35 protein-coding genes (2 of these 35 cut by a window edge) are annotated in these 57,671 nt (G+C 57.5%); 20 read left to right on the plus strand and 15 right to left on the minus strand.

Features of this window, described 5'->3' with window-relative positions; genetic code table 11:
• On the plus strand, window positions 1-74 hold the final stretch of the coding sequence (locus tag ACPOL_RS07140; RefSeq protein WP_114206441.1) for a hypothetical protein. Its footprint begins 433 nt before the window's first position; only the last 74 of its 507 coding nucleotides appear in the window; its start codon lies beyond the left edge, outside the window; the stop codon is at window positions 72-74.
• Window positions 75-121: 47 nt separating this feature from the next.
• Here the strand turns inward: ACPOL_RS07140 and ACPOL_RS07145 are convergent, their stop codons facing one another.
• Window positions 122-490, minus strand: coding sequence for a phage holin family protein (locus ACPOL_RS07145; protein ID WP_114206442.1), 369 nt, complete (start codon window positions 488-490; stop codon window positions 122-124).
• Between the two features lie 225 nt (window positions 491-715).
• Here ACPOL_RS07145 and ACPOL_RS07150 point away from each other — a divergent pair, with 225 nt between their 5' ends.
• Both ACPOL_RS07150 and ACPOL_RS07155 read left to right on the plus strand, forming a co-directional pair.
• Complete coding sequence (locus tag ACPOL_RS07150) at window positions 716-1,579, plus strand: hypothetical protein (protein ID WP_114206443.1); 864 nt, start codon at window positions 716-718, stop codon at window positions 1,577-1,579.
• Window positions 1,580-1,713: 134 nt separating this feature from the next.
• Complete coding sequence (locus ACPOL_RS07155; protein WP_114206444.1) at window positions 1,714-2,448, plus strand: MgtC/SapB family protein; 735 nt, start codon at window positions 1,714-1,716, stop codon at window positions 2,446-2,448.
• Window positions 2,449-2,523: 75 nt separating this feature from the next.
• On the opposite strand, the gene ACPOL_RS07160 is transcribed toward ACPOL_RS07155, so the two are convergent.
• The 4 genes from ACPOL_RS07160 to ahcY form a co-directional block, all read right to left on the minus strand.
• Entirely contained in the window at window positions 2,524-3,828 is a 1,305-nt protein-coding gene (locus tag ACPOL_RS07160) for a flippase (RefSeq protein WP_114206445.1), read from the minus strand.
• 357 nt (window positions 3,829-4,185) lie between these two features.
• Window positions 4,186-5,091 carry a polysaccharide biosynthesis/export family protein gene (locus ACPOL_RS07165; RefSeq protein ID WP_114206446.1) on the minus strand — a complete coding sequence of 302 codons (906 nt, stop codon included), beginning with the start codon at window positions 5,089-5,091 and terminating at the stop codon, window positions 4,186-4,188.
• Window positions 5,078-7,423: a GumC family protein gene (locus tag ACPOL_RS07170; RefSeq protein WP_114206447.1), complete on the minus strand. Its 2,346-nt coding sequence runs from the start codon at window positions 7,421-7,423 to the stop codon at window positions 5,078-5,080. The genes ACPOL_RS07165 and ACPOL_RS07170 overlap by 14 nt, the downstream gene beginning before the upstream one ends.
• 375 nt (window positions 7,424-7,798) lie before the next feature.
• Window positions 7,799-9,244: an adenosylhomocysteinase gene (gene ahcY, locus ACPOL_RS07175; protein WP_114206448.1), complete on the minus strand. Its 1,446-nt coding sequence runs from the start codon at window positions 9,242-9,244 to the stop codon at window positions 7,799-7,801.
• A 58-nt stretch (window positions 9,245-9,302) separates the two neighbouring features.
• Between ahcY and ACPOL_RS07180 the strand changes: the two genes are divergently transcribed.
• The 3 genes from ACPOL_RS07180 to ACPOL_RS07190 all read left to right on the plus strand — a co-directional run bounded on the left by ACPOL_RS07180 (window position 9,303) and on the right by ACPOL_RS07190 (window position 11,435).
• On the plus strand, window positions 9,303-10,232 hold the full coding sequence (locus tag ACPOL_RS07180) for an ArsR family transcriptional regulator (RefSeq protein WP_114206449.1): 930 nt from the start codon (window positions 9,303-9,305) through the stop codon (window positions 10,230-10,232).
• 49 nt (window positions 10,233-10,281) lie between these two features.
• Window positions 10,282-10,605 (plus strand): ArsR/SmtB family transcription factor, encoded by a 324-nt coding sequence (locus tag ACPOL_RS07185; protein WP_114206450.1) that lies wholly within the window; start codon window positions 10,282-10,284, stop codon window positions 10,603-10,605.
• Window positions 10,606-10,682: 77 nt separating this feature from the next.
• Entirely contained in the window at window positions 10,683-11,435 is a 753-nt protein-coding gene (locus tag ACPOL_RS07190) for an SDR family NAD(P)-dependent oxidoreductase (protein ID WP_114206451.1), read from the plus strand.
• A gap of 64 nt (window positions 11,436-11,499) precedes the next feature.
• Here ACPOL_RS07190 and ACPOL_RS07195 read toward each other — a convergent pair whose 3' ends face one another.
• Window positions 11,500-12,792: an NRAMP family divalent metal transporter gene (locus ACPOL_RS07195; RefSeq protein WP_114206452.1), complete on the minus strand. Its 1,293-nt coding sequence runs from the start codon at window positions 12,790-12,792 to the stop codon at window positions 11,500-11,502.
• Between the two features lie 257 nt (window positions 12,793-13,049).
• On the opposite strand from ACPOL_RS07195, the gene ACPOL_RS07200 reads away from it, so the two are divergent.
• The 7 genes from ACPOL_RS07200 to ACPOL_RS07230 all read left to right on the plus strand — a co-directional run bounded on the left by ACPOL_RS07200 (window position 13,050) and on the right by ACPOL_RS07230 (window position 27,408).
• On the plus strand, window positions 13,050-17,579 hold the full coding sequence (locus ACPOL_RS07200; RefSeq protein ID WP_236657296.1) for a choice-of-anchor D domain-containing protein: 4,530 nt from the start codon (window positions 13,050-13,052) through the stop codon (window positions 17,577-17,579).
• A gap of 90 nt (window positions 17,580-17,669) precedes the next feature.
• On the plus strand, window positions 17,670-18,059 hold the full coding sequence (locus ACPOL_RS07205; protein WP_114206453.1) for a cupredoxin domain-containing protein: 390 nt from the start codon (window positions 17,670-17,672) through the stop codon (window positions 18,057-18,059).
• Between the two features lie 169 nt (window positions 18,060-18,228).
• Window positions 18,229-20,934: an SLBB domain-containing protein gene (locus tag ACPOL_RS07210; protein ID WP_150132931.1), complete on the plus strand. Its 2,706-nt coding sequence runs from the start codon at window positions 18,229-18,231 to the stop codon at window positions 20,932-20,934.
• Between the two features lie 846 nt (window positions 20,935-21,780).
• Window positions 21,781-22,419 carry a sugar transferase gene (locus tag ACPOL_RS07215; protein ID WP_236657297.1) on the plus strand — a complete coding sequence of 213 codons (639 nt, stop codon included), beginning with the start codon at window positions 21,781-21,783 and terminating at the stop codon, window positions 22,417-22,419.
• Between the two features lie 100 nt (window positions 22,420-22,519).
• Window positions 22,520-22,840, plus strand: a complete 321-nt coding sequence (gatC, locus tag ACPOL_RS07220) for an Asp-tRNA(Asn)/Glu-tRNA(Gln) amidotransferase subunit GatC (RefSeq protein WP_114206455.1) — start codon at window positions 22,520-22,522, stop codon at window positions 22,838-22,840.
• Between the two features lie 9 nt (window positions 22,841-22,849).
• A complete protein-coding gene (gene gatA, locus ACPOL_RS07225) occupies window positions 22,850-24,307 on the plus strand; it encodes an Asp-tRNA(Asn)/Glu-tRNA(Gln) amidotransferase subunit GatA (RefSeq protein ID WP_114206456.1) in 1,458 nt (485 codons plus the stop codon).
• A 557-nt stretch (window positions 24,308-24,864) separates the two neighbouring features.
• The gene (locus tag ACPOL_RS07230; protein ID WP_114206457.1) at window positions 24,865-27,408 is read left to right on the plus strand and encodes a protease pro-enzyme activation domain-containing protein; all 2,544 of its coding nucleotides are present in this window, start codon (window positions 24,865-24,867) and stop codon (window positions 27,406-27,408) included.
• A gap of 186 nt (window positions 27,409-27,594) precedes the next feature.
• Here ACPOL_RS07230 and ACPOL_RS07235 read toward each other — a convergent pair whose 3' ends face one another.
• From ACPOL_RS07235 to ACPOL_RS07255, 5 genes are all read right to left on the minus strand, one after another.
• The gene (locus ACPOL_RS07235) at window positions 27,595-29,094 is read right to left on the minus strand and encodes a tetratricopeptide repeat protein (protein WP_161557238.1); all 1,500 of its coding nucleotides are present in this window, start codon (window positions 29,092-29,094) and stop codon (window positions 27,595-27,597) included.
• 290 nt (window positions 29,095-29,384) lie between these two features.
• Window positions 29,385-30,167 carry an HDOD domain-containing protein gene (locus ACPOL_RS07240; RefSeq protein WP_114206459.1) on the minus strand — a complete coding sequence of 261 codons (783 nt, stop codon included), beginning with the start codon at window positions 30,165-30,167 and terminating at the stop codon, window positions 29,385-29,387.
• A 106-nt stretch (window positions 30,168-30,273) separates the two neighbouring features.
• Entirely contained in the window at window positions 30,274-31,275 is a 1,002-nt protein-coding gene (locus tag ACPOL_RS07245; protein WP_161557239.1) for a GGDEF domain-containing response regulator, read from the minus strand.
• Between the two features lie 26 nt (window positions 31,276-31,301).
• Window positions 31,302-34,862, minus strand: a complete 3,561-nt coding sequence (locus tag ACPOL_RS07250) for a response regulator (protein ID WP_161557240.1) — start codon at window positions 34,860-34,862, stop codon at window positions 31,302-31,304.
• Window positions 34,863-35,053: 191 nt separating this feature from the next.
• Window positions 35,054-37,210, minus strand: coding sequence for an outer membrane protein assembly factor BamB family protein (locus ACPOL_RS07255; protein WP_236657298.1), 2,157 nt, complete (start codon window positions 37,208-37,210; stop codon window positions 35,054-35,056).
• Window positions 37,211-38,429: 1,219 nt separating this feature from the next.
• On the opposite strand from ACPOL_RS07255, the gene ACPOL_RS07260 reads away from it, so the two are divergent.
• The gene (locus ACPOL_RS07260; RefSeq protein ID WP_161557241.1) at window positions 38,430-41,219 is read left to right on the plus strand and encodes a DUF1800 domain-containing protein; all 2,790 of its coding nucleotides are present in this window, start codon (window positions 38,430-38,432) and stop codon (window positions 41,217-41,219) included.
• 74 nt (window positions 41,220-41,293) lie between these two features.
• The gene (locus ACPOL_RS07265) at window positions 41,294-42,649 is read left to right on the plus strand and encodes a DUF1501 domain-containing protein (RefSeq protein WP_114206464.1); all 1,356 of its coding nucleotides are present in this window, start codon (window positions 41,294-41,296) and stop codon (window positions 42,647-42,649) included.
• Window positions 42,650-42,807: 158 nt separating this feature from the next.
• Here ACPOL_RS07265 and ACPOL_RS07270 read toward each other — a convergent pair whose 3' ends face one another.
• Window positions 42,808-45,129, minus strand: coding sequence for a glycoside hydrolase family 2 protein (locus ACPOL_RS07270; protein ID WP_114206465.1), 2,322 nt, complete (start codon window positions 45,127-45,129; stop codon window positions 42,808-42,810).
• 325 nt (window positions 45,130-45,454) lie between these two features.
• Here ACPOL_RS07270 and ACPOL_RS07275 point away from each other — a divergent pair, with 325 nt between their 5' ends.
• From ACPOL_RS07275 to ACPOL_RS07290, 4 genes are all read left to right on the plus strand, one after another.
• Window positions 45,455-47,599, plus strand: a complete 2,145-nt coding sequence (locus ACPOL_RS07275) for a S53 family peptidase (RefSeq protein WP_161557242.1) — start codon at window positions 45,455-45,457, stop codon at window positions 47,597-47,599.
• A 406-nt stretch (window positions 47,600-48,005) separates the two neighbouring features.
• On the plus strand, window positions 48,006-49,934 hold the full coding sequence (locus tag ACPOL_RS07280; protein WP_114206467.1) for an APC family permease: 1,929 nt from the start codon (window positions 48,006-48,008) through the stop codon (window positions 49,932-49,934).
• 58 nt (window positions 49,935-49,992) lie between these two features.
• The gene (locus ACPOL_RS07285; RefSeq protein ID WP_236657299.1) at window positions 49,993-51,297 is read left to right on the plus strand and encodes an MFS transporter; all 1,305 of its coding nucleotides are present in this window, start codon (window positions 49,993-49,995) and stop codon (window positions 51,295-51,297) included.
• A gap of 43 nt (window positions 51,298-51,340) precedes the next feature.
• The gene (locus tag ACPOL_RS07290; protein WP_114206469.1) at window positions 51,341-53,578 is read left to right on the plus strand and encodes an alpha-galactosidase; all 2,238 of its coding nucleotides are present in this window, start codon (window positions 51,341-51,343) and stop codon (window positions 53,576-53,578) included.
• A 10-nt stretch (window positions 53,579-53,588) separates the two neighbouring features.
• On the opposite strand, the gene ACPOL_RS07295 is transcribed toward ACPOL_RS07290, so the two are convergent.
• Window positions 53,589-54,254 carry an O-methyltransferase gene (locus ACPOL_RS07295; protein ID WP_114206470.1) on the minus strand — a complete coding sequence of 222 codons (666 nt, stop codon included), beginning with the start codon at window positions 54,252-54,254 and terminating at the stop codon, window positions 53,589-53,591.
• 158 nt (window positions 54,255-54,412) lie between these two features.
• Window positions 54,413-56,107: a phytoene desaturase family protein gene (locus ACPOL_RS07300; protein ID WP_236657300.1), complete on the minus strand. Its 1,695-nt coding sequence runs from the start codon at window positions 56,105-56,107 to the stop codon at window positions 54,413-54,415.
• Between the two features lie 43 nt (window positions 56,108-56,150).
• Here ACPOL_RS07300 and ACPOL_RS07305 point away from each other — a divergent pair, with 43 nt between their 5' ends.
• Window positions 56,151-57,110, plus strand: a complete 960-nt coding sequence (locus tag ACPOL_RS07305) for an SAM hydrolase/SAM-dependent halogenase family protein (protein ID WP_236657301.1) — start codon at window positions 56,151-56,153, stop codon at window positions 57,108-57,110.
• Between the two features lie 69 nt (window positions 57,111-57,179).
• Here ACPOL_RS07305 and ACPOL_RS07310 read toward each other — a convergent pair whose 3' ends face one another.
• On the minus strand, window positions 57,180-57,671 hold the end of the coding sequence (locus tag ACPOL_RS07310; protein ID WP_236657302.1) for an efflux transporter outer membrane subunit. It continues 1,008 nt past the right edge of the window; 492 of the gene's 1,500 nt are visible here — the last part of the coding sequence; its start codon lies beyond the right edge, outside the window — the gene reads right to left on this strand; the stop codon is at window positions 57,180-57,182.

Below are 57,671 nucleotides of genomic sequence, written 5' to 3' on the forward strand. Positions count from 1 at the left end.
CTCGCACCCCGAGTCGCCATCCTGCGGGATCGGCGGTGCCGCGCTCGCCCTATCCAGCCGAAAAGCAACAATAAATGCTGCGCTTCAGAGGGCTGCGCTTCGATTCGAAACTGAGAGTACATTAGCGCTCGACCCGAGGACTCCTCGTGCTGTCTGGAGTCAAAGCGGAAAACAGCATTTGCAGCAATGCCAAGACGATCGCCCCAATGAACGCCGCGCCAAAGGTCGTGACGTAGAATCCCGCGACCACTCCACTGGCCAGCTTCAGGATGAAGGCGTTGATCACCAGGAAGAATAGGCCCAGGGTGAGGATGCCTAGTGGCAGGGTAATCAACTTCAGAAAGAACCCCAGCGTGGCGTTCAACAATCCAATCACAATAACGGCAATCAGCGCCGCCCCCAGCGTGTTGACCTGGAAGCCGGGCACAATCCGCGATACGATCAGGAGCGCAATCGCATTTAGAATCCAATGAAGAAGCAGACGGAGCATGGGTATAGTTCCTTTCTCGGCACGCGCTTCGTGGTCCCATCCGGTCTCTCCATTCGGGGCCACGAAGCGTCTAAACGTTATCCAGGTACTCTAGCAGTTAGTCCACTTTCGAAGTACGTTCTGGGCGAAGCGTCGTTGTCAGCCTGCTGTTTGGCAGAAAGATCCGTCTCTTAGCGAGGCGCTGGCATTACGAAACGCTTACCCGGAACTGATAAGACTAGTTGAATGAACATACGTCTTCTCTCCACGTTTCTGGCAGGATCTCTGGCTGCAACTACCCTGCTGCCGGCGCAGCAACACGCTGCGGCGCCGTCGGCGCCGGATGGTTCGATTCCTGATATCAAGACGCTTATGTTGCAGGTACAAGCGCACCAGCGTCAGTTGGATCAAGTCCGCGAAAACTATACGTTCCGAGAGGTTATGCAGACTGATGATCTCGATTCAAATGGCCAGGTTAAGAAGACCGAGACCGAAGAATACGAGGTCTTCTATGTCAACAGTCATCATATTCAGAGACTCGTCAAGAAAAACGGAAAGCAGCTCAGCGCCGATGAGCAGAAGAAGGAACAGGATCGAGTTACTAAGGAGGTCGAAAAGGCCACGAAGCTGGAGCCCGGCAAGTCTTTGAATGCCGATCAAATCTCCATCACTCGCATTCTTGCCATCATGAAGGTTTCCAATCCGCGCCGAGTTGCGCTCAACGGACGCCCGACCATCGCCTTCGATTTCGTAGGCGATCCGCATGCCCAGACCCATGGCATGGCTGAGGATGCTTCCAAGAAGATCGCCGGCACCCTGTGGGTGGACGAGAAGGACAGAGAGGTCGCCAAACTGACCGTTCACTTTGACGACAACTTTCACGTTGGAGCGGGTATTGTCGCCACCGTGCAAAAAGGCTCCTCCTTTGAATTCGAGCAAGCGATCGTCAATAACGAGCTGTGGCTCCCGACCTCCGGGGAAGCGCATCTGACCGCCCGTGTTCTGCTGGTCAAAGGCTACCGGCAGAATATGCACTTCAGAGACAGCGATTATCAGCGCTTCCACACCGACGCAAGCCAGCAAGCAGGAGCAACCATCCATACCCCGTAGATCGATCCCGATCTCAGCTCTATGAATCAATCACCACGGACCTGCCGATCTTTGAAGCCCCACAAAATACCCCGGAATAACCTTCCTTAAGGCACAATGGGAAGGGTTGACCCGGTGAGCCGACCTGATTGCCCATGAGAGACCCTTGGCTCTACTGGTGGACGGACTCCGTTCCCCTGCTCCACCAAAGCACCTTTCCCCGGCTGCTGCTGGCGCTCTGTCTCGGCGCGATCATTGGCGCGGAACGCCAATGGCGGCAGCGTGCCGCCGGCCTGCGCACCAACACCCTGGTTTGCTTCGGCGCGGCCGCATTCGTCGACCTCGGTTCTACGGTCGCACCCGGGAGCACCCAGATCATCGCCTACGTCGTCTCCGGGGTGGGTTTCCTGGGCGCTGGCGCCATCATGAAAGACGGCGGCAATGTGCGCGGACTGAACACCGCGGCGACGCTATGGTGCTCGGCAGCGGTTGGAGCCTGTGCTGGCGCGGGCGAGATGCTCGACGCTTGTTTTGTGACGGCGATGCTGATTGGCATCAATATCGCCATGCGCCCGCTCTCTCGTTCCATTGACCGCCGTTCGCTGGCGGCACTCGACACCCACGTCCTTTATCGGCTGCGTTTGCTTTGCCCCGCCGAACACCAGGTCGACGCCGAATTCCAGTTGACCCGGGCCATCGCTGCGCGCTCCCTGGCGCTGCGCGATTTGCGAGCCGAGCCCGTCGACGAGACGGATACCTTTATCGTGCAGGCCCTCGTCGAGTCTTCCACCCGCGATCCGCTCCTGCTGAATAAGGTGGCCGACGAGATGCGAGCCTTTCCGTGGATCAACTCGATCGATTGGACGGAAACTGAATCGGAGACGGAATAAGGCTGGAACAGAGCAGCAGTAGATTCAAATTCCTCTGGCGTCGCTTATCGGGAAAGAGCTGCTCGTCGGATTGCCTTAAAGTTTGCGACTACCCTCCTGGGTGCCCGCGACGAGAATCCCGGCGGCAAACCGGCACATCAAGGCGAGCGCCGAGCAATTCAGTACCGCCAGCATGCCGTCTGTCCAGAGGCTCGACCATGCAGCGCCAAGCCATCCGTGGCTGGGGATCAGCCAGAGATTGAGGGCGACATTCAAAATGACAGCCAATACCTGAGACACTGTTCGGTATTTCTGTAAGCCGCTGCCGGTCATCGCGCTTCCCGTCATCTGGTGAATGCTGCGAAACACCGGAATGATGCATAGCCATCGCAGGGCCAGGACAGTCTCGCGGAAGCCCTGGCCGACCAGGTGAGGCACCAACGGCGCAGTGAGGAAAATGGCGGCCATGGCCAACAGTCCGAGCGGAATCGTTCTCTTCAGGAGTTTGGCGGCAAGCTCCGCCGATCCCGCAATGCCGATGAGGCCTCGTTTGAAGAAGCGGGGCATGGCCGCCTCCCGGATTGCAACGACGGGAATCGTGGCAACATCGACGATCCGATAGGCCATGGTGTAAATGCCATTGGCTACGTTCATTCCGTAGTGACTCAGCATGGTTTTGTCGATATCGTTGTACGCCGTCGAGGTGGAGGTCGCGAACGAGTACCCTAAGCCCTCCGGCAAGTCATGCTTCATCTGCGTCAAGTGAAATGCTGGCCTTCCGAATCTCCAAGTGACCGTGACAACGCCGGCTAGAGTGGCCGCCATCGAAACCATGACGGTTGCAATGGACCACTGGTAGGCCGAGGCGTGATGAAGCATGACCAACATCCCCGCGGCTGCGAGTGTGCGGGCAAAGTTAGTCGCCAGGTTCAGGAAAGCTGTAATTCGAAGTTGTTCGAACGTCTGGAAGACCCGCGCCGCGGCGAAGGTGAGTTGATTGCAGAAGCAGTTTGCCACTGCTCCCAGCAACAGGATCGGTCGCGAGCCGGCACCGATCAGGTGCCCGGAGATCAGCGCGAGTCCAGCAATGATCGCGACACTGACCGTCGTCGTCGTGAATAGAATATTTCCCCAGTAGACGGCGTATCTCTGCCGATCGGCGCTCACATAACGGAGGAAGACGGTTCCCGAACCCATCGAACTGTATTGTCCGATGATATTCGTGAGCGCGAATGCACCAGCGTATAAGCCATATTCATAAGGCCCGAGCAATCGGGCGATCAAGATGAAATAGGCCGATTGCAGCAGAAATCCGCTTCCCTGTCCAAGCACCATCCAACCGGCGTTGCGAGCCAGTGGGCTCGTCCGAATGCTTCTTAGCTCGCGCCTAATCGAGAACATGGACACCGGTACGGCGTCTTCGGGAAGTGGCCTGAACGGCAACGGTCCGAACGACAACTACGGAGGGCATCATCGTCGCGCGAGTACAGGAACAGTCGGAATCACTAGAGGCTCTAGGCAGAAGACGCCTTGGTAGGAGGGGGAGGATAAGCGATCATATCGCTTTCTTTAAATCAGCGCGTCCGCAAATCAGCAAGGCTAATCACGGTGGTGGAATCAAGGTCCTTCCACGCAGCGAAGAAGGATGGGCTCAGACAAAGAAAAGCGCCCCGCCATCCTGAAGGACGTGGGGCGCTATTTTTCTAAGAATCGCTCGGCTTCGAGTAACCGGAGTCAACTCAATGTACAGCCTAAGACTTAGGGCACGGCATAAACAGCAGCCGAACTGGCCCCGGCCAGGATCGAACTTCCGCTTACAGCGATGTTTTTGAGGTAGCTGAACGGCACATAGAGGATGTCCTCCGGCTCCAACATGATGTCCGGAATCTTGCCCTTCTGCATATCGCTCAACTGGATGTGGGTTTCCGTATAGCCGTCGGCGGTCCTGCGAATCAACCGGGCCGCAGCGGGGCGAGCAGTCGGAGGAGTTCCTCCGGCAAGCGCCAGCATCTGCAGCAGCGATAACTGAGAGCGGTTGTTGTTCATGGTATATCCGCCGGGCCTGCCCACGTCTCCGAGCGCGTAGACCAGACTCGCCTTCGGCACCATTACCTTGTCGCCCGGATGTACCAGGATGGAATGATTGAACGCTTCTTCAGGGTTATTGGAGACGAAATACTGGACGCGCTCTCCGGTGCCATGGCGCTCGATGGTGACATGCCGGTTGGCTAACTCTTGCAGCCCTCCAGCCATGCTGAGCACGTCCATTACCGGGCGCGAAGTGTCGATCTGATAAGAGCCTGGGTGAGCGACCTCGCCAATCACCAACACTCCCTGGGTGGCATATTGTTCGATCGTTACCGTCACCTGCGGGTGCTTCATGTACTCTTTTTGCTGCAACTGGGTCTCAACCGTGCGCGCCGCACCTTCCGGAGTCAGACCTGCAACGTGGACGTTCCCCAGGAAGATCAGCGGGACATTTCCGTCATCTGTCACACGCGCGTGCTGATCCATCTCAGGGGTATCGAATACCTGGACGTGCAGCATGTCACCAGGACCGATCAAGATGCTCTCTGCCGAGCCCGAAGCCGTCGCAGATGAGGTCTGCGCAAGCGCTGAAGCGGTTAGAACCAGAGCCAGAAATTGTAGCTTAAGAAATCTCACTCCCACCTCCCAAACGTTTCGTGTTGGTGTAATAGGTGCTATTTGAAAATCCGTAGTACTTGTAATAGGCGTCTGCGGTCCGTTCAACGCCGTTCAAGACCACCCCGATGTGACGGTTGGTTCCTAGTTGAGCGCGCAGCGTTCGCAGGGAAAGGTCAAGCGACTGTTGTTGCGTCGACTGATAACGAGCCACCAGAAGCGTCGCATCTACCTGGCTGCTGAGTACGACTGAGTCAGTCACGGGAAGAACCGGAGCCCCGTCGAGGATGATGAAGTCGTAGTACCCGCGCCATAGATCAAGCAGTTGCCTCATTTTACTTGATCCCAGCAGTTCTGCCGAGTAAGCCGGAATTGGACCTGATAATAAGATGTCCAAACCAGGAACGGCTTCGACCTGGAGAAATGCCTGTCCCATCGCATCGACCGACAACTGCCCAGCGAGAATGGTGCTCAGACCGACCTCCAAAGAAGAATTAAAGAGCACATGCAAGTTGGGGCGGCGCAGATCTGCGTCGACCAGCAAGACCCGCTTTCCTTGCTGGGCGAGGACCACTGCCAGGTTCGAGCTAAGCGTACTTTTACCCTCGCCCTCCGTCGACGATGTAACCAGGAGAACCTGTGGAGGGGCGCCTCCACGAGTGGAAAGCAAGGTGGTCCGCAAAGCCCGCAGCGCTTCCACGTAAGCAGAGTGAGGATCCTTGAGCGCCGCAATCGCCTCCCTTCCCGGCAGGGCAAAGCTGTGACCAGAGAGCCGAAGCCCCTTTTTCTTCGCAGCGAAGGACGGCAGTATGCCGAACGGGGCCTCACCCATCAGCGATTCAAGGCCGTGAATGTCGGCGATCTTGCTGTCCATCAGGTCGACGACCACTGCCATGATGCATCCGAATAAGAGTCCAGTCGCCAGGGATCCGGCGAGATACAACGGGATGTTGGGCCGAGAGGGCGCCGACGGCGCGAGCGCCGGGCTGACGACGGTGATGTTGCTGGAATGAAAGCCCTCGAGCACTCCGGCTTCTTTCATCCGGCTTTGCAGCTTCTCATAGAGCGAGCGGCTTTGGTCAGCTTGTTGCCGGGCCATCGAATACTGGACGGCCTTGTCGTTCATCTCATCAGCCCTTTGCTTCTCGGCGTCGTAGAGCTGTTTGGCGCCGGACTCGACCTGCTGGGCCACCACGTATTCGTTCCTCGCGCGATCGCGCATGCGCTGAATTTCTTCCTTGATGGAGTTCTGAATCGCGGTAAGATCAGCCTTCAACTCGTCCACCTTGGGATAGGCTGGCCCGAACTTGGCCAGAAGCTCGTTGATCTGGCCATTCAGGGTGGCCTCTCTTGTGCGCAAACTGGAGATGACCGCGAGGTCATTGCTCATCCCCGATGCGGCCCCTGCGAGAGCGGTGTTCGACGGTAAGCCCATGATAGTTTCAGGATCGCCGGACTTCACTACCTCGTAGATCGCGCCCTTGAGAATGACGTTGGTGTGGGCCTGAGAGACGGCGGCTGTCGCCTTTTGCAACTGGTCTAGCGTGCTGCTGTAAGCCTGCCCTTGTCCGTCGCCGTCGCCGCTGCCGGCCACTTGCACGACGCCAGTCTGTTTTTGCAGCTTGACCGCTTTCTGCTCGAGGGCATCACTGTCCGCCTTCATCTCGGCCAGTTGCGACTCCAAGAATTTTGACGCCTCAGTATCCACGGTACGTCTGCTTTGGAACGAGTAGTTCACGAGTGAGGCGACCAACTGATTGACGACGCGCGCGGCGAGATTCGGATCGCTGCTTGAAAATGCGACCTCGATCACTCGCGTTCCAGGGATGATCTTGACCTCCAGATTTTCCTGAAACTGCTTCAGCAATCGATCGCGACGCAATGGCGCAGCCGAGAGTGCCACGCCTGCGGGATCCGCCGGCGGAGGCGGTGAGAAGAGAGAGTTCACCCAACCGGTGAAGGTAAAGTGCGGCTTGAAGGCGCTGGTATCTTCCAGATGAAGGTCTTCAATGACCTTCATGGCGAGTGCAGGAGATTCGAGAACGGTCGCCTGGGTCTCGAGATTCATGCTCGCCGAATTTGGATCGGTATCACCGCCAGCCGGACTGGCAGCGTTCGAGTCCAGGGTAAGACTGTCGCTATTCGGCTTTTGGACTTGAATCTCGGCAACAGCGGTATAGCGCCGAGTCATGAGGATGCACAACAAGGCAGCCCCTGCTACCAGCAGCACAGTTGTGCGAAGGATTATCAGCCGTCTTCGATTGAGAATGCCAACGAAACCTTTGAGGGGGTTTTGCCGGCGATCAACCATAGGTGCTGGAAATCCGGTGGTGGAACCAGTCAAAGCTTTCATATTTCTTAAGATCAATACTAGGTCTTAAGCCTGGAACGCTTAGACCAATTCACATATTGCCGGTGACGTTGGTCAGGCTACTTGCAAGGAGTGTCGGCTGCACAAATGTCTATCTAGGACATTGAATCCGGGTGGTGAGTCCCGCCAAAGCGCAGAATGCCATTCAACCCTGCCTACTTAAAGGATAGTCTGCCCGGAACAAAAGTCAAGGGAATACAGAACTATCTCGACTCGAAGAATCCGCCCAATAATGGGCTCGCCGGGCTACTGAAGTTAGACCCCAAGATGAAGGGAAAGTTGCCAGTCGATGAGAATCACCGAGTTTCGGGATGCGAGAGATTGGCGTTGCGCCTAATCCCTCGCATCCTGAACGACTTAGTAGCGGTAGGTGTCCGGCTTGTAGGGGCCTTCGACGGCAACACCGAGGTAGTCGGCTTGCTTGGGCGAAAGCGTCGTCAGCTTGACGCCGATCTTTTCCAGGTGCAAACGGGCGACTTCTTCGTCCAGCTTCTTCGGCAGAACATAGACGTCGACCGCGTAGCTGTCCTTCTTCTCCCACAGATCGAGCTGGGCGAGAGTCTGGTTGGCGAAGCTGTTACTCATCACGAAGCTAGGGTGACCGGTCGCGCAGCCCAGGTTTACCAGACGGCCCTCGGCGAGCACGAAGATGCTGTGCGCCGCTTGCCCGTCAGTCGCTGGGAAGTTGTACTGGTCAACCTGCGGCTTGATGTTGATCTTCTCGACGCCCTTGGCGGTGTTGAGCTGATCCATCTGGATTTCGTTGTCGAAGTGGCCGATGTTGCAGACGATGGCCTGGTCTTTCATCTTCTTCATGTGCTCAAAGGTGATGATGTCCAGGTTGCCGGTGCAGGTGACATAGATGTCGCCGCGGCCGAGGGTGTCTTCGATGGTGGTCACTTCAAAACCTTCCATCGCCGCCTGAAGAGCATTGATCGGGTCAATCTCGGTGACGATCACACGCGCGCCCATGCCGCGGAGGGAATGCGCTGAGCCTTTGCCGACATCGCCGTAGCCGCAGATGACGGCGACCTTGCCGGCAACCATGACGTCGGTCGCGCGCTTGATGCCGTCGGCTAGGGATTCGCGGCAGCCGTAGAGGTTATCGAACTTCGACTTGGTCACCGAGTCGTTGACGTTGATCGCCGGGACAAGCAGCTTGCCCTGTTCCTTCATCTTGTAGAGACGGTGAACGCCGGTGGTGGTCTCCTCGGAGACGCCGCGCCATTCCTTGGCAACACGGTGCCAACGTTGCGGATCTTCCGCGTGGATCTTCTTCAGCAGGTCCTTGATGACATCTTCTTCGTGGCTGCCGGAGGGCGTGTTGACCCAGCCGTCGCCGTCTTCGAGTTCATAGCCTTTGTGAATCAACAGGGTTACGTCACCACCGTCATCAACGACCAGCTGCGGCCCCTTGCCATTGTGATCGAGGGCTTGATTGGTGCACCACCAATACTCTTCGAGAGACTCGCCCTTCCAGGCGAAGACGGGGACGCCAGCGGCCGCAATTGCCGCGGCGGCGTGGTCCTGGGTCGAGAAGATATTGCAGCTCGCCCAGCGAACGTCGGCGCCCAGCGCAACCAGGGTCTCGATCAATACCGCGGTCTGGATCGTCATGTGAAGTGAACCGGTGATGCGGACGCCAGCCAGTGGCTTGGCAGCGGCATACTTATGCCGAATCGCCATCAACCCGGGCATCTCGTGTTCAGCGATGGAAATTTCCTTGCGTCCCCAGTCTGCCAGGGACATGTCGGCCACTTTGTAGGTGGCGGTAGTGGCGCGATCCAGTGTTGCGGTAGCCATGCGTTAAATCCTCCTATCGTAAAATCACGATATATCGATATAATACCGGTAAGCCAAAATGACGTCAATGCTCAAATCGCTGCGGCTGCTTGCTGATCCAAATCGGTTGCGGATCTTGTTGCTCCTCGCAGCGGAAGAGCTTTCTGTCGCCGAACTGCAAGAAATCCTCGGTCTTGGCCAAAGTACTATATCGACGCAGCTCTCGCAGTTGAAGAGCGCTGAACTCATTGAGGACAGGCGCGCCGGGAAAAACAACCTCTACAGGCTCGCGCAGCCGGCTGCTCAGGCCGTCCTGCCGATTATTCGCCAGGCCGCGGTCGAGATTGCGGAGGCCGTTGGGGACGAGGCTGCCCTGGCGCTCATTCTCCGCAAGCGGCAGGACAAAACCCGTGCGTTCTTCGATGAGATGGCTGGGCGTTTCGGCCGGGAGTATCTTCCGGGACGTTCCTGGAAGGGTTTAGCAGAAGCGCTGCTGAAGCTTATGCCACCAATGGTGATCGCCGATCTGGGCGCCGGAGAAGGGACGTTTTCCTTGCTCCTGGCGCAGCGCGCCAAACGGGTGATAGCAATCGACAGCTCAGAGAAGATGGTTGAGTACGGCACTGCCCTCGCCCTGAAGCAGGGCGCCAGCAGCCTCGAATACCGTCGCGGGGACCTTGAAGCGCTTCCGATCGAGGACGAGGCCGTGGATCTCGCCTTCTTCAGCCAATCCCTCCATCATGCCTTGCACCCCGGACGAGCGATTGCCGAGGCCTGGCGCATTCTCAAACCCGGCGGCCGCATTGCCGTCCTCGACCTGGTCAGACACCGCTTTGAAGAGGCCCGCGAACTCTACGCGGACCTCTGGCTTGGCTTCAGCGAAGCCGAATTGGAAGGGTTGTTACAGAAAGCAGGCTTTGCGGGGGTGGAGACGGATCTGGTTCACAAAGAAAGCGAAGCGCCATACTTCCAGACGCTGCTGGCAGTCGGCAACAAGCCCTGCGCTTGATCTCTCCCCATCCAGCTAAACCAGAACAGCCGACAAGCATTCTGTCACAATGGTAGTCGTGGCCTCTCGACCCACCATCAAACTTGCTGCGGAAAAGCCGGTTTTGCTTGGCAAGCGCGAACAACTCCGGATAGCCCGGGCTCTGGCCGACCCGACTCGCTTTGAGATTTTTCAGCAAATTGCCGCAGGGCGCTGCGTAGCCTGCGCCGATCTCCGCGAGCATCTGTCGGTGACCCCGCCCACCGTCTCTCATCACCTCAAGGAACTCGAAGCCGCCAATCTGATTGAAATGGCGCGTGACGGAAAATTTATGAACCTGACTTTCCGTCGCGACATCTGGCAGGCATACCTCAAAGAACTTTCCCGGATCTAGCCACTTCCAGAATCCTTCCCCTCGTCATGTCCATCACTTAGGCGTACCGAAGCTTCACTGCGTAAAGAGGGAAAGACATGAGCACACTAAACGGGAAAGTAGCGGTCGTCACCGGCGCGTCTAAGGGCATTGGCGCATCCATCGCGGAGCATTTCGCCGCATCAGGCGCGAAGGTGGTCGTCAACTACTCCAGCAGCAAAGAGGGCGCGGACCGAGTCGTGGCCAACATCAAAGCCAAGGGCGGCGATGCGATTGCGATCCAGGCCAACGTGGCAAAACAGGCGGAGATCGAGAAGCTTTTTGCAGAGACCAAGAAAGCTTACGGAAAGCTCGACATTCTGGTGAATAACGCTGGTATTTACGAGTTTTCACCGCTCGAAGAGATCACCGCTGAACACTTCCACAAGCAGTTCGATCTGAACGTTCTCGGCTTGCTCCTGACTACCAAGGAGGCTGTGAAGCTTATCGGTCCCGAGGGCGGCTCCATCATCAACATCAGCTCGATCGTGGGACCAATGCCGATGCAGACCGCCGCCGTTTATAGCGCAACCAAGGCAGCTGTCGATGCCATCACCGTGGCCTTATCGAAGGAGCTGGGAGCGCGGAAGATTCGGGTAAATTCGCTCAACCCCGGCATGGTCGAGACCGAAGGCGTCCACGCAGCGGGCTTCGCCGAGAGTGACTTCCGCAAGCAGATCGAAGCCACCACCCCGCTCGGCCGCATCGCGCAGCCTGGAGACATCGCGACTGCCGCAGTCTTCTTCGCCTCCGACGACGCTGGCTGGGTGACCGGGCAAACGCTCATCCTCGCGGGCGGACAGCGCCAGTAAGGTTGCGCCCGGATGAGGTCCTCAAAGACTCTCATCTCCAATGCTGTCTGAGCGCGGCGTTCGGCTATAGCACCAACAGAGCCAGCGCCGCGCCGCCCATCGCTACAGCGCAGGCCCAGCCCAAGTAGCGCAACGGTCTTGAATTGGTGCGTTTCCCCATCACCTTTTCGTCGCTCGTCAGGAGCACGACCAGAACAACCAGGGGCGGCGCCAGCACCCCATTCAGAACCGCGGACCAGAAGAGCATCTTGACCGCGTCCAGCCCGGCAAAATCCAAAGCCAAGCCGATCAGCATCGCGACTGCAATGACCGCGTAAAATGGGCGCGCCGCAAGGGGCTTAGAACCCAGAGACGCGTGGCGCCATTTTGCGCCCTCCGCGACCGCATAGGCGCACGAACCTGCAAGTACTGGCACCGCCAGCATCCCTGTCCCGATCAGCCCAAGGGTGAACAGCCAGTAGGCGCCTTGTCCGGCCAGCGGACGCAGCGCCTCTGCCGCCTCTTTGGCGGTCGTAATACTTCTGAGTCCATGGGCATGAAGAGTAGCCGCCGTCGTCAAGATAATGAAGTACATCACCACGTTTGAGAACAACATGCCGGTGACGACATCAGTTCTCGTAGCGGCCAACTCGGCATCCGTGGCTCCGCGCCTCTGCGCCACTTTGATCTTGCCTTGCTTGCGCTCCTCTTCTACTTCCTGCGATGCCTGCCAGAAAAAAAGGTACGGCGAAATCGTTGTGCCTAGTATTCCCACCAGAACGGACACATAGCTTCGTGTCCACTCGATATGAGGCACGAATGTGGATCGGAGAACGGCCCACCAATCGGGACGAGCGAGGAAGGCCGTAATGACATAAGCGAACAATATCAGGGTCATCCACTTGAAGGTCCGCGCGATGGTGCGATACGAGGTCCAAAAAAGAAGAGCAATGATAATTGCGGTAAAGAGGGGCGTCCAAAAGTAAGAGGGAACTCCGGTCACCATTTGCATGGCGTTGGCCATGCCTCCGAGATCGGCGCCGATGTTAAATACATTGGCGATGACCACCAGCCCGCAAGCCGGCCAGAGTACCCAAGGCGGATAGCGAGTGCGAATCACACTCGCGAGTCCCCGGCCGGTCACCATGCCCAGACGCGCACACATCAACTGCACAGCCGCCATAAGCGGAAAAGAAAACAATGCCGTCCAGAGTGCGGTATAGCCGTAGGCCGCCCCGGCTACCGAATAAGTGGAGATCCCGGAAGGGTCATCGTCGGCCGCCCCAGTAATCAATCCCGGACCAAGGTCCCTGAAGAATTGCTGAACGGGATCCCGTCGCCTGGGCGGAACTTCCGATCTCTCCGGTGTCAGGAGCATTCTGATTGCCGTCTCGTATCCTGCCAACCATAGCACTTGAAGTACAGGTTGATCACCAATTTCCCATTACGGTTCCTTCTCGGAAAGCCAGGGGGCCGCTAACTCCGAATCTAGTGGCGAGCGGTCCGATCACGACCGCATAATGGCTACAACTCTCCGTAACAAAATCTAAGATTCCGTGGTTTTGCGACTCTGGTCCGCCGCTATTTGAATGGCGTCGGTTGTCACTCGCGAAACATTCGAGACATAGGCGAACTGTGATCATCCGGCCACTCCGCTCGTGGGTTTTGATTGTCGCCTGCCTCCTTCCATCCGGGCTTGTTGCCTTTGCATCGCCGCAGGATACGATAGCCAAGCCTCCGCTACGCCCTACTCATCAGGCAAACGCGAAAGCGTTCCTGGCGAAGCGCGGGTGGCCGGGAAAACAGGCGGCAACCCTGTTGATGCAGGGACGCGCGGCCAGCAAGAGATCAGCGAATGTCAGAGAGGGGATTGATCCTGCGCTCGCCACGCCCACAGATTCCCTGCTCAGTCAGCCATGGCAACCGCTCGGACCGGCGCAGATCTCAACCACTGTTTACGGGCTGGTGACAGGCCGAGTTTCGAGTATCGCAGTCGACCCGTCGGATCCGACCGGCAATACGATCTATGTTGGGACGAGCGGTGGCGGCGTATGGAAATCCACCACTGCAGCAGGCCCTCCCGCTGCCGTTTCCTTTGCTCCTCTAACGGACGATCTACCTGCGTTCAATCAAGGCGATCTGGCTTCGCTGAGCATCGGAGCACTCTCGGTCCAAACGGGAGGAACTGGTGTCATCCTGGCAGGGACGGGAGACCCGAACGATGCCCTTGACTCCTACTACGGCTCCGGCATTCTCCGTTCCGCGGACGGTGGCCTGAGCTGGAGTCTGATTGCCAACTCAAATGACCTGTCTGTGAATTCGCTGACGAACTTCTACTTCGTTGGGAATGCCTTCGCCGCCTTCGCCTGGAGTGTACAGTCTCCGAACCTTGTCGTTGCCGCTGTCTCTCAATCGGCGCAAGGAGAACTGGTCGGCGCGACGGATCTTCAAAGCTATAACGACATTCCGAGGAGTGTCGCCGGCCTTTACTACTCGATCGATGCTGGGCAGACGTGGCTTATGGCCACGATAACCGACGGGCCGGGCCGAACCGTGCAGACCGGCCTGATCCCCGTCGCCGGCGGAGGAAACGCGGCGACCGCGGTGGTGTGGAACCCGATTCGCAGACGCTTTTATGCAGCCATCCGCTTCCATGGATATTACGAGTCCGCGGATGGAATTACATTCACTCGCCTCTCGAATCAGCCAGGCGCCGGCTTGACGTCGACCGAGTGTCCGACCAACCCGAACAGCATTGGGTCGCAGGCGTGCCCGCTCTTCCGCGGAGCGCTGGCGGTACAACCCTCCACCGGAGACATGTTCGCTCTCAGTGTGGATGGCAATTTGCTCGACCAGGGGCTCTGGCAGGATGTATGCTCAGCGTCCTCTAGAACATGTGTGTCAAACACTGTTACATTTAGCCAACCGTTGTCTGCCACCGCGCTCGAAAATGGCCAGGGCGCGATTTTCCTCGGCGACTACAGTCTGGTGTTAGCGGCGGTGCCCTCCACTGGGGATACACTTCTCTTCGCAGGGACGCAAGATATTTATCGCTGCAGCCTTGCGGCGGGTTGTGTCTTTCGCAACACCACGAACACGAACACCTGCACCGCCGCCCTGGTCGCCCCCTTCCAACACGCGATCGACACGACCTTTGCCGGCGGCCTGTCGCTGATGTATTTCGGCAATGACAGCGGGCTCTGGCGGTCGACCGACGATGTGGGCCAGACGATGCAAACCTGTCTCCCCGACGATGCGAACCATTTTCAGAACCTTAACAACGGCATCGGATCGCTCGCCGAGGTGAATGCCTTTGCGCAGGACCCCACCGACAGCGCAATCATCCTCGCCGGGATCGGCGTGAACGGATCCGCCGCTTCATCGACCGCGAGTCAAAACGTCTGGCCTCAGGTTTTGGACGGCAACGGCAGCTATGTGGCCATCGACCCGTCAAATCCCGAAAACTGGTACGCGCAGAGCAGCATCGGAGTTGGGATTGATCTATGCGCGAGCGGCTCTTCCTGCACTCCGGCTGCATTCGGCACACCCGTCATCGGATTTGCTCAAGTCGGGCCGGACGCCTATGCATCATCCGAGGGATCACCGTTCATCCTTGATCCGCTGAATAGTGCGAACCTCATCCTCGGGACTTGTCATGTCTGGTGGGGCCCTGCAGATGGAGCATCCTGGTCACTAGCCAACCAGCTTAGCGAACTTTACCCGGGCGAAGGACCTACCTGTGCCGGCAACGGGTTACTCCAATCAATGGCTGCGAGCAGTGCGGTCTCTACTTCGGAAACCAACACCGAGTTGATCTACGCTGGGATGTCGGGGGTGGGTCTGGACGGTCCGCAAGCCTATGCCGGCCACCTCTTCGAAGCGACCGGGATTAATTCCCGCTTGTCCCCTGCCGCCTGGACGGACATATCTGCGTCGCCGGTGACGAACGACCTCTACGGCTTCAATCCTGCGGATTTCAGCGTCTCGAGCATTACCCTCGATCCTCACGATCCGACCGGTCAAACCGTCTACGCGACGATCCAGGGGTTTGACACTATTCTTGCGTCAACTGGCAGCGTTTACGCCTCGACCAACGCCGGCGTCAGCTGGCTGAATATTACCAGTAACCTGCCTGGCGTTCCCGCGAACAGCATCGCGATCGATCCCAATGATGCGAATACTGTTTATGTGGCCATCGATACTGGCGTTTATATCACCACCGCGGTTACGAGTTGCTCGGTTCAGAATTGCTGGAGCCTCTACGGATCGGGACTGCCCAATTCACCAGTGATCCAGCTGGCGACCTTCAATCATGCCGGACAGTCTCTTTTGCGTGCAGGGACCTACGGACGTGGTATCTGGCAGATTCCCTTGATCACTGCGGCTGCCGCAGAGGCGACCGCAGCCACATCTCCATCCTCGCTGTCGTTTGCAGAGCAGCAAGTACAGACTCAAAGCGGCGCACAGACAGTCACGGTTACAAATACTGGAACCATTCCCCTGATCGTAGCCCAAACGCCGGTGACGGGCGACTTTGCGGCGGCGAATGGTTGCAGCGGGCCGGTCGCTATAGGAAGTGGCTGCACCGTGCAAGTGACGTTCACGCCGACGATGACCGGTGTTCGCAGCGGGAAATTAACCATCTATGCGAACGTCGCTCAAGGACAGTTGACCGTGCCGGTCAGCGGCACCGGACTACCTGGCGCGTCGGTGGTTTTACTGCCAACCTCGATGAACTTCGGTGCCACACTAGTAGGCTCGTCGGCAATCCCACCGCAGAACATCACCATATCGAACACTGGCGGTGTCGCAGCGACACTCGGGACACCGGTTGTGACTGGCGACTTTTCAATTGTGGCGAATACCTGCTCGGCGACGCTCGCTCCAAACTTCGGTTGCACCGTGGCCATCGCCTTCACCCCGACCTTGTCGGGTCCGCGCCCGGGCGTCTTCTCCATCAGTGACAGTCAAGGGACACAATCGGCGACGCTTCTGGGTAATGGCGTCGCTCCGGCCACCGATGGCGTCGCGCCGTCCGCTCTCGCTTTTGCGCTACAGACTGTCGGCACCAGCAGCACTCCGCAGGTGGTCATTCTAGCCAACTCTGGGGATTCGCCTTTGAACTCGGTGAGTGCATCCGTGACTGGCGACTTCCAGGTCGTCAATGGCTGCGGGGAGACACTGATCGGCCACTCCACATGCGCGTTTTCAGTGACCTATAGCCCCAAACAGGTGGGAGTTGAGAATGGTGTGCTGACGATCAACGACATGTATGGAAAGCCTCAGAACGTTGCCTTATCAGGTCTGGGTCTGGCGCCGTCCGGGATTTCCGTCTTACCTTCAGCAATCAACTTCGGCACCGAAGCCATCGGGGTGCCGAGTCCTGCGCAGACCGTTACTGTTACAAACAGCGGCGGAATAGCATTAGGCGCGCTCACCCTCGCGGTGCAAGGCCCATTTAGCATCGTCTCAACAAGTTGCACCTCCACGTTGGCGACCGGAGGAAATTGTTCGGCCCAGGTCGAATTCCTCCCCACTCTCTCGGGCCTCCTTTCAGGAACGCTGACGGTCGGAAGCTCTTCGATTGATAATCCGCTGCAGGTCGCGCTTAGCGGCGACGGTTTTGGGTTCACCTTGCAACCGAATGGGGCGTCGAGTGCAACCGTCACCGCCGGGCAAACCGCCAACTATCTTTTGCAGATCATTCCGGATTCGGGATCAACCGGGATGGTGTCAATCACCTGCGGCTCTTCGCCTCCAGGCTCTGACTGCATCGTGAACCCGTCCTCGGTGCAGCTGACGAGTGGAGTCACCACAACGGTTGCGGTTTCGATTGCAACTGGAACCCTTGGTGCGACAGGAGCCTATGCGACCGCCACAACTGGTAAGCCATCTCGTGGAACGGCGCTGGTTCTGATAGCGCTGTGCTTGCCGTTTGCTCTTCTTAGATTCCCTGCCACTCGGAGGAAGGGATGGTGGCTAGCCTGGGTAATCGTCATCGCAGCGACCCCGCTAGGCTGCGGAGTCAGTGCCAGCGTTGGCAAAACGAGTGCGTCGACCGGGGGAAATCCGATCTCGACGCCATCAGCGACCTATAATCCCGTCGTGACGGCGACTGGCTCAGGAGCGACACAGAGCGTCCAGTTGACCTTAGTTGTCGAGTGAAATATTAGAAGTCGGAAGAATTCAGAGCGGAACGCCGTCTTTCAATCCCGATGACTTTACTTCTATCTCCCTGAATGAAAACCTTGACTCATGGTCTTACGGCAGTTTTCATCGCGAATTTTTACTTGCCGCTTGTTGCTCTCTGCCATCGTTCTACTGCTCTCGATGGTGCCGGAGACGCGTGTCTCGGCCGACGAACCGCCGGTTCCAACCATCATCGTCCGTGCGCAGAGATTCTCGTTTACCCCAAACCAGATAACCCTGAAGAAGGGGCAGCCCGTGAAGCTCATTTTTCTCTCGGAGGACGTTCCCCACGGTTTGTCTGTGAAGGGAATAGGTCTAAGGGCCGAAATTCACAAGGGCCAACGGACCGAGGTATCGGTTACCCCGGCCGAGACCGGCGACTTCCCCGGCCGTTGCTCGGTATACTGCGGCAGTGGTCACCGAGACATGGAATTTCTCGTCCGTGTCGTCGAATGACGCCGAAGAACGACACCGGTTCCGCTTTGATTCGACCTTCTAAAGCACTACACTCAGAATGCACTGCCCGAGTCATGCCGCGTAGAGGCTCTTGCGGGGCCACAAGGAGAAATCACGTAGGGAAAGGGTTCGCGGCCTGATTTTCGCGCTCCCGCCTTTCATCGACGGTATGTTAAATCGATCTGTCTATCTGGGATTTGCCGCACTCCTGACATTCACATTAGGGTCTTCTTCCTTCGCCCAGTCAACCTTGGGCAATACGGGCATCGACGCCCAGCAAGGCATCGATTGCGCCGATCCGCTTAACGCGAATTCAGAGACTTGCCAGGTGGGCCGCGGGCAGAATAACCAAAACCAGCAAAATAGTTATCAGAATTCGCAGCAATTCCCAAACTCAGGGAGTTCTCCCCAGAACGGTCGTAGCGGAGTTCCTGGTACCCAGAATCCCACCTTTTCCGACAACGGAGGGGTCAATGGTGCTAATGCTGCCAACGCTCGAAACTCGGCCCCACTGCCCTTCCCTCAAGAACCGTTGACGGAATTTCAGAAACTTGTGGCGTCTACGACCCAGCAGCTGCTTCCGATTTATGGGCAGGACCTCTTTCAAGGCGTGCCCTCCACCTTTGCTCCTGTGGATCAGATTCCAGTGACGCCTGACTATGTGATCGGTCCCGGAGATGAGATCCGGATTCGAGTGTGGGGTCAGGTGAACTTCAACGCCGATCTCAAAGTGGACCGCTCCGGCGATGTCTATCTGCCGCAGGTCGGCCGTATCCACGTGACTGGCTATGCATTTTCCGACCTGAGTCAACAGATCCGCTCGCAAATCGCTCGCGTTTACAGGAACTTCGATCTTACTGTTGATCTGGGTCAACTGCGGTCGATTCAGATATTTGTGGTAGGGCAGGCACGACGTCCCGGCGCTTACACGGTAAGTTCCCTCAGCACGCTGGTCAACGCCTTGTTCGCATCGGGCGGTCCGTCGGTGCAGGGCACAATGCGTGACATCCAGTTGAAGCGCGAAGGAAAGGTGATCTCGGATTTCGACTTGTACGATCTCCTGATACGCGGTGATAAGTCGCAGGACGCCCGTCTGCTCCCCGGAGACGTCATTTACATCCCGGCGGCCGGACCGCAGGTGGCGCTGATGGGCAGCGTCCGAAAACCCGCCATTTACGAATTGCGAGGAGGCGCAGGGGCCACTACGATCCAACAGTTGATCGACTCTGCGGGGGGGCTTTCCGCGATCGCTTCCGGCTCAAGGATCTCGGTAGAGCGCATCGAGAACCATCAGAATAGATTCGCCATGGAGGTCGCGCTCGACGCCACGGGACTGGCCACGCCGCTACAAGATGGCGATGTCCTGCGAGTGATTTCCATCGTTCCCGGCTTCGGGAAGACGGTAACGCTTCGCGGAAACCTGGCGAATCCGGGACGATTCGCCTGGCACGAAGGCATGAAGCTGAGCGATCTGATTCCCGACCGGGCATCGCTGATAACCCGCAACTATTGGTGGCATCGGGTCCAGCTGGGACTACCGGGATTTGAATTTCAGCCACTGGAAGGCCGGGGCGCGCTTTATCAGCCCAGCCATCCTGGTTATCTACCCAAACAACAGACGTTTCCTCTGAATGGAACATTCAACGGAGTTCCGGCGGCGCCGGGCACGCAGTGGAATAGGCCAGACTCACCTTCATCCGGACAGACACCCGACCTGGGAAACGGGCAGTTCAGCGGCAACCTGGCGCCTTCCTCCCCAACTGCCAACGCCAATGCTCCTTCGTACCCTGGACAGCAACGCGGTGATTCGCTGGCCGCGCAAGCGGAAGCCAGTGGCAGCACGCTAGCGGGCCAGCAAAGCCAAATCGTCACCCAAAATGTCGCCACCGCGGGTCAGAAGTTCGATGTCAGGCTGTCAGCTCCCGAGATTGATTGGTCGTACGCCGTCATTGAGCGTCTCGACCCTTCTTCGCTGAAGACCTCCCTCCTTTCCTTTAACCTCGGTAAGCTGGTGATCGATCACGATCCGACTCAGGATTTGCCGATACAACCTGGAGACGTTGTCACCATCTTTTCCCAGGCTGACATCCGGGTCCCGCTCGAGCAGCAAACCAAGTTCGTGAGGCTTGAGGGAGAATTCGTGAGTGCCGGCATCTACAGCGTCGGACCAGGCGAGACCCTTCGTCAGCTTGTCGAACGCGCTGGCGGATTTACGCCCAATGCGTATCTCTTCGGGTCGGAATTCACCCGGGAATCCACCCGCGTCTTTCAGCAGCAACGCCTCGATGAATACGTACAATCGCTCGAGTTGCAGACGCAGCGAGGGAGCATTAACCTGGCGGCCGCTGCAGTCAGCCCCCAAGACACCGCCGCCGCCAACGCGGCTAACATCAGCCAACAAGCCTTGCTGACTCGACTTCACCAGCTCCGGGCGACTGGCAGGATCGTCCTTGAGGTGAAGCCGAACAGCACCGGCGTCGACAGCATCCCCGACCTACCCCTCCAGGATGACGACCGGTTTGTTGTGCCGCCGGTGCCGGCGAGCATCAACGTGGTCGGCTCTGTGTACAATCAGAACTCGTTTATCTATCAATCAAGCCGGCGCGTCGGCGACTATCTTCGTCTGGCGGGCGGCCCCAACCGAGAGGCAGACAAAAAACACATCTTTGTGATTCGGGCAGACGGATCGGTTTACAGCCGCGCGACAGCGAACGGACTCTGGGGCAACAACTTCGAGGCTATGCGGCTCAATCCAGGCGACAGCATCGTGGTCCCGGAGAAGACCGTCGGTGCATCGGCGGTCAGGGGATTCATCAACTGGTCGCAGATTTTCTCCCAGCTCGCTATAGGAGCAGCGGCGATCAATATTTTATAGATGACCACCGTTACTCAACCGCTGGAGAGGGCAGAGGTGTTCTCCCTTCTGCTCTCTTTCAAGAGCATTCACTGAAAATTCATGGAGCTCCAGAAAACGACGGTTCACGGCTGGTGCTGCATTCATAATGAACCGCAGACGGGCGCAAGCCGAAGATGAAGGCCCGACCGACGCCAGCGTCAGGCATCCTACAACACTGATTTCTGAATCTTTATGCCAATGCGAGGGGGTTTAGTACACTGTGAGGGCGGAAAGCAAAGTTCCTTTCGTGAACAACTTCTGGCGTCGCCCGGGGTTACGATGACTCAATCGCGTGTACGGCGTGTAAAGGGAGTCACGTTTTGCACCCTGCAGGTAGCATTTGAGTTGAATGTTGTTGTATCTGGGTGTTAGTTCTGGAGTACAGCACAATGAACGACACATGAACTCCGGGGAATAGGGCTAGATTCTGTCATCGAGTCAAAAAGGGAACCAAGTTCAAACAGGTTTTGTCCATGACAGGAGCTGAGACTTTAAATGATAAAAGTGCCGAATATTGATTAAGGATCGAGCAAAAGGCACCGGATACCACTTCGTGCCAATTCGAATTCTTCCTCGGGGGAAATACATTTGGCTTCATCAATTCTGTCCTCAAGCACTGGCGGGCGTATCGTCACTATCGGGCCTCCACCAAGTGCTGAAAGCGACCTCCGCGGTGCGGAGAGTAGTAGCGCTGATGAGTTAGAGTTCGAGAACTTGTCTCCTGCGAGTGGCCAGTTTGGAGACGCAGCCAGTTTCAGATCGAAAACTTTCGCCTCATTCAACCGCAGTTCTGAAGCACTTGAACTCTGGCGTGATGCTCCCGACTTGGGTGATCTCCCTACGCAGAGCAGGAAATACGAGGTAGGCAAGCGCATTTTTGATATCGCACTCGCGATCCTGATTGCTCCGATTGTCGGGTTGATGATCGCTTTCATCGGAGCCCTGATCTTTCTCACGGCTGGCCAGCCGATTTTCTTTCGTCAGAAGCGCATTGGCCAACATGGCCGAGAATTTTACATTTGGAAATTTCGCACTATGCGGCCGCATGCCGACCATATTCTCGCGGAGCATCTCAAGCGAGATGCGGAAGCACGAGACGAGTGGTTTCACACCCATAAACTGCGCAATGATCCACGAATTACCCCGCTTGGGAGTTTGCTCAGGAAGACGAGCCTGGATGAGCTTCCCCAGCTCCTTAACGTGTTTGCCGGGGATATGAGCTTTGTCGGTCCCAGGCCGATTGTCCGAGCGGAGATGGTCAAATACGCAGAGCGGTTTCCCTATTACCTGGCCGCAGTTCCTGGGATCACCGGACTTTGGCAGGTTTCTGGACGCTGCAACGTCTCCTATGAAGCTCGCGTCATACTGGATGAGACTTACGTTTGCAAGTGGAGCATGGCGAGGGACCTATGGATCTTGCTGAAGACTCCGCGGGCGGTCTGCTACCGAGATGGCGCCTACTAGAGCATTCCACTTGCTAAAGTTGCAGACGGCGCCTTGGAAACTGGATGTCGAAGGCTGATATCCTGTCCTAGACATCCAATTTCTAGAAAGCTTCACCAGCATGACGAACTCAGAGAGAGTAACGGGCCGCGACCTGCAGCGGGTGGCCGATCTTGCCAACCTGGAACTAACCGAGGAAGAAGAAGCCTCGATGCTGCGCGACCTGAACTCCATCCTGGACCACGTGGCGCACTTAAATGAGCTCGACACCTCGTCGGTCCCGGCGATGGCGCAGGTCAGCGAGATTCTCGGCTCGAATTCGGCCGGGAGGCCGCTCCGCGAAGACGAGGTGATCTCCTCTCTGGATCGTGCGACCGTCATGGAATGCGCCCCGGATTCCGACGGGACGTTCTTCCGTGTTCCTAAGGTGATTGAGCGATAATGAAATTGCATGGCTCCTGAAATTACGAAAAGTCCTGTCTACAACATCGAACAGGTTCGCACCTCTATACACTCCCGCGAGATCAGCGCTGCTCATCTCGCTGAGGAGTACTTCGCGCGCATCGATGCGGAGAACTCCTCGGTGAATGCGTATCTCTCCGTGAGCCGGGAGCGAGCCATGGAGCAAACCTCCAGGATTGACGCCATGGCTGCGGCAGGGACTGCGCTTCCGGCGCTGGCTGGGGTGCCGATCGCAATCAAAGACGTGCTGGTCGTCCAGGGATCGCCAGCCACTGCGGGGTCAAAGATCCTCGAAGGCTATCAGCCGCCGTACGATGCAACCGTAGTCCAGCGCCTCGATGCAGCCGGTGCAGTGCTGCTGGGCAAGTTGAATTGCGACGAATTCGCGATGGGGTCTTCCAATGAAAACTCCGCCTATGGGCCAGTCCGGAATCCCCGCGCTCTTGACCGTGTTCCGGGTGGCTCGAGCGGCGGGTCGGCTGCAGCGGTGGCCGCGGGAATGGCATTAGCCACCCTCGGTACGGATACCGGCGGTTCCATCCGGCAGCCTGCATCGTTCTGCGGAGTGGTTGGAGTTCTGCCCACCTATGGACGCGTCTCGCGCTATGGCCTCATCGCTTTTGCGTCCTCCCTCGACCGGATCGGCCCGATTACCTCGACGGTGCGGGATGCTGCGACAATTCTCGAGGTGATCGCCGGGTACGATCCGTTGGATGCGACCTCCTCGCTTGAACCGGTCCCCGACTACGCAGCGGAGCTGGAGAAGCCCATTACGGGATTGAAGATAGGGGTTCCGGCGGAGTATTTCGCGGAGGGGTTGGATCCCGAAGTGCGGGCGGCGGTGGAAGGCGCCATCGACAAGCTGCGAAGCGAGGGGGCCATTGTCTGTCCAATCTCCCTGCCTCACACCCGTTACGCGGTTCCGGCATACTACGTGCTTGCCACCGCGGAGGCAAGTTCCAATCTGGCCCGCTTCGACGGCGTTCGTTACGGCTACCGGAGTCCGGACTCGACGACGCTGACTGCGATGTACAGGAAGTCGCGAGATTGTGGTTTCGGCGCTGAGGTCAAACGTCGTATTCTGCTGGGCACCTACGCCCTAAGCGCCGGCTACTATGACGCCTACTACAAAAAGGCCCAACAGGTTCGCACCCTGCTCACCCAGGATTTCCTGAAGGCTTTCAACGAGGTAGATGCCATCGTCACTCCAGTCGCGCCCACACCCGCATTCAAGATCGGGGAGAAAGCCGACGATCCGATGGCCATGTATCTGGCTGATATCTACACGGTCACTGCCAGCCTGGCCGGCATCTGCGGAATTTCGGTACCTTGTGGAGTTTCAAGCGAAGGCCTTCCCATCGGAGCGCAAATCCTCGGCAAACACTTCGACGAGGGAATGGTGTTTCGAATGGGCAACGCCCTCGAGCGGCTTACGCCGGCTGGTTAACTGAGGATGATCCTTCGCTATTAGATCATCCTTCGCTATCAATGGAAGATGATCCCGCGTTGCGGAAAGCCCGCACCGCGTCATGCGATTGTAGGATGTGCGCTTGTCTTAAGCATGTCGTTCACATCGCCTCGCCCCGATGACCATCGTGCAGAACTTCGATCGGCGAACGCAATACTTCGTTGCCATCAGTAGCTCCGGAAGCTTCCGCCATTATGTCTGTCCTCGATTAGATCAGAAGTATTGTTGAAGTCATGCGCGAAAATGGCTCTGTAGGTCTGGCCTCTCCGCATGACAGTAGCTGTCTTTCTCCTCTAGCTCGAATGTGTGGTCAAGATCCGGAGTTTTGAGCCCGATCGATCGCGTTTGGCTCAGGCTGAGGCATTTGTGCTGCTGGCTTGCCACCTAGATGCCCTTATTCCCTTAGTTGCCCACAGTTGTCCCGATATGTCCCGTCATGTCATTTGCGTATAGCAGCCGTATAGGCAACGATTAGCGCGGCGTGGGAGTTCTCGGGATAAGTCAGCCCACCATAGATCAACTTAGAGGTTCTATTCATGCGGAGCGATTGGAAGCTGAAATTGTGCGTGTGCCTTGCAATAGGTCTTGGAGGGGCGGCCACGCTCTGGAGTCAGAGCGTGGCTGGGGTGAGTTCGAGGCCGGCTGACCGGATTGTCGAGGCAATCGACGAGACTAAATTAGTACCGCTTACCGGCAATGTTCACCCATTGGCGCGATCAGAATTCGACCGGGGCGTCGTGGCGGAATCGATGCCGATGGAACGGATTGTGCTCGTTCTCAAGCGGAGTGCAGAACAAGAGTCTGCCCTCAGCGCCTTCAACGAGGAGCAGTACGACCCTAAATCATCCAATTTCCACCATTGGCTGAGTGCAGAGCAATTCGGCGCGACCTATGGACCATCGGACGCAGACATTCGGAACGTGACAAGCTGGCTTGAGAATCACGGTTTTCGCATCGACAGCGTCAGCAAAGGACGCACGACAATTGAATTCTCCGGTACAGCCGGCCAAGTGGGAGCGGCCTTCCATACCGAGATCCATCATTACTCCATCAACGGTGAGGCGCACACTGCAAACGCCGGCGATCCCCAGATTCCTGAAGCACTTGCCCCAGTGATCACGGGAATCGCGTCGCTGCATAATTTCTTTCCCAAGCCCCAGATGGTGAAAGGCGCTCTGGTTACCAGAGACCCAAAAACCGGCAAGATCAAAGCAGTAGATTCTACCTCCGCGAAAACCATGGATCCGCAGTTCACTTACACGGATGGCAATGGATTTAAGCGTGAAGACATTACGCCCTTCGACTTCGCCACCATCTACAACCTGCTGCCGCTATGGAACGAGGGCATCAATGGTTCCGGTCAGAAGATCGCGATCTCGGGGGCGAGCGATATTACGTTGAGTGATGTTGCGACCTTCCAGAAGAGCTTTGGCCTGCCGAACAACCCGCCGACCATCATTCACAACGGAAAAGATCCCGGCCTGGTTGCTGGCGCGAGGGGGGAAAATACCCTGGACGTGGAATGGTCGGGGGCGGTGGCGCCTCGCGCCAAGGTCGTCATGGTGGTCTCCGCCTCGACGTCCACGACCTTCGGCGGGCAGTTGTCCGATGCCTACATTGTGGATCATGAAACCGCCCCGGTCATGAGCGCCAGTTACGGTACTTGCGAACTGGAATTGGGGACCGCCGCCAACGCGGCCTACAACAGCCTCTATCAGCAAGGCGCGACCGAGGGAATCTCGATCTTCGAGTCGGCCGGAGATCAGGGGTCGGCCGGATGCGAGAGCCAGGATACTCCCGCTCCCAACGCTTCCTCTACCGGTCTGCAGGTCAACGGCCTCGCCTCGAGCCCGTACGTAACCGCGGTTGGCGGGACTGATTTCTTCTGGCAGGCTTCCCCCTACTCCACCTACTGGAATGCCACCAATAGCGCCAGTGGCGCTACGGCGAAGGGATACATCCGCGAGATTCCCTGGAACTCCACATGCGCCGGCAGCTTCATTGTGCTGTTCTTCAGTGAGCCCAGTGCGGAACAGACCTGTAATGACGCTTACAATAGCTTCAACTACGAAGATCTGGTTGTGATCGCTGCCGGGAGTGGCGGCAAGAGCGCCTGCACCACTCCAAAGGGCTCCAGCTGCTCCGGAGGTTATGCAAAGCCTTCGTGGCAGAAGGGTGTCGGCGTCCCGGCGGATGGCAAGCGCGATCTCCCTGATGTCTCGCTCTTCGCCTCAGGGGGCTACCCGGATGGAATCGTCGGCAGCGCCTACCTTGTCTGTGACTCGGAAAACGTCTCCTGTAATTACACGAATCCGGGCAAGATCATCTACCAGGAGATCGGGGGAACCTCCGCATCTTCGCCAGCGCTCGCCGGCATCATGTCGCTGGTTGTCCAGAAGACGGGCGCTGCACAGGGACTTGCAAATCCGGTTTTCTATGCGCTCGCGGCCAAAGAAAACTTGACCAGCTGCAATTCAAATACCGTCACTAACGGCAATCACTGCGTTTTTTACGACACCACCTCTGGCACTAACTCTCAGGTCTGCGTAACCGGGACGCCCAACTGCGTCACGAAGACCAGTGGGGATGTTCTCGGCACCTTAAGTGGTTATGCGGCAACCAAAGGCTATGATCAAGCGACCGGCCTGGGATCAGTGAACGCGACGAACCTGGTGAACGGCTGGCAGACGGCACTTTCGAGCCAGGCAATCACTTTGTCCCCGGCTAGTCTGAACTTCACTAGTTCCAAGGTCGGTGCTAAGAGCGCTCCGCAAACAATCACCATACGGAATACCGGATCAGCGGCAAACACCGTTACCATCAGCGGTATCGACTTTGCCGGAGCCGCCGCCAAATCCTACTCGGGAACGACGAAGTGCCCGGCAACTCTTCCCGCTGGAGCGAGTTGTTCAGTAATCGTGACCTTCAAGCCAGCTAGTGCTGGAACACTGAAGGCCGATCTTGTCGTGCTCGACAATGCCACCGGTTCTCCGCAATTTGCGAAGCTAAGCGGAAGCATAGTAGCAGCTACGACGACGGCGATCTCGAGCGTCAGACCAAGCACGGCGCCTATCGAGTAGCCGTTTGCATCGCAACGGGGTTGCATTCTCCGCTTATCCAAACCCGCCGTCTGCTTGCGGGTTTGGATACAGCGGCGCTGCCTCCACATTCAGCGTCGACTAGCGGCTACGGCCTTTTCGCACACCAACCATAACTGCTCTATGCGGCTTCCTCGAAGCAGTCTTAGATCGGGTACAGAATCAGTTTTAGAGTGGAGGAAAGCCAGCCTTAGTCAACAGCTTCCGATATTCGGGGTTGTTGTGGAGGGTACGCAACCCCAGGTCCACTCGGAGTCCGGATGCGTCCGGCTCCCGGCGATCGCATGACTTGGTCAGATAATCGATGGCTTCCCGAGAGCGGCCAAGCCGGGCATAGGTCAGGGCGAGACTAAAGGCCGACAGATGGCCCGCTTGATAGAGCGTTATCTGTCGCGCAAGAATCGCCTGGAGCATGGCTTGATATCCGCCTTGATTCAATCCTTGCTGTCCTGACTCGGCGATCGACAACCGGTAGGGGTCGCGCAAGAGGCGAGCAGATTCGATCGACTCGGCGAGATAGATGGGATAGCTGCCGGTCTCAAGACTGATGGTTGCCAGATAAGTATGAGGGGATAGGAAGGCGGGCTCGGCGGCTTCCAGCTGCTTCAAAAGAGCTATGGCGTCATTTGGGTGTCCTGCGAAAAAGAGGATGAGACCCTTATCGGCGAGCACCGCCGGAGATGATGGCGTCAGCCTTTGGGCGCGATTGATTTCCTCCATAGCTTGCTCAAAACGCCCTAGATGCAGAAGGAAAGTCGCGTACCAGTGATGTGCGGAGACGGAGTTGGGATCGAGTTCAATAGCCCGCTTGAATTCCCGCTCGGCTCCATAGGAATCCCACAGCCAGTAGGAGTCCACGAAGGCCAGCGCACTGTGCACGCCCGCAAGGGAATCGTCCAGAACAATGGCCTGCCGGGCCGCAGCCAATGCCCGAGGATAGGCCTCCTCGGGCGGCATCAAGGTATATTCCCGCAGCAGGTTATAACAGTTAGCCAGGCCAACATACGCCTCGGCATAAGAAGGATCTCTGATCAGCGCCTGGGAGTAACTGTCGAGCGCCTGATTGAGGCTCTCGGGCGTGCGCTTCTGCAGATAGAACTCTCCCTTAAGATAAAGCTCCTCTGCCTGGGGATCTGGAACGTGTTTGATAGGAGGAGTGGACATACTGTTGGACCGTCCGGCCTGGCGATCTTTCATGGCGGTCAGCATGACGGTGGTGCCCGCCACCACCACAAAGGCGGCCACCACCAGGAACCTTGCACGCCGGACAAAGCCTTGTGTGGATGCCCTCCTGAGGAGTGCCGAGTGGAGGAGTGCCGCGTGGGTCGGCTCAGCACCCGGCTGATCCACGATGAGGCGATCTGTGGGCAAGCCATCTGCGGAGAGGCGATCAGCTGGGAGCCCATCAGCGGGGAGCTCATCTGCGGGTTGCTTGTCTTGTTTGCCGGTTGAAGGCGGAGGGCCGTCGCCGGGCTGCGGGGTGGGTAGGACGATAGCAGACGGCTCCAAGGCTTCCACTGGTGGCGAAATGAGCGGCGAGGAAGAGAGGTTCTTGTCGGAGCAGTTGAGCCAGTTCTCTAGTTCACTTACATAAGCGTAAACGGTGGATCGGCCGCTTCCTGGAACCCGGTGTACGGGAAGACCGCGGGTAAGCTCCCAACGCTTCACGGTCCTTTCATCCCGGGAAAAAAACGCGCCAATTTCCTTCCACGTGTCGAGGCGGCGGTCGTTCAGACGGCGGTTCGGCCTCCCATTCTTCGGGAGGTCTGCACGGTTTTTGGCTGTGTCCTGGTCACCCACGGTTCGTCTTGGAAGATCCCATTCTGCGGGTGTGACGAACCCGTCCGGTCTCAAATTATAAGATCTACCCCGAGCGGAGGCCCGGAAAATCATGAATTTGAGAGGAGTCGCCCTAACTTCTCGTTCCTGAAAACCGGTAGTGGTCTTCCATATATAGCTCAAATTGATTCCAAAGCATTGATTTTGCTGCCTACCTGGAAGGCGAGGCTCTCGGCGTCGGGGCAGAACATTCCGCGCTCCCGAGTAGGGAGTTCCTGAAGCAGGTCGCTATAAAGCATGGCCTTGCAACCGGGAAAGACGGCGAAGCCGACGGCATCCGCCATTCGGCAACTCACATTGATCAAATCCGCCATGCTCCACGATTGCCCTCGGTCTTTGAGAGAATGGTGATGGGCGACGATCGGCTCAAACTCCCTTGGCAGCTGCCAGTCGTCGATCAGGTGGGACTGCAGAAGCGCCGCGTAGGCTTTCGGCTGCAGTATCGCTAGCACCAGCCGGCCGACATCGTGCATGATGCCTGCGGTGTATGCTGCATCTTTGTCCTGCAGCCCGGCAAACGCGAGTTGCTCGGCGATCAGAGCGACCGCCAGACCATGCCGCCATATGGCTCGCAGGGAATCTTGTTGGAGCGACGCCCCCAGGTAGGCTCGAACTCCGATGGTGAGACAAAGCCCTTTCAGAGTTTGTGTTCCGAGTACAGCGATCGCCTGCAGAATGGTTGTCACCGGAACCCGGCGGGGGTAGAGGGGAGAGCTGGCAATGGTGAGCACTTCACTCGAAAAGGCTGGATCTGAACAAATCAGGTCGCTCAACTCACGCATGGATGCTGCTTCCGTGTTGGCCAATTGGAGCACCCGGATGGCAATCTGCGGAAAGGGCGGGATACGCAGATGCGCCCAAGGTATCCTGGCTGCCTTAACGCTTTGGACCTTCCCTTGCACCGTTTGAGCCGCCTATCATCTTTGCGAGTTATCGTGATCTGGAGGTTGTTCTACTTTTGTCTCGAACCTTCGAGAGCAACGTCAATCCTGAAGGCCTCACCGAAGGCTAACGAGGCACAAACGGCATCCCATCGGCGAGTTCGGACGATACACATGGAACACCGAGCTTCAATTCCCCGACGGCTACCCGATTCCGTCCATTTCGCTTGGCTTCATACAAGGCGGAATCAGCGGCGGCAAGCGCATCCCGTTCGGTTCGGCAGGCAGGGTCTAAGACGGCGGCCCCCAGGCTGGCGGTAACGGCAATTGCGACACCATCCACCAGGATAGGGGCCACTGCAATGGCCAACCTGACCCTCTCGGCGCACTCCTGGATTTGTTCCTGGTCGCAGTCGGGAGAGACGATGAGAAACTCTTCCCCGCCGTAGCGGCCAGCCAGATCGTAGGAACGAACTGTCATCTGAACCCGCCTTCCGATCTCCTGCAGGACTGCATCTCCTGCCAAATGCCCAAGGCGGTCATTCACGCTTTTGAAGTGGTCTACATCCAACATCATGATTCCAACTCTCTTTGAGGAACGTGCCGCCAGCTCAGACTCGCGACGCAACAGATCCAGAATGGCCCTGCGGTTCCACATTCCTGTCAGCGCATCATGAGTTGCCTGAAATTGAAATTCCTCGCGGGCCCGGGTCTGCTCGTCCTGCAGCGTCAGAATGCGGCCTCCGGTCCGGAGACGGGCACGCAGCTCGTTCCGGTCGAAGGGTTTCGAAAGATAGTCATCCGCGCCCGCCTCAAGTCCATGAACCAGATCGTTGGTTTGGTCCTTGGCGGTAACCAACAGAATGTACTGGTAGACCGAACGGCTCTTCTCCCGCACTTTGCGGCAAAGCTCAATGCCATTCAGCTTGGGCATCATCCAATCCAGAATCAGGATCTGCGGTACATGCCCTTCCTGCATGAGCTCCCAGGCTCGCGCCCCGTCTTCCGCGACCGTCACCTGATATCCCCAACCCTCCAACCAGGTCTTCAGAATGCGGCGAAACATCGCGTCGTCTTCGGCAATCAGAACCTGGGTGCACGCAGCCCCGGGCGCGGTTGGCTTCGACATTCGAGCTTCCGGTAAGCCAACGATGCTCATCGCGCCTCACCCCGAACTGCATCGACCGGCGGGACGTTCATTTCCGATCCCATGCTTTGCATGGAAAGCAGCAATCGTGAGAGTTCCGCCTCGAACCCCGCGAAGACTCCAGTGGCGGCTTCCAGATCGGAGTTCCTCCCTGCCTCCTCCAATCGTTGAGCCATTCGCGACAACTCCTCCCCTCCCAGATAACCAAGCTTTCCCTTGAAACTGTGCGCTAGCCATTCAACGGTCTGCGAGTCTCCGCGGGTCAGGGCTTTCCCCAGTTCTGCGAGTTCTACCGGCGCTTCCTCAAGAAACATGTCGATCACCTCCCGGCAAAGTTGCTCATCCCCGCCTAGTTTCTCGAGAACATACGCTCGATCGACCGGCCTTGCGCTCACGCTGCTGGAGCGCGCCTGCAGGCCGGCGGCAGCGTCTCGGAAGAGGGTATCCTTAGCGCCAGGAGCAGCACGAAGAAGAGCCGCTTCGAGAGCAGCGGAGTTGATAGGCTTCGAGATGTAGTCATCCATCCCCGCCGCCAGACAGCGCTCCCGATCGCCTTTCATAGCATGGGCCGTCATTGCGATGATCGGCAAATGGACTTCGTTGAACGCCTCGTTTTCGCGTATCTGTTTGGTCGCTGCGATGCCGTCCATTTCGGGCATCTGGACATCCATCAACACCAAATCGAACGTCTCGCTCTCAAGCAGCGCCAACGCTTCCCTTCCGTTGGCGGCGATGATCGCTACATGCCCGAGCTTCTCCAAAAAGCCGGAGGCGACGGCCTGATTCACCCGATTGTCCTCAGCCAGCAGAATCCGAAGACTGTTCACTCGCGCCGGAATCGCATGGAAGGCCGTCCCGGCCTGGGGCAGCACGGGCGATCGCGTCCCTTCGGCCGCCGCTTGGATTGCTGCTAACAGTTCGCTCCGGCGGGCCGGTTTGTAGAGATAAGAAAGAACGCCCAGCTTCCGGCAACGCTCGGCGTCCCCGCGCACCCCGCCCGAACTTAACAGCACTGCCGGCGTCAAAGACATACCCGGACGCCTCCTCATCTCTTCAATCAGCGCGAGGCCGTCCATTCCCGGCATATCCATGTCCGTAATCACAATCTGGTATGGCTCCCCGCTCTCGACATGCAAACCCAGTTCGACCAGGGCCTGCTCTCCACCTTCGACACAAGTGGTCAAGGCCACGCGGGTCTGAAGAGTAGCTCCGAGAATACGGCGGTTGGTCCGGTTATCATCTACGATCAGCACCCTCATCCCGCGCAGCGCTCCGGTGTCCGGAAGCACGATCTCAGAGTCCCTACGCTTGTCAACGACTTCGAATTGACTCGTGAAACAGAATTGGCTGCCCTGCCCGAGTACGCTTTCCACCCATATTCTTCCTCGCATCATCTCGACCAGACGGGAAGAGATGGTCAAACCGAGGCCGGTACCCCCATACTTGCGCGTTGTGGAGGAATCCTCCTGGGTAAAGGGGGAGAAAATACTGCTTTGCTTCTCCGCGGAGACCCCGATCCCGGTGTCAGCTACAGAGAAACGGACCATCCAGCTGCCGGCTTCTTCACGCTCCACCTCTACCCTGACAGACACTTCCCCAAGCTCCGTGAACTTGATGGCGTTACTCACCAGGTTGAGGATGATTTGACGCAGACGCCCGGGATCTCCCTTCACCATCGCCGGCACATCGCTTGCGATATCGCATACCAGTTCCAGTCCTTTCTGGCCGGCACGCAAGGATTGGCTCATGAGCGCTTCCTCGACGCAGTCCCGCAGACTGAACTCGATCGCTTCCAGTTCAATCTTCCCGGCTTCAATCTTCGAGAAGTCCAGAATTCCGTTGATCACCGCCAGTAACGAGTCGGCCGAGATCTTCACGACCTCCAGGTAGTCCCGTTGATGGGCGTTTAGTTCGCTCTCGAGCATCAGATCGGTCATGCCAATCACCCCGTTCAACGGGGTCCGGATCTCGTGGCTCATATTGGCCAGAAATTCACTCTTGGAGCTGTTCGCGAACTCGGCGGCCCGCTTCAGAGCATCTGCCTCCTCGAGTTGCAAATGGATAAGGAGCGTCTGCTGTCTGACCCGGCTGCGGAGAACGATCACCCAGCAAAGCACACACAGCGTGATCCCCAAGGCCAGGGCCAGTACCCGCAGCGTATGCGAAGCATTCCACCAGGATGTTCGTCGAAGCACGACCACATCGGCGGGGGAACGCAGGATCATCCGAAATGTCTGGGGCTTCGAGTAGCCTTGATGTAGAGCCACACGCTCCTGATCAGACTGCGCGGAGCAGATTCCCGTCACACGAAGTTCACTGCCTTCCTGCCAGATGACATGTTTCTGGGTACCAGGTTGGATCGGCAACACCGCCGTAAATACGGACTTGCCCGAAGACAGCAGGATGGTGGGCTGATTCGCGGCCTTATCCTCCCCGATGAGGTGCCCTTCAATCTGAACCAGCTCGGCGTCATGATCGCCTTGGAGCGCCTGGTCTGCGTTAATGCGAGTTGCGGGCAAAGCTTCGCCGCTCGTCGCGAGATGGTATGTCGCATGCGACAGAGTCGGGCTGAAATCACCGATCATGGGAAAGCCGGCAACATCTGCCACATCGCCCGGAACCAGAGGCGTAGTTTGCTCGGTCTGCGCGCAGACTCCGTGAAAACTATCTTGAAGGCAAAGCAATCGTCCCGGCCAGAACAGCGTCACCGTGCCGCGGATATGCACGCGATGACGAAAGTCATCGCCAGATGTGAACCGCATCAGCGACCCCACCGGACTGGTTGGAAGCAAGAAAGGATTTGCCGGGGAGGGCGCCACCACGTCGACCGTGCCAAGACTCGGAAAGTGTATGAGAGCTCCGGTCATTTGACCGCGATCGTTGAACAGCGTAGCCGCGTTGCCCCGAATCTTGATCTTTGCGTCGACTAGACTGTCATAATTCACTCCGGCTTCTTTGATCGTGGTGGCGGTGATGATGCCATCACTCAGGCCGACGCGCAAGACGATGCTCTCGCCTTGCTCCTTCACCGAATACACTACACCCTCAATTTGAACCCAGCGGCAATCTTCTTCGCCGGTCAGCAATTGGCTTGCAGAGACGCTAGGGGCATTCGCCGGCAGACCGGCATCGCCAATCACTCGAACCGCTGCCTGCCTGACCGATGGCGCGAAGCCTCCTGGATCGCTGCGACCGACCACCTCCACCAACTGGCCAGCCTTAAATGGCAACGCCGGGATCGTAGAGAGCCCCACAAAGATGCTCCCGGTGGAATCGGTGACGAAGAAAGCAGGGCGGAGAGAGTGATTGGAAACGTCGTAGTAAGTGACCACAGCCCGCAAGCGGATCGGGTAACCCCGGGCCGCTTCTCCGTTGCTCAATCCGTGTGCGGCCGCCGTCGTGGTAAGAACCGGTAAGACTTGAGGGCTAGATGGCGTGGCCAAAGCCAGGTGTCCCGATACACCCATGAAGAACGCGGCCAGCACGGCGCATCGACTGCGCGTCACTCCAAAGACAGTTAGTTTGGAGCCGTAGGTCCGCGCCGATACTCTTCTGGTAGGATGCCGCACTCGTCTTCCCCTAGCCTTCATCGGCTACCTCGAGGAGTCTCTCTAGTGAGGAAGCATGGTCTGCCGGCGCTACCCGGGTAGAGCGCACAGGGACGGCTTGGGAATAAGTTCCCTCACTCGGACCAGCGACGGAGGCCGTCTACCTGTATTCAGGTCTACCTATATTCGGAAGCTTTGTCTTGTGTCCTAAGTCAAGGCAGAGCGAAGACGATATAAGCTGCACCCTGCGGCCCCTTCTTGTCTCGCTGGCCGCTGGTTGCAATGACAATATACTGGTTGCCGTCGATCATGTAGGTGGCCGGCGTCGCTGTTCCTGCAAAGGGCAAACTGCCCTCCCAAAGCAGTTCCCCGGTATCGCTATTGAACGCGCGGATCTTCCGGTCGTAAATCGTTGCGGCGATGAAAAGTAGCCCCCCGCCAGTGATCACCGGTCCGCCATAATTCTCTGAACCAGTAGCTTTCATACCGGCCGCCGCGAGTTCAGGGTAGTTTCCCAGCGGTACTTTCCATCGATAGCTGCCGGTATTCAGATCGATGGCGTTCAACGTGCCCCAAGGCGGCACGACCGCGGGATACCCATCTGGATCGTAGAATTTTTTGTAGCCAGTAAATTGGTATTTCGGGAGTTGCTTGCTGCCGCTTGCCTCGCTCCCGACCTCCGTTTTGGACGAGGGCGCCTGCGGATCAACCTTAGCGAGGTCCGCCATACCGGGACTCTCGCCTAAATATTTGAGGACTGCCTCAAGACCGCCATCCTGCAGCGCAGGAAAGGAAGGCATTCGGCCTCTTCCGTTGTGGATGATGTCGGATATCGCAGCGTCGGACAATCGTTTCTTGACCTCCAAGAGCGAGGGGAACTCGGGCGGTGAACCCTTTCTATCGTGTCCATGGCAGACGGCGCACTGGCTTTGGTAAATCGTCGCTCCCTCGCTCGCGGCCGCTTGGGTCGGGGCAAGTTCCCCGGTCCAGGGTATGTCATTGGCGTTGACGTAGAGGATGGCGCGGGTGGGTTCGACCGCCGCACCTCCCCACTCTGCACCCCCGTCGTAACCCGGGAAAATGATGGTCGGGCGACCCACCGTAAACGGAACAAATTGTCCTTCGCTGCGGAAAGTCTTGAATTGTTCCTCAGCCCAGGTGTGCGCGGCGGGCGTGCGATTGGTGAGCATGTCCGCGGTCAGGCGCTGGCGCGCAAATGGAGCCGGCGTAACTGGGAGGGGCTGCGTTGGTGCGGTCACTTCCCCGGGAACATCCGATGCGGGATAGGATTTTTCCTCAATCGGAAAGAGCGGTTTTCCGGTCGTCCTTTCAAACAGGAATACAAAACCTTGTTTTGTCGTCTGCGCCACCGCATCGACTGGTTTTCCATCTCGCTTCACCGTTACCAACACGGGGGGCGATGGGAAATCGCGATCCCATATATCGTGATGGACAGCCTGAAAATGCCAGATCTCTTTTCCTGTGTTTGCGTCGAGAGCGAGCAGGGTGTCACTGTACAGGTCGTCCCCGACCCGGTCCGCCCCATAGAAGTCATTGACAGCCGACCCGGTGGGCGCGAAGAGGATTCCTCGCTGAAGGTCGACGACCATTCCCGACCAGTTATTAGCAGAACCCGTGACCCTCCACGCATCCTTTGGCCAACTCTCGTAGCCCGGATCCCCGGGATGCGGAATCGTATGAAAACTCCAGCGCAGTTTTCCGGTGTGGACGTCATATGCGCGGATATCGCCGTGCGGAGCGGGCTGCGTCTCCGGAGCACGAAAACCTACTATGATCATGTCTTTGTAAATCGTGCCCGGCGTAGTCAGAACCGCAAAGTTCTGGGTGTAGTCTTGATCGCCCAGGTCCTTTCGCAGATCGATCTTTCCGTCCTCCCCAAAGGCCTTCAACGGATGGCCCGTGGCCGGATCCAACGCGTAAAGATGGTCCATAATGCCGGCGAAAAGAATACTTTCTCGACCGTCGCGCCAATAGGAAAAGCCGCGATTCGGCTGCGGCGCCGGAACTCCAGCGCTAAATCTCCATAATTGCTTCCCGGTCGCCGCGTCGAGAGCCAAGATGTCTTCCGACGGGGTATACACAAACATCCTCCGGCCGACCACCAGCGGATTGGTTTGCAAGCCGCCTCCCTTGCCGACGTCGACCCGCCATACCTCCCGCAAATGCTGAACATTCTCGCGGTTGACCTTGTTCAACGGGGAATAATGATTACCAGACGAATTGCCCCCATAAGTCGCCCAATCCTCCGGCGCCTCCACCTTATCCGACGCGCGAGTGCTTCGAATGACGAGGCTGCTCAAGAGGACGATCGCGGTGACAGCGATCCGCCTTACTTTCCTACCTTTCAAATTCGTACAGAGAAGCCTTCGAGTGCTGACTCGATCGTTCGCATGTCCCATCGTCCAACCCACCTGCGTATACCAGCGGTATTCGACACCATTCTACGGTGGCGCCACACTCTTGTTCTCCAAGCCGCCCCAGGTTCCTTTCAGGGAGCTGAATTTTAGGCAGCATCGCAAAGAGGGCCGGCTTGCTCTTGCAAGCCTGAGGCTCCTTGGGCCGGCTATGCCACTTTAATCGCGCGGTTAACCCTTTCTAGGCAGGAGCATTTGAGTAGGTCGGAATTGCTGCCATGCTCCATCCATATGGCCGCCACTCTTCATCCATATAGAAGATAGCAACAGCTACATGTTTCTCTCATAGTAAGACACGACCTGTGTGTCTACTGTGGGTGGCGTCGTAGTTGGAGCCCAATGCCACTTGTTATATTCTCTGAGTCCATCTGGCTAACACTGATCTATCCTCAAGGCTGCCTCTCTAATATAGGTTGTAAGACCTATTACACTCCTCCCTCACTGGTAGCAATCCTGTAGCTTGAGCCCCGGCGCCGCGAGGAGGCTCGTTTGGTTTCCTCCGAAGAGCCTCCCAAGTCTCTGCTTTATGTCAGCGGAGGAGCTCTCGGAATTCGAGATCGCGAATGAATCTACTTGGCGCGCTAGCGACACCTGCCCCGGATGAACTCGCGGCGGACAGAAATGGAAGCGTCTCAAGACTGAAGGATCGTCGGCATCACGTGAGCCGTCAGGGTCGCATCGACATTCGAAACGGTAGCGATCGTTTCTTTGAAAATCCCCATCGTTTGCTCCCGACCGGTTTTTCTGGGTACGGTGACTTCGCACTAGGTGGGTTAGGGTCAAACCGCGCAATCCGGTAAAAACGCGTCAACGCCTGGTGACATTTTACCTGCACTGGGAAGACGTTACATTTGCCAATTTGGTACATGCTTAAAGTACTGTAAACAACCGATATCTTCGCTTCTTAGTGTTGATTTACGAGGCCATGAGTTGTACTCTTCTTTCAAGATAAGTCGCATCAAATTCACCCACCAACGGGTCTTCACCCTTCGGTGTTTATCGCGGCTCATGCGACCGCCGCGACTTTTTTGAAGTTTGTCTGCGGACACTGCCTGGACAATACCTGACGGACATTAGCCTCTCAGGAGGAGAAAGCCTCTTTCTGTCTGGCAATAACCACCACATGGCAAGCTATTTGGCCAGGAGCATTCCTATGCGCATTTTTCGTATGAAGTCCCATCGATCAACAGCCCCTACGGCACTCGCCGCGTCGCTTTCGCTGCTCATCATGAGTACCGTGAGTTCGGAGGTCTCAAGAGCAGCGACCGTCGCTAGCCACTACGTATCAGCTAGCCACGCCTCAGTCGAGAGTGCTGTAGTCTCCAGCGGTTTAAAGACAGCGTTTCTCGCCGAGAGTGCTGCCACTCAGACAATTCACATCACTGCAACCGATCCGGACGGAGTGAATAAGGCCACAGCTAGGCTAGGCATCCCTGTTCAACTAAAAGCCACTGTGTCTGCTGGACCTGCACATGTAGTTCAATGGATTCTTCAAGGCAGAGGAACACTGACTTTCGGCGGGACAAACAATGCTACCGCGACTTATACTGCGCCTGTTACTCGTAGTTCGAATGAAACAACAACTATCACTGCCCGGCTAGCATCGAGTAAATCTGTAGCCACCTCTTACAAGATGTACGTTATAAATCCCATTCCCATTATTTCCTCTCATAATGGAGTAGTCCCGGATCAACTGCTGACCGGCGCGCAGCAAGCAGTCTCGCTAACCGGCACCGGCTTCGTAGGCGGCACCGCTGCGATCTACAATGGAAAGACCTTAAGTACTACTTACGACGGCCCCAATCATCTGACCGCCTATGTGCCAGTCGCCGACAATGCCTCGGGAACTCTCAAGCTGCAACTACGCAGCCCAGCGCCCGGCGGCGGCTTAGGGACGGTCTTCTACATTACAGTCGATCCCGATAAGATCGCGCTGACTGCGAAAGCGTCAAACGGTGTCAACACCGGCACTGCACTTATGGGAAGCACGGTTTCAATGAGCGCCGCCGTAAGCGGATCCACGGATAAGGCGGTTTCCTGGAGCGTGACTGGCGGCGGGTCGATCTCGACAAGCGGAGTCTATCGCGCACCCACAGAACTTCCTGGCGGGCCGGTTACAATCACCGCCACTCTGGTTGCGAATCCTGCTATCCGCGCTAGCTACCGCGTCACCGTAGTCAATCCAAGGCCATCTATTCTTAGCGCGGCACCGTTTTTAATACCCGCCGGGAGAACCACTTCTGTCACAATAGCGGGCAACGGCTTCGTTCCTGGCACCACAGTTCGGGTAAACAATGTGGCCGTTCCCACCACGTATGAATCGCCATCTTCAGTAGTAGCGCGCGTCGCCGTTCCCGGAGGCTCACGTGGGGCCCTTGCCATAACCGCCCTAAACCCGGCGCCCGGCGGCGGCGGCAGTCCACAGTTCACCGGTGCACAGGCGTCGGCTATCAGTCTTTCATCCGCCGCGCGAGTTCTTGAACAAACCACATTCGGTCCTACTACCAGCCTAATTCAGCACGTGGGACAAGAAGGTATTGACGCATGGCTGAAGGAGCAGTTCGACGCTCCGCGTACCGTGCTCGCCCCTATCCCCGTGAAGTTTCCCGGTTATTGCGGGGACGCCGCTAATTGCATGGAGTCTGAGTGGTGGCGCGCAACACTCACAGGCCAGGATCAGCTGCGCCAAAGAGTCGCATTTGCGTTGAGCCAGTTATTTGTAGTATCGAGCATCAACATTCAGGGCCAGGCAACTGATATCTACGCGAACATGCTGTCCCGCGATGCATTCAGTAACTGGCTCACCATCATGCGGGATGTCACTCTATCACCAGTTATGGGAGTTTACCTCAATACGCTTTACAACCAGGCCCCTCCCCCCGGCAAAATCGCCAACGAGAATTACGCCCGGGAGAACCTGCAGTTATTTAGCCTCGGCCTGGAGCTGCTAAACCAAGATGGCACTCCGAAGCGCAACAGCAGCGGTAAAACCATCCCAACCTATTCGCAGGCACAGGTCGAAGCGTTCGCCCGCGCATACACCGGCTACGTATGGGCGGCGTCCAATGGCGGTATTCCGAACATAGATGTCTACACGCCGCCAAACTTCAACTATCCACTGGTTGCCATCGAACACTGGCATGACCACAATGCGAAGACGTTGCTGAACGGAACAACCTTGCCGGGTGGCCAGACTGCCGCGGAGGACCTTACCGGCGCGCTGCATAACATCTTCAACCATCCAAATCTACCCCCGTTCGTTTCTAAACAGCTCATCCAGCACCTGGTGACGAGCAATCCAAGTCCGGCATATGTGGCTCGCGTTGCTGACGTGTTCGTGGACAACGGCGCTCACGTTCGCGGGGACATGGTCGCCGTCATCACCGCGATCATCACTGATCCGGAGGCCCGGGCTGGGGATACGGAGCCGATCGCTACAAGCGGTCATCTCACTGAGCCGGTTCTCTGGATCACTTCAGTCATGCGGGGACTCGGCTTCGTCAGCGTGGATCCTCACGATGATTATCAGCTGCTCTCTAACTATTCGGGTGTCCTCGGCGAGTGGCCGTACCAGGCGGAAAGCGTCTTCAACTTCTTCCCACCTAGTTATGTCATCCCGGGAACTGACCTTAATGCTCCTGAGTTTGGTGTTGAGAATACCGCCAGTGTGACTGACCGGATGACGCTAGCAGACGATATGGTGAGAAACGCGCTTGACAGCTTCAATGTTGACCTAAGTGCGACAAGTCCGCTTGGCAAACTGGCCCATAATCCCGCCAGTCTGGTTGATGCGCTTGGAACGCTGTTCATGCACGGCATGATGGACCCGAATGTTAGATCCGTGATCATCAACGAGGTAAGCACGATCACCAACCCGGAGCAGCGAGTAAGGATTGCTACCTATCTCGTGATTACGCTTACCCAGTACAAGATCCAACACTAACCAGTCATAGCCGGAACTCGTCGGCATACTTACCAAAGCGTTGCCGACGAGACTGCCAAAAAGTGAGGATAAATATGAGTTTCAATCGCCGCAGTTTTATTCGCTATGCTTCCCTGGCCGCAGCGGGCCACGTCGCGGGGCTCCGCCCTTTCGGTGCAATGAATGGACTTGCTGAGTCGGCTGCCGACTACAAGGCTCTGGTTTGCATCTTTTTCTATGGCGGGAATGATTCCAACAATCTGCTGGTGCCATTCGACAGCAGCAACAGTGATGTTACCGGCTACGCGAACTATGCGCGCATTCGGGGGCCCCTCGCGCTCCCTAAGAGCAGCTTGTTGCAGCTCGGTCCAGATCCTAGTTACGCTCTTCATCCGAGCCTTCCCCAGATCAGGTCGCTCTTCAATAGCGGAAATGTGGCATTGATCGCCAACGTAGGAACCCTCATCCAGCCGCTGAGCCGCGCTCAATATATGGAGGGGCAGGGACAGACTCCAACTAACCTCTTCTCGCATCCAGACCAGCAGCAGGAATGGCAGAACGCGACTCAGACTGCCACCAGTCCAACAGGTTGGGCCGGACGCATTGCGGACAAACTGACTTCGACCTATAACCCAGGGTCGCAGATCCCGTTGGTGACATCCGCCTTTGGAGATAGTATCTTTTGCAATGGCGCAACAACCTCGCCGGTTGCCGTGCAGCCCGGCAATGTGCAAGGCGGCGCGTGCTCCGAAGGGGCGGCCTGTGCTGGACGCCTTGCAACGGCTCAGCATCTGCTCAGCTTCTCAAGCGGGCTCTCGCTGGTGCAGGCCGACAACCAGATAACCGGGGACGCTTATAAGTACATGAATATCTTGGGTGACGCGGTAAGGTCGGTCGCTCCTCTGCAGACTGACTTCCCCGCAAACAACGGCCTGGCTGCACAACTGCGACAGATTGCGCAGATCATTCAGGTACGGCAGGCTCTTGGAGTGCGCAGGCAGATCTTCTTCGCGGGTTTGGGAAACTTTGATACTCATGCCAACCAGCTCGGCATTCAAAGTGGTCTCCTGTCGTTAGTCGGTCCGGCAATGTCCGCCTTTTACGAGGCGACGAAGGAACTCGGCGTAGCGGATTCTGTCACAAGTTTCACCATGTCTGACTTCAGCCGCGCACTCCAGCCCAACTCCAACGACGGAAGCGATCACGCCTGGGGAGGCCATCATATGATCATGGGTGGCGCGGTCAAAGGAGGTCGGATCTATGGCACCTATCCGACACTGGCACTGAATGGGCCTAGCGATATCGACGGTAATGGGCGCTGGCTGCCAACCACAGCGTCTACCCAGTATGCTGCAACGCTTGCGTCATGGTTTGGTGTACCGGCGGCAGATATGCCGGTGATCTTCCCATCGATCAACAGCTTCGCCACCAAACATTTAGGGTTTGTATAACCGCGCTTATCAGGTACCTGTTGTCGTCACTCACAGTAAAGGCCTGCGTTATTTGTGACGATAACAGTCTAGTGATCGGCTTTTCTTTTACAAATTGAACGCTTCAAAGAAAGAGCCCGGGATAGCACCTGGGCTCTTTCTTTATGGTTATCGTCGACTCATGCCTCCTCAGGTTCTGAGGCGGTCAAAGTAAGGGTCACTTTCTGGTCGCCAAGCCGGGGGTGCTTACCAGTGAGCACTACCGTCCCGGGCTGCTGCTTGGCACGAATCCAGATAGCGCCGGTTCCTCCAACGAGTCCGAAGGGGTTGTCGCCGATGATATCCGCCGGCCCCTCCAGGGTAAGCACAATCGGATCGCCCGCGTAAGGGCGAATGTTATCGAACTCGTCGGTAACTCGCAGCACCACTCGGGTGGTGTCGGCGCCGTCGGCAACCAAGGTCGTGTCATCGGGGAGCAGCCAGAATTTCTGGTCAAGACCCTTTCCGGAATACTGGCGCGAGATGACTCGTTTGCCGCCAATATAACCTTCAATGCGCAGGTCACTCCAAAGCTCATCGAGCTTCGCCTTTCCAAGATCCGGATAGAAGGGTGCATATTTCAGGTGCTTGAACTGCTCCCTGTCGGGCTGGGCATCCGCGATCAACTGCCCTTTGAGGTAGAACTTCAGGTTGTCGCAATTCGATGAGACGAGCCCTTTCGTGAATCCAATCGACTCATCATTTCTAGCCCAGTGAAAGGCTGGTTCGAGCACAACCTCCTCTTCGGGATCGCATTGTGACTTATAAAATCCGCCTGCAGGTTTGCGTTCACGAAAGAAGTCGGCGACCCCGTGATAACACATCCGGTCTCCGGATCCGAAGTCCCCATGGGTGTTGTAGTCGAATGCGCACCAACCGATGCCGCCCGCGTATTGCGGATTGGACGCCAGCTGATCATGGACGCGCGCGTGGCGTATCGTATGCTCGGTTAGCCGCTCCATGTTATCGATAGACTTTGCAGGATAGGTGTGACCAACGAATTCCGTGTTTAAATAGGCGGGGTGATTTGGCGGAAGCAGCGGAAAGCCGAAGTCGTTCATCGTGAAGACGTCCTCGAGGAATTCGGATTCCTGGAAGTAACGGATGCCACAGGTCGGACGGCTCGGGTCAAGCTTATGCGCCATCGCGTTGGTGCGCACATAGAAGTCGTGATTGTCGCGGGACTCGTTGATGCGAACGCCCCAAAGAATGATCGATGGGTGGTTCCAATCGCGGCGGACCATGCGCTTAACATTATCGACGGAGATGTCCTGCCACGGCAGTGGGCCGATGTGTTGCCAGCCAGGAATCTCCTCCAGCACGAGCAAACCAAGATCGTCGCAGGCATCCAGGAAGTGTCTCGACTGGGGATAATGCGAAGTGCGGACGATGTTGCAATGCAAAGTGTTGCGCAGAATCTTGGCATCTTGGCGCTGAACGCGGGCAGGCATAGCTTGACCGACGAATGGAAACGTCTGGTGCCGGTCGAGCCCTCGAAGCTTGATGACCTCGCCGTTGAGCTTGAAGCCTTCTTTGGTGAAGACAGCTTCGCGGAAGCCAAAGCGTCGGGTGTCTTGATCTAGCGTTCCTCGACCCTGCTGCAGGGTTACACGAGCATGGTAGAGATTGGGACTCTTCAAGCCCCAGAGCTTGGTGCGTCCTAAGTTGTCGAGATGGACGATGTGCTCGACCGGCTCGGCTGGCACCGCCGCCGTCGCTGCTACTCCGGCAGAGCCCTTGGCGATCACTTTGTCGCCATCGAGTAATTCCACCAGCAGGGTAAGGGAGTCGACCGGCGCGACGGTATGGGAGATGTAGGTGTGAACGTCAACTGTCGGAGTTCCGCTTAAAACATCTTTCGGCTGAACGAAGATGTTCTCGATAAACGTTGACGGAACGATGCGAAGATTGACTTCGCGGTAAATGCCGCCAAAGGTAAGATAGTCGATCTGATAACCGAAGGGTGGAATGTCGGCCCGTTCAGTGGAGTCGACGTCTACGGCAAGCAGGTTATCTCCGTCAAAGTCAATGTGCGGAGTCAACTCGAACGAGAACGGGGTATAACCGCCTTTATACTCGCCAAGGTTGACGCCATTGATCCAGACGGTCGAGGCCGTCATGACACCCTCAAAGTCGACAAACACGCGCTTGCCTTGGGCCGCTCGCGGCAACTTGAATCGGCGACGATACAGTGAGATAAACTCATAGGACTTCTCATCGAAGCTATGCCACGGCAACGGCATATTTGAATGCGGCACGACTACTTGCTCGAAGCTCGAGTCATCGAAGTTTTTGCTGTGTCCTGCTTCATGAGAATTGCGACTGAAGCGCCAATTGCGGTTGATAGGCAGAATGAGGCGTCCGGGAGCCGGTTCGGCGACTCGGGTTTGGGTAAAGGCTGGCGGCGCAAGCGCGCTCGCTGCGGCGGCAGTTCCCGCCACTAGGAAATCTCGGCGATCCATCAACTCTCCTGATCCGTTGGACGAATTCTAGAAATGAAGTAACTGAAGTAGCAAGAGTAAATGATAGAACTTAGTCAGCTGGCCTCGTAGCTAAAAGTTGCGCCCCCAGGAGCGTTTCGTCGACAGTTGCCTTCCGCGGAGGCGCGGCCTTGGTCGTTCACTGATTGAAAACGGCATTCGTTTTTTCGCCCGGCTTCCACATGCCAGGTACGTTCCCGTTTTCGCTGGCGCATGGGCTTGCTCAATCGCCCAATCATGTATACTCTCCCCACTCGGAAGCCGGCACAAAAATCCCACGTCAATGCGGTTCAAAGGAGCTTGTTTCATGGCAACACGACGCATGGCAATTCGCCGTTTTACCCAACACGCGCTCATCACAGGGCTGCTTACGACTCTCGGCCTTGGTGCTTCCTCACGCCTTGCTCTGGCTGCTGACCAGCCCGGGTCACCCAACGCCCCTCTCCGCATTCGCCAGACCATCGACGAAACCAAAATGGTCAGCTTGACCGGGAACACCCATCCGCTTGCCCTTCCAAGGTATGATCGCGGTCCGGTTGCCGACGCCCTTCCCATGGAGCACATCTTCGTCCAACTGCGCCGCAGCCCTGAGCAGGAACAGGCACTGCAGCGCTATATCGCTGAGTTGGAGGATCCGCATTCCAGCAACTACCAACGTTGGATTCTTGCCGATGACCTGGGTAAGAACTTCGGGCCGGCGCAGCAGGACATCGCTGAAGTGGTCGGTTGGCTCAGTTCTCACGGACTCCAAGTCAACACCGTTCACCCGAATGGATTGACCATCGACGTGTCCGGAACTGCAGGTCAAGTAAGAGAGACTTTTCACACCCAGATTCACAATTATCTTGTGAAAGGCCAAGCACACATTGCAAATGCCAGCGATCCGGAGATTCCCGCGGCTCTAGCTCCCGTGGTCGCAGGAGTAGTCTCGCTGCACAACTTTATGCCGAAACCTCTTTTAAAAAAGAGTTTCTCGTTCAAGTGCACCGGATGTCCTGACGGGTTTGACGGCACGGAGCAGTACAACGTAGCTCCCCCGGACTTTGCCACGATCTACAACATTTCGCCGCTCTACACAGCGAGCAAGCCAATCACCGGCAAAGGCGTAAGCGTCGTCGTTTTAGAAGATACGGACATCGATTCGGCGGACGTAGCAACCTTCCGCTCTGCCTTCGGACTGTCGGCCTACTCCGGCAAGTTCACCCAGATCCATCCGGGCTCCGGTTGCAGCGACCCGGGCAAGAATTCTGCTGAAGGGGAGGCGGCGTTGGATGCCGAATGGGCTGGGGCTGCGGCTCCGGATGCCAATGTGTATCTGGCATCCTGCGCGGACACAGCGACCAACTTCGGCGCATTCATCGCCGCCCAGAACCTGCTGGACCACGGTACTCCTCCTCCCATCATGAGTCTCAGCTATTTGGGCTGCGAAACCAGCCAAGGGCCAGGAGGGAATGCCTATGTCGGCAGCCTCTGGCAACAAGCGGAGGTCGAGGGAGTATCGGTGTTCGTCGCCTCTGGAGACAACGGTCCAGCAGGTTGCGACGACTTTGACACGGCGGCCTATGCCGTAAGCGGCATCGCCGCGAACGGGCTAGCTTCCACTCCTTATAACGTCGCTACCGGTGGCACTGATTTCTTGGACACCTCGGAGAATGCAAATTCGACTTACTGGAATACGGGTAACAAACCAAACGGGAAATCTGCGAAATCCTACATTCCGGAGACCCCTTGGAATGACTCGTGTGCCGGCAGCGTACTCTACCAATTTTTCGGGTACACCAGCGGAGTCGCTTTCTGCAACAGCGTTGACGGCGCATCCTTGCTTGATATCGTCGGAGGCAGCGGAGCTCCCAGCTTTGTCTATGCCCAACCATCGTGGCAGACCGGAATTGCAGGGATGCCGGCCAATAAGGGCCGGAACTTGCCAGACATTTCGCTCTTCGCATCGAGCGGGTTCTGGAGTCACGCAATCCAGTTCTGCATGTCCGATGTGAAACAAGGAGGAACTCCCTGCGACTACTCGAAACCTGTGGACGCGTTCTATAACAGTGCTGGCGGCACTTCCTTTACTGCCCCACAATTCGCGGGCATCCAGGCACTTATCGTTCAAAAAGCCGGCCGTCAAGGCAATCCAAATCCTGTCTTCTACAAGCTTGCTAGAGCGGAATATGGCACTACGACGGATCCAAATACCGCGGGACTGGCAGAGTGCAACGCCTCCAAGGGTACAGGCGGCTCTACGGCTTGTATTTTTCACGATGTGACCGTAGGCAACAACAGTGTCCCCTGCTACGGGGCCGCTTCATGCTTTGAACCCTCAGCGCTCGAGTACGGCGTGCTTTCCACCTCCGATGGCGTCTTGAACACGGCTTACGTCGCGCACAAGGGCTGGGACTTCACCACCGGGTTGGGCAGCGTGAACGTGACCAACTTAGTGAACAATTGGCCTTAACCACTCTGCTCTGCATCGAGGATTTGTTCCTTTAAAGAAGGGACGAGCCTGATGCCGGAGTGGGCGAAATGGGGCTTTGACTGAACATTGGTCAATGCCCCATTTTTTTTGCGGACTGTAGGCAGTCCCTCTACATGCCTGCTGTCGATTTCAAATTGCTGCAGGCGTCTCTTTAACCGACGCCTGATCCGTATTCACGGTGACTTGCCGTCACAAGTTTTAAGCAGCTTCCCCGTTCTTTGGCCTCTCAGCGACCACGATTGCAAATCACCCAAAAAGAATGTCCAAATCAAATGCCAGCCAGCATCGGCATTAATTTGCATCCAAGATGGTTTGCCCAACCGCCGCAATTTAGGAACTTTGTGATGACAAAAGTTGTGGTGGTACTTCAGACTCGGGAATAGCCATGGCCATCTCTGATTTTCTTTTTGGACGACCGCTTGCCACATCCGAAGAGCGCGCCGAACATATCGGCGTCTCCGCGGGCATCCCGATCTTCGGTCTGGATGCGTTGAGCTCCGCCGCCTACGGCCCCGAAGCAGCATTGACACTGCTGATCCCATTGGGTTTGGCAGGGGTCCACATTATTCTGCCGATTAGCGCTGCAATTGTTGCTTTGCTGGTGATCGTTTACTTTTCCTACCGGCAGACGATCGAGGCTTACCCTCACGGCGGCGGCTCATATACGGTCGCGAGCGAAAACTTGGGAGCGGGGGCAGGCCTCCTGGCCGCGGCCGCCCTCATGATCGATTACGTCCTGACCGCGGCAGTAGGCATCTCCGCCGGAGTCGGCGCCTTGATTTCAGCGGTCCCGAGTCTGCATGCCCATACCCTCCCGATCTGTTTGGGAATCCTCGCTCTTCTCACCTTGATCAACATTCGCGGCGTGCGCGATGCCGGAGCCGCATTCAAGCTACCGACTTATCTCTTCATTGGGTCTCTGCTGATCGTCATCGCGGTCGGCCTCGTCCGGGCGATAATGGGGGCAGGCCATCCGGCGCCGGTCGTAGCCCCCCCCCGCCTGCCAGCGGCAACTGAAGCCATCAGCCTGTGGCTCATCCTCAAAGTCTTCGCTAGCGGCTGCACGGCGATGACCGGCGTCGAAGCTGTCAGCAATGGAGTCATGGCATTCCGCGACCCGACCGTTAAGAACGCTCAGAAGACTCTTACCTACATCATTGCGCTCTTGATCATTCTCCTGGCGGGCATCGCGTTTCTTTGCCGCGCCTATGGAATCGGCGCCACCGATCCGAACAGTCCCGGTTACGAGAGCGTACTCTCCCAATTAATCGCCGCAGTGATGGGTAAGGGCGTCTTCTATTTCGTCTCCATCGGCTCCATTCTGCTGGTGTTGGCGTTGTCGGCGAATACCGCGTTCGCGGATTTCCCACGACTGACCAGGGCGATCGCGATCAACGACTACCTCCCTCACGTCTTCCTCCTTCGGGGTCGGAGGCTACTCTATTCCTACGGGATCTATGCACTCGTCTTTTTAACCGGGTCGCTGCTGGTGCTCTTTGGAGGCGTGACCGATCGACTGATTCCTCTCTATGCCATCGGCGCCTTCCTCGCCTTCACACTCTCCCAGGCCGGTATGGTCGTTCACTGGAAGAAAAATCAGGGCCCGAAATCGCGAGGGCGAATGATCGTCAATGGCGTCGGCGCCTTTGCTACCGGTATTACCTTGCTGGTGGTGCTCGTCGCGAAATTCGTCGAAGGCGCCTGGGTGACGGCGCTGCTCATCCCGGTGTTGATCGGAATTATGCTGAGCGTCCGGCGGCATTATCGTCGCGTCCATGATGAAACCCGGGCGAGTGGGCCCATCGAACTTACCGATCTGTTGGAGCCGATTGTGGTCATCCCGGTCGACCGGTGGAGCCGGATCACTGAGAAAGGCTTGAGGTTCGCATTGACTCTTTCGAAGGAAATCCGCGCGGTCCACGTGGATTGTGAAGAAGACGCGGAGAGCGTTTGCAATATGTGGGAAGCCAACGTGGCTGGTCCACTTCGCGCCGCCAAGCTCGCGGTCCCGGAGCTCGTGCTGCTCACGTCTCCGTATCGCTTCGTCGTTCAACCCCTGGTAGATTACGTACTCAAAGTCGAGGCAGAGAATGACGGCAGGCATGTGGCTGTGCTTGTCCCAGAGCTGGTAGTGAGGCATTGGTATCAGAATCTGCTGCATAACCAGCGCGCGAATGTTCTCAAGCTGGCGCTCCTGGTGCATGGCAACCAACGAATCATGGTCATCAACATCCCCTGGTATATGGAGCACAACACCGACGTCAAGGTGCTACAGAAAGCCGCAGAGGAGAAGGAAAAAGCGAAGGCGTCTTGAGCAGAGAACCAATGCACTCCAACTCCCCGGTGCTAATCCCCATTCCTCCGAGAACCGCTTGATTGGCAACCTGAAGCAAGATCGACCGGAGGGTCCTGGTTCTCGGCGCCGCTGGGGGATAGCGCTCCTACTTGGTATAGGCGTGCTCGTCAACTACGTCGATCGGGTAAACCTGTCCGTCTCACAGCACGCGCTACATGACGAGTTTGGAATCACGACGGTCACCTTTGGCTGGCTGCTCGGAGCCTACAGCTGGACTTACGCTCTCCTGCAGCTGCCGATGGGCGTGCTTCTGGACCGCTTCGGGGTCCGCGTCATCGGCCGTATCAGCACATTCCTGTGGAGCCTGGCCTCCTTCGGGGCGGCCGTTTCTCCAGGCGTCCCGATCTTTTTCGCTGCACGGCTTCTCCTGGGTGTGGGCGAGGCGCCTACCTTCCCTGCCAATGCGAAAGCGATTGGGTACTGGTTTCCAGTCAAAGAACGCAGCCTGGCGACGGCAGTTTTCGATGCCGCCGCTAAGTTCGCTCCCGCTCTAGGCGTTCCCGTAGTAGGGATCCTGATGGTTCGGTTCGGTTGGCGAATCAGCTTTGCCGCCACCGGTTTGCTCAGCCTTTGCTATTTCGGTCTCTTCTACCGTTTCTACCGCAACCCGAGCGAAGACCGGCTTCTTTCGGATCGAGAACGCATCTTGATCCGCGATGGCGGCGCCCAGCCGGAGGGCGGCAGACGAGGGGAAGGCGGTGCGTCGCTAAGCTACCTTATACGGCAGCGGAAGGTGATAGGCCTCGCGATCGGCTTCGCCTCTTACAACTACACCTTCTACCTGCTGTTGAACTGGCTGCCGAGCTATCTCTCCTCTACGATGCACGTCGATCTGCTCCACTCGGCCTTCTATACATCCGTGCCCTGGTTGATCGCGACCATGACCGATCTGCTGGTCGGCGGATGGTTGGTCGATGCTTTGGTGCAGCGCGGCTGGAACCCGGTGCGGGTGCGTCAGGTGGTGTTGATTGGGGGGACCGCCTTCGGCATGGGCATTCTCGGGGCCGCGTATGCGACGACGACAACTGCCGCGCTGTTCTGGATTAGCATGTCCATCGGCGGCCTCTCGGCGGCCGCTCCCGTCGGCTGGTCGATTCCCTCCTTGATTGCCCCTCGGGAGAGCGTTGGAAGCGTGGGCGGGATTCTGAATTTCGCCTGCCAGATCTCCGGCATCTGCGCGCCTATTGTGACTGGATATGTCGTGCACGAGACGCGTTCGTTTGCCTTGGCCTTTGGCGTGGCAGCGATCTTTCTTGCCATTGGGATTGCTAGCTATATAGTGCTACTTGGGAATATGGAACCGGTTGCAGAGCCACTCTAACGATGGTCTATGCAACCCATGGGCGGATACAGGAGAGGCTTGCATGTTCGGTGTGCGATTGAGATTTCTGGGTTTACCTTTGTTGACTCTGACGTTTGGCTGTCAGGTGTTCGCGCAAGCACAAGTCGGCTCTGCTCCTTCAATCACGTTTGATCAGAACGCAAAGGTTTTTCGCATTGACGCGGCCGATATCTCCTATGCCTTCGGCGTGAATGAGCGTGGCGAGCTGCAGCCACTTTATTGGGGTGGACGCCTTGGAGCGAGCGACGTTCTGCCGCCGGCACACAGCTCGCATGAAGTTGCTGCCTTCGATCTCTCCTCAAGTGTGAGCCCGCAGGAATTTGCCGGTTGGGGCGCCGGCCTGTATGTCGAGCCTGCCCTCAAGATCACCTTTCCCGACGGAAATCGCGATCTGGTGCTGCACTATGTCTCCCACCATATTGACGGTTCATCGCTGACGGTGACGTTGAAGGACATCTCACGCGACGTGTTTGTGGAGCTTCGCTATGAGGTCGATCCTGCCAGCGGAATTATCGGCCGATCGGCGGTGATCCAGAACAAGACCAAAGACCCGCTCACGGTCGAGTCTGCCTCGGCCGCGACGTGGACGCTGCCGCATGGAACGGACTACTCGCTCTACTACCTGACCGGACGGTGGGGTTCGGAAACTTCCTTGCAGCATGAAGCGGTCCGGCCTGGCCAGCGGGTGTTGGAGAGCCGGCGGGGATCGACCGGGCACCAGAACAATCCGTGGTTTGCGGTTGAGCAAGGCCCCACCGGGGATGAGGACACCGGCGATGTGTGGTTCGGTGCTCTGGCCTGGAGCGGTTCCTGGCGGATTACGGTTGAGCAGGACCAACTACAGCAGGTACGCGTCACCGGCGGCTTCAATCCCTTTGACTTCGGTTATCGCCTCGCCCCCGGCGAGAGCTTGAAAACGCCGATCTTCTATGGCGGCTACTCTCATCACGGCGTGGGCGGGGCTTCGCGTTTGCTGCATCGATTTGAGATCACGGAGATCTTGCCGGAGCGGCCAAACCCGAAGCCGCGGCCAGTTTTGTACAACTCCTGGGAAGCCACCGAGTTCAAGGTCGATGAACCCGGGCAAGCGGCATTGGCCGAGAAGGCAGCGTCAATCGGCATCGAACGCTTTGTCATGGATGACGGCTGGTTCGGCCAGCGCGCCGACGATCACGCCGGATTGGGGGATTGGTATGTCAACCCGCAGAAGTTCCCGCATGGGCTGAAGCCGCTGATCGACAAGGTGCATTCGCTAGGGATGGACTTCGGCCTGTGGGTCGAGCCGGAGATGGTCAACCCGAATAGCGATCTTTATCGAGCGCATCCCGATTGGGTGTTGAACTTCACCGGCCGTCCGCGAACCGAGGGTCGTAATCAGCTGGTCTTGAACCTGGCGCGGCCCGATGTCCGAGCTTACGTCTATGGCTTTCTTGACAAGCTTTTGAACGAAAACGATATCGCTTTTCTGAAGTGGGACTACAACCGTAACTGGTCCGAGCCGGGCTGGCCCGCCGTCTCGCCCGACGAGCAAAAGCAGGTCTGGGTCAAATACACCGAGAATCTCTATTCGATCCTGGCGGAGCTGCGAGAGAAACATCCGAAGGTCGAGATCGAAGATTGCTCCGGTGGCGGAGGCCGCATCGACTTGGGACTCATTCACCATACCGACGAGGTTTGGACGTCGGACAACACCGATCCCTTCGATCGGCTGAGTATCCAGGATGGCTTCAGCTACGCGTACACGCCCGGGGTGATGATGGCCTGGGTGACGGACTCTCCTCACTGGCTGAACCATCGCACCACCAGCCTGGAATACCGCTTCCTCTCCTCGATGCAAGGCTCGCTGGGGTTAGGGGCCAACCTCAATCATTGGCAGCCGGAAGACTTTGCCGAGGCCAAAAGCATGATCGAGGCCTATAAGCAGATCCGCGAGACGGTGCAGCATGGCGCGCTCTACCGGCTGGTCTCGCCGCGCGATGGCAGCGAGCAATCGGTCACCGAGTCGGTCGCCGAAGACGGGCATCAGGCAGTAGTCTTCACATTCCTGCACTCGAGCACCATGGGTTTCCACTATCCGCGTGTCTTCCTGCGTGGATTGGAGAAAAACGCAAATTACAAGATGACCCCGATCGCCGGCAAAGCTACCAAAGAGACGCCGGAGACAGCCAGCGGCGCCTACTGGATGTCGCATGGCTTCGATCCGGATTTAGTGGGCGACTTCCAGGCAGCAGCCTTCCGGCTGGAGCGGACCAGCAACTGATGCTGCAGGTTTACTTCACGAGGGCCAAGACGAAGCCGTCATAGCCCTTGCTGCCGACGGTCTGCAGCGCGGTCGCGTCGAGGCGCGGATCGGCCCCGATCTTGTCAAGCAACTTGCGGCTTCCCTGGACACTGGGATCTTGATCATTCGGATCGATAATTGCGCCATCGCGAACGACGTTGTCTCCCACGATGATTGTCCCGGGCCGGGAGAAGTGGACCGCCCAGTCCAGGTAGTTCGGATTATTGGGCTTGTCGGCATCGAGGAAGATGAAGTCAAATGGGGCCTGTTTCTCTCGCGCCAGGACGGCAAGCGAATCGAGCGCCGGCCCCAACCGTAGATCGACGATCGATGATAATCCGGCGCGCTCAATATTCGCGGTGGCCACGGCGGCGTGCTTCGGATCGGCCTCCAGGGTTATAAGCATGCCGTGAGGCGGAAGCGCACGCGCGAGCCAAATCGTGCTGTATCCTCCCAGCGTGCCAATCTCAAGGATGCGTTGCGCGCCCCGAATTCGGGCCAAAAGATGGAGGAGCTTGCCTTGATTGGGAGCGACATCAATAGCGGGAAGTCCGGCTGCCTTGTTCGCTTGTTGTGCCTGAATGAGAACTGGATCGGGCGGACAGAGGCTCTCGGTGAAGTATTGGTCGACTGCGGTCCAAAGTTCCTGGTTCATCTTTCCTCAAAGTAGGCACCTCTAGGGGTACCTTGTGGTTCAAATTTCGTTTGTTGTCATGACTGGATAAGCAGCTCACCAGGATATTCGCTCTCGAAGATGGCAGTCTACATCTCTGGTGCAGCGTCTGAGAGGAATCCTATGTTAAAACGGGCATATCAGGCTCCCAGGCGGATGGGTACGCACCCGGTTCGGGAGGGAATGCTGCTCGCGTCTTCAAGTACCGCCATTGCGGCATTGCGGCCGTTGATGGCGATAACGCTGCCTCCCGGATGGGTGCATGCTCCGCAGAGATAGACGCCGGGCATGGAGGTTCGCGGCGAAAGGCGGTTGGACCACATGTAGGGCGGGAGGCATTCGCCTTGAAAGATGTGGCCGCCAGTGAGGCCTACTTTCTTTTCGATATCCGGGGGCCCGAGCACTTGCGCATCGAGCACGGCGGCGGGAATGTTGGTGCAGAAACGGGCGAGTGAGTCGAAGACCCGTTGCCGCACCAAATCGCGGTGGTCTTCCCAGCTCCCCTGCTTGAACCGGTAAGGCACATATTGCGCGAAGACGCTCATGGTGTGCTGTCCGCTGGGAACGACGCTCCGGTCGTGCGCGCTTTGGAAATAGAGCTCGCACCAGAGCGCCTCGGCGACTTCACCGGCGCGGGCGGTCGCGTACCCGGTCTTCCACTCGGACCGTCTCAAGGGCGCGTTGATTTGCCCGTAATGATGGGGCTGGTCGAGACCGGGACGAGCGGCAAAGTTTGGAAGTTCCGCAAGCAGAACGTTCAGCTTGACGGTGCAACCCTCGATAGGAACCGAATCTACTTGCGCTTGCCAGCTGGGATCGATGTCGTCCGCGAGTAGCGCGGAGGTGGCGCGCGGATCAGCATTCGAGATGATCACAGGCGCTGAAATACGCTCGCCGCCTTCCAGCATGACTCCTTCTCCGGGAAGAATTCTAGCGACGGGAACGCCGGAAGCGATGACCGCTCCGGCCTCACGTGCTGCGTCGCAGAGATAAAACGACACCATGCCCATGCCTCCCTTGACGTAGCCCCACATGCCGGGAATGCCGCCGAGACGGCCCGAGGCATGGTGGAAACGGATTGAGGCAGTTCCGGGATCAAAGGGGCTGGCGTTGGTGCCGATGACGCCTTGTCCTAGATACGCCATCTGCAAGCGTTCGTCGCTCAGATAGCGCTCGACGAACTCGGCCATCGACCATTCGAAAAGCAGCGCGCGAGCTTCTTCGTCGCTGCCGAGACGGCTCTCAATTTGTTCTCGAGTCGGCGCAGCGCCGATCCAAAGATCATCCTTGCCGGGCGGCCGGAGTTTGTCGCGAAGCCGGGTGAGCACGGCGTTCATGGCCTTCCAGCCTGCGACGTCACCGGGGGCGAAGCGGCGGACTTCATCCTCGCATTTCGCATCGTCGTCCCAGAGTTGAATGCTGCTGCCATCGAGGAACGGGACGAAGAGGCCATTGATCGCCGGTGTCCAGGTAAAGCCGCGCTCGACCAAGCCAAGTTCTTCGATCACTAACGGATGTAACAGCCCGGCGAGGTAGGCGCAGGGCGACATACGAACCCCGGGAAACGGCTCCTCGATGGTGCAGGCGCCGCCCACGCGTTCGCGGGCTTCGAGCACGAGTACGCGCTTCCCGGCCCGAGCCAGATATGCAGCACAGGCGAGGCCGTTATGACCTGCGCCGACAATGATTGCGTCCCAGGGTCGAGCGGCCAGTTCGCGGATGGGCGCGGGAAGGCCGAGTTTGCCGAGGGATTCGAGTGCCGGTGTGCTCGCGGCAGAAACAAAGTCAGGATTGAGACTCATCTTGGAAATGACGGCTGGTACAGTTATATCCAAATACTGACTACGCAATGGATGATTTCACGGGAGGATGTACCACGTGAGCTGCTTGTCTGGCCGAAGTTATTTTTTTCTTGTCCTGTTTCTTGCCTCGTCAGTGATGTCGCCGGCGCAAAGTTCGATGCCCGCTCCGGCGCCCGCTGGTTCGGCAGCGACTACTGCTCCGCCGACTTCGGCTTCGCCGCCGTTGCGTACCATCGGGTTCATGACCGATTTCGATGTCAAGGATGATGCAGTCGGCATCTGCAAGGCGGTGATGGAGGGGGTCGCCCCGGGGGTGAAGATTAACGACATCACCCATCAAGTGACGCCCTTCGATATTGAAGAAGGAGCCAGATTCCTCGCTGGATCGGCACCATACTTCGCGAAAAACGCGGTCTTCGTGGTGGTCGTGGATCCAGGGGTGGGAAGCAACCGCAAGGCGATCATCGCGGAGTCGGGGGTTGGCCAGTTTTTTGTGCTTCCAGACAACGGATTGCTGACTCTTCTGACCGATCGCGATGGCATTCTGGCGGCCCGGGAGATTACGAATCCGAAATGGATGATTGGCGCGGGGATCTCCTCGACCTTCCATGGCCGGGATATTTTCTCCCCGGCAGGCGCGCATCTGGCTCGCGGCGACAACTGGACCGAGGCTGGGCCCGCGATCGATGTCACGAAGCTGGTACGGCTGCAAGTTCACTCGGCAGTGATCGATGCCAACGGTCTGCATGGCAAAGTTCTCGGGCTGGATGGCCCCTTCGGCAACCTCGTGCTGAACATTCCCGCCGACACCTTCGCAAAAATGGGTTACGCCATCGGCGAGACGGTGCCGGTCGCCTTGGACGGGAAGGAATACCGCTTCCCGTTCGTCAAGACGTTCAGCGATGTGCAGGTGGGCGCTCCATTGTTCTACATCGACTCCCGCGGACGGCTAAGCCTGGGGGTCAACCAGAGGAACTTCTCGGAGACTTACAAGGTCATGCCGGGCGCGGAGTTGTTGATTCCGGCCAAGCACTGATCGACCAAGGCCTGATGGATCGACTGGACCGGTCACATCTCTCGAAAGCAAAAGATGCGACCGGTTTCCTTAGAACTTGGGAAGCTGCGAGGTGTCCCAGCCTCCGCCGACGGCGCGAATGAGTTGGACGCTCGCGGCGAATTGACGAGTGGTAAGATCCGCTGCGGTTCTTTCGTTGGCGAGTTGCGCCGTTTGCGCGGTCAGAACTTCAAGATACGCCGTGGTGCCGCCTTTATAGCGATTGGTCGAGATCTGGGTAGAACGGCGCGCGGACAGCACAGCCTGCTGCTGGCTAACCGCTTCCTGCTGGTAAATCTTTAAGGCAGCAAGATTGTCTTCCACTTCCTGGAAGGCGTTTAAGACGCTTTCTCTATAGTTGTCTGCGGTCTGCTCATAGTTGTGCCGGGCCTCTTCGGTCAAGGCGCGGCGGCGGCCGCCGTCGAAGAGCAACTCAGCGGCGGACCCTCCGATGGCCCACAACGAACTCGGACCTTGAAACCAGGTGGTAACATTCTGGCTTTCGAATCCGCCGCTTCCAGAGAGCGTGACATTGGGGTAAAA

The organism is Acidisarcina polymorpha, assembly GCF_003330725.1.
Taxonomy (GTDB): Bacteria; Acidobacteriota; Terriglobia; order Terriglobales; family Acidobacteriaceae; genus Acidisarcina; species Acidisarcina polymorpha.

Bases quoted from the DNA above. Each gene is read 5' to 3' on its own strand.
- ACPOL_RS07145 (WP_114206442.1), bottom strand. From the start codon at position 490: ATGCTCCGTCTGCTTCTTCATTGGATTCTAAATGCGATTGCGCTCCTG.
- ACPOL_RS07150 (WP_114206443.1), top strand. From the start codon at position 716: ATGAACATACGTCTTCTCTCCACGTTTCTGGCAGGATCTCTGGCTGCA.
- ACPOL_RS07155 (WP_114206444.1), top strand. From the start codon at position 1,714: ATGAGAGACCCTTGGCTCTACTGGTGGACGGACTCCGTTCCCCTGCTC.
- ACPOL_RS07160 (WP_114206445.1), bottom strand. From the start codon at position 3,828: ATGTTCTCGATTAGGCGCGAGCTAAGAAGCATTCGGACGAGCCCACTG.
- ACPOL_RS07170 (WP_114206447.1), bottom strand. From the start codon at position 7,423: ATGAAAGCTTTGACTGGTTCCACCACCGGATTTCCAGCACCTATGGTT.
- ahcY (WP_114206448.1), bottom strand. From the start codon at position 9,244: ATGGCTACCGCAACACTGGATCGCGCCACTACCGCCACCTACAAAGTG.
- ACPOL_RS07180 (WP_114206449.1), top strand. From the start codon at position 9,303: ATGACGTCAATGCTCAAATCGCTGCGGCTGCTTGCTGATCCAAATCGG.
- ACPOL_RS07185 (WP_114206450.1), top strand. From the start codon at position 10,282: ATGGTAGTCGTGGCCTCTCGACCCACCATCAAACTTGCTGCGGAAAAG.
- ACPOL_RS07190 (WP_114206451.1), top strand. From the start codon at position 10,683: ATGAGCACACTAAACGGGAAAGTAGCGGTCGTCACCGGCGCGTCTAAG.
- ACPOL_RS07195 (WP_114206452.1), bottom strand. From the start codon at position 12,792: ATGCTCCTGACACCGGAGAGATCGGAAGTTCCGCCCAGGCGACGGGAT.
- ACPOL_RS07205 (WP_114206453.1), top strand. From the start codon at position 17,670: ATGGTCTTACGGCAGTTTTCATCGCGAATTTTTACTTGCCGCTTGTTG.
- ACPOL_RS07210 (WP_150132931.1), top strand. From the start codon at position 18,229: ATGTTAAATCGATCTGTCTATCTGGGATTTGCCGCACTCCTGACATTC.
- gatC (WP_114206455.1), top strand. From the start codon at position 22,520: ATGACGAACTCAGAGAGAGTAACGGGCCGCGACCTGCAGCGGGTGGCC.
- gatA (WP_114206456.1), top strand. From the start codon at position 22,850: ATGGCTCCTGAAATTACGAAAAGTCCTGTCTACAACATCGAACAGGTT.
- ACPOL_RS07230 (WP_114206457.1), top strand. From the start codon at position 24,865: ATGCGGAGCGATTGGAAGCTGAAATTGTGCGTGTGCCTTGCAATAGGT.
- ACPOL_RS07245 (WP_161557239.1), bottom strand. From the start codon at position 31,275: ATGTCGAAGCCAACCGCGCCCGGGGCTGCGTGCACCCAGGTTCTGATT.
- ACPOL_RS07260 (WP_161557241.1), top strand. From the start codon at position 38,430: ATGCGCATTTTTCGTATGAAGTCCCATCGATCAACAGCCCCTACGGCA.
- ACPOL_RS07265 (WP_114206464.1), top strand. From the start codon at position 41,294: ATGAGTTTCAATCGCCGCAGTTTTATTCGCTATGCTTCCCTGGCCGCA.
- ACPOL_RS07270 (WP_114206465.1), bottom strand. From the start codon at position 45,129: ATGGATCGCCGAGATTTCCTAGTGGCGGGAACTGCCGCCGCAGCGAGC.
- ACPOL_RS07275 (WP_161557242.1), top strand. From the start codon at position 45,455: ATGGCAACACGACGCATGGCAATTCGCCGTTTTACCCAACACGCGCTC.
- ACPOL_RS07280 (WP_114206467.1), top strand. From the start codon at position 48,006: ATGGCCATCTCTGATTTTCTTTTTGGACGACCGCTTGCCACATCCGAA.
- ACPOL_RS07290 (WP_114206469.1), top strand. From the start codon at position 51,341: ATGTTCGGTGTGCGATTGAGATTTCTGGGTTTACCTTTGTTGACTCTG.
- ACPOL_RS07295 (WP_114206470.1), bottom strand. From the start codon at position 54,254: ATGAACCAGGAACTTTGGACCGCAGTCGACCAATACTTCACCGAGAGC.